This is a genomic window from Mycoplasma sp. 4423 (assembly GCF_054353855.1).
Map to the genome: position 1 here is coordinate 115344 of NZ_JBTHHJ010000001.1, position 57671 is coordinate 173014.

The window sequence follows — 57671 nt, forward strand, 5'->3', positions numbered from 1 at the left end:
ATTCAACTCTATATCTTTTAGTCATTTTACTATATTTTCAGAAGCTAAATTTGAAAGTTTTTCAAACATTGTTTGTGATGTATCTCTTGGTAAGATAGCAATTTTTGATGTAAACAGAATGTCTCCTGCATCAAATTCTTTGGTCATATATATTAGTGAAATTCCTGTTTCTGAATCGTTATTTAACAAACTATATTGAATCGGTGCTGCTCCACGATATTTAGGAAGTAAAGAACCATGAATATTTATAGATGCTATTTTTGGTAAATCAAGAATTTTTGTTGGGATATATTGACCGAAAGCACAAGTTAAAAATATATCAACTTGATATGATGCTAACTGCTCATAGATTTGCGATATTTTCTGGGGTTGATATAAAGGAATATTATATTTTTTTGCAAGTAATTTCACTGGTGTAGGATTTACTTTATATCCACGTGATGCTGGACGATCTGGCTGACTGACAATGGCAACTACATCAAAGTTATTTATCACTTGTTCAAAGGGTTTAACAGCAAATTCAGGTGTTCCTGCTAAGATAATTTTCATTATTTATCCTTTTTATTACCAATTCATAAGGAACGATAGTTTGATAGTTTATTTATAAGCATTAGTATTTTTTTAGCCATCGGTGTTAATCCGTTTCGATCATCTTTATACCCGTCTTTGAAAAACTGTTTATCCAGTAATTCAGGGGTATAATAAGAACCGAAAATAACTATTTTTTTATTCGCTACACATTCTGTTAATAAAGGTTCTAAAAAAGTTTCTAAAAATCAATTTGAAAACTTTTTTAGTCCAAGTTCGTCAAAAATAATTACATCTAAGTACAAAATACTGGTTAAAAAATCATTAATTTCACTTACTATATCTTCGCTATTACGTCTTATGAAAGTTTTTGAATATGAATCTAAATTATTAATATTTAAATAGGCAACTTTTTTATTCATTAAAGCAAATTCGTTAGTCAAAGCTGATAACATTAGATTTCGTGAACTTTCTGCATCACCGTATAAGAAAAACCCACGAAATTTATTTTCATTAATTAATCATGGTGAATTTATTTCCATCATATGTTTAAATCCACTTTCTGATTCTGAGGTAATTTGTAAATGTGACAAACTTTCAGATGTCATCGGTGAAGAAATGTATTTAAATTTTATGTTATTCAATAATTTATAGTCAGTTATATAAGGTGATTTGTGATTAAGTGTCTTGGTAAAATTTATTTGACCATTATACCCACGTTTAATATTTGTAATAAATAAACGATTCGGGTCATTTTGTTCTTGAACATAGTCAATTAAATTGGCATATGAATTAATAATATCATTCTCTGTAAATGCTAATGTTTTAAAAATAGGTGATAATATTGGATTTTGTTTAATTTCATTAATAACTTGTTGTTTTGATGGTAAATTTGTTAAAGAAAGATGTGGGTTTTGAAAATTAGATCTGGGTTTTGAAAAATCAAACATTAACTAGTCTTTCTAGTGAGAAAATCTTGTTTTAATACAGTTTTTTGCTCAAAAATATGGGTGTATCTCTTATCAATTTTTAATTTACCATCTAAATATTTTTCAATATCTTCAAATTTAAACAAGTTTTGTGAACTTATTTCTAAAATCATTGTTCAGATGTGTTTATGTCACTTATCGCTTTTATATTTTAAACGTGCTATATACATAATTAAGTTTAAACATTTGCTTTCTGGAATTCTATCTGTTCATGTTTTTAATGAAATTTCATCAGCTGATGAAATTTCTTCATTACTTAGTTGTTTAAAAAAAGCCTGTGGTGTAAGTTTTAAAATTGCTTCATATGCATTAGAATATTGTACATTTCCTATTTCTAATGGAATAGGAAGGTTATGTTTTTTAGTATAAACCTTAATTTCTTGATCACTTATTAAAGTAGCGCCTTGATTCATAATTAATTTTCTTTCAATTTGCTCTGATTCTGTTTGATTTACAGTTGAAAAAACACTAAAAAAATCTGATGTAATATCTTCATAATTAAATTCATATGAAGACACAATTTTTTGCCTTCTGGATTTTATGAACTTATCAAAATTTATCTTCCCTATTTTACTTACAATTAAATTAGTCAAAAAGGTATTTCGCTGGATATTTTCAGGTGTAAGTGGTTTTTGAATTTCAAAAATTGTTAAGGCTTTTTTATTATCTTTATATGTATTAATCAAACCAGCTCCTTCTAAACGGACACGAGCCGATTGAAGTTGTGATTCGTGTATATTTATAAAAATTGCTAATGTTGAAAAATCATATTCAACCACACTATAATCTTGCCCACCTGCTAAATCCAGTAAATACTCGTATAAACATACTCCTTCAGGGCCTAAAAAACTTCCATAAAATTGTCTTAGGTTATGTAAATCATCTGTAGAGATATTAAAATTTTTAGAAATAACAAAATTATTATATTCCAAATGTTGCATTAAACTCATCTGGTACTCCTTTTTAGATAATCAGGTAAGAATAATTTTAAATACTTATTTATATTTTTGCAGAATTTTCATAATTTTTTGCTTAGTATCACGACTTCTCATAGGGATATTCACAACCCTTTTGTTTCTAAAAAATTCGTTTTTAGTTCATTTATAGTTATTTTTTTTATCTAAATACTCAAAAAATGACTTTTCCACAAAGCGCTTATTAACAAATTCCTTGCGCTTTTTCGGACATATAGACATATTTCAAATTTCATCAAAAAGGTCACTAAAATCTGTTATTTGAGTAAATAAAATTGGTATTTCAACAAAATCAAATGTTTCTTGTAGTAATTTTGTTTTTAAATATGGATATAAAAGTCTTTCAAGAGTTTCAAAATTGTTATAATCAAGTGCTAATCAATCTTTTAAAACTTGTTTTGATATTCTACCATCCTTTATTAAAAACTCTCCGATGCTGCATTGTATCAGTTTGATAAAGGCTAAATCATTTTGATATATATTTAATACATATTCATCCATATTTATGGTTTTATAGCCCAAGGAAGCTAATGTGTTAAGAAAATAACTTTTTCCTGAGGCGATTCTACCTACAATTGCTATTTTTTTAGTTTTATTAGTCATGATTTTACCGTATTAAGTTGTAGTTGATCAAGAACATCATTTGCAGCTTCTAAATCGATGTTGAGCAGATATTTTTGGATATTCAGATCAAAATCACTTACATCTGTGTTTAATTTTGCCAGTTCATAGCACATTTTTCCATCACTATAGCCTGCTAAAAGTTTTTCTTTAATTGATTTGGTAAAGAGATTGCTGTTTTCGATATTTTTATAGATATTATCAAAGTCATTGAAAGCCTTAATTAACTTAATTGCTGTTATATCACCAATCCCACATACTCCAGGTAGATTATCCGATGGATCACCTTTTAAACCTTTATATGTAGCTATTTGATTAGGTTTTATATGATAAAATTCAACAAAATTTTGCTCATTAATATGAAGATATTCATTTTTTTTATTCAATATAACTTCAACATCTGAACTAACTAATTGTAATAAATCTTTATCGGCTGAAAAAATAAACTTTTTACCTGGTATTTTTGTGACATAAGTTGCAACAAGGTCGTCTGCTTCATCACCAAATTGCTGAAATCATGGTAATTTTAACACACTTAAAATCTCTTTGATTTTATCAATTTGCAAATATAGCTCATTCGGAGATGAAGCACGACCTGATTTATACTTACTATATTGCAAGTGTCTTTTCGTTTTTCCTGGTGCATCAAAAGCGATGAAAAGGTATTTTGGTTTTATGTGTTTAATTAACTTAATCATTTGCATCAAAAATAGTTGTAATGCATTAGTTGGAAAACCTTCATCGTTTCTTAAAATATTAGTTAAATCGCCTCGATATGATGCATAAAAAGATTGAAAAATTAAATAATTTCCATCTATTACTAATGAAATTTCTTGCTTAGTCATTGATTAGTTCCTTGTATTCGATAAGATTATAAAATCCGTTGCGCTTTTTTACAAATGCTCGAATTCGTGTTTTTGGTTTTCGATTTAATAAATTTTTTATATTTTGACTTCAACCTTGCAGTTCTACAACAGCTGAAATATCTTTAACTTTTACCTTTGTGTGTCTAAGATTGTTTCCGTTTTTAACTGATAAAATCTCAACATCGATTCATAAACCTTCTTCATTAACATTAATCAGACACGGAATATGATCATCTTTTAATTTTTTTAAATATTCTTTATTATCCGTTGTATATTTGGCCCCTAAATATTTAATTTCATATGCTTCTTGCTCGGTTAAATCTTCGGTAACTGATGGAAATATCATTTGTGAGACCTGTGCATTTGATATATATGTTAATAAAAAATCAAAATCATCTAAATTTTCCGAACTTCTTTTTACTTGCATCTGATAGGCGGCAAAAAGTTCATTAATAGTTGGAATCATAGTAAGTAAATATTTAACTCCACCAAAGCTTCTGAAAACTCCTGCTTTAATTAAAATATCTATAACTGCTTCACCAATACCTACCCTTTTTAATCTTAAAATAGCAGTTATAAAATCAGGATAATATCCGTAATTACTGCGTTCACTGATAATCTTAGTTACAGCAACCGAACCAATACCTTTGATAATCTGCAAGGAAAGATAAATACGATCCTTTCAAAACACTGCTGAGGCACTAGAGATATTAATATCAGGAGCTACAACTAAAATACCTTGCATATAAGCCTCTTCTGAATATCTTTTGATATTTGATGAATCCATCCCTGCATCTGATAATAATGCTTGATAAAAAATTTGTGGATAGCGTGTTTTATAATAGGCTAATTTATATGCTATCAATGCATATGCGACAGCATGAGCTTTGTTAAATCCGTAATTTGCAAAACTTTCTATTTTACTATAAATTTCTTCAAGCTTTTCTTCTGGAATATTATTTTTTAGTCCACCTTCAAAGAATAAACCTTTTAATTTATGTAACTCTTGCTCATCTTTTTTAGAAATTGCACGACGTAAAAGGTCTGCTTGTGAAAAAGTCATCCCTGTCAATTTTTGAGCTATTTGCATAATTTGTTCTTGATATACTATAATCCCATATGTTTGCTTCACAATAGCATCATAAATCGGATGTACTTTTTCGATTAAGTGAATATTCTGTTTATTTTTAGCGTATATCGGTATATATTTTGCAGGTCCTGGTCTAAATAGTGAAATAATTGCATAAATATCATCAAAACTATCAACATGCACTTGTTTTATAGTTTGTCTCATTTTAGGAGATTCAAGTTGAAAAATTCCATCAGTATATTGTTTGTTTAATAAATCAAATGTTATTTTATCATTAAAAAGTGAATAAGATTGATTCATTATATTATCAAAATGGTTTTCTTCAGGTAGTTGGTTTTCAATTTCTTGTATAAAAGTAAGGTTTTTTAGTCCTAAAAAGTCTATCTTAATTAAACCGAAACGTTCTAAATAATTCATTGTCATTTCTATTTGTTGAAAACTATTATCATTATAATGAGTTGCTACTAATTGATTAATTGGTTGATTTGCAACCACTACACCAGCAGCATGTAAACCAACCTGTCGTGGTAGTCCTTCAATTTTTGATGCTAGTTGATGTAATAAAGGAAATTTAGAAATATGTAATCTATATTTTGAATTATTTTCGTAAGCATCTAAAAGGTTTTTATCATTTAAACTTAGTGTTGATGCAATGTTATCTATTTCAGTTTTGCTGATATTGATTAAATTTTTTGAAATTAAATAACGAGCAACATCGCGAATTGAATTTTTACTAGCCAATGTCTGAAAAGTCGATATTAATGCAAAATTTTCGCTTCCATATTTTTGTTTTAAATAACTTAATACTTCATCGCGACGGTTATCTTGAATATCAATATCAATATCAGGTAATGACACACGATCGACATTCAAAAATCTTTCAAAAAGTAAGTCAAATTCAAGTGGATTAATCGATGTAATTTCTAATAAATATGCTACCAAGGAACCTGATGAACTACCTCGACCTGGTCCGATATTTATCTTATGCTCGCGGGCATAAGAGAGTGCATCATGAATAATTAAAAAATAATCAATAAATCCAAGCGAATCAATCACTTTTACTTCATGTTTAATTCTTTGAATAACTTGTTCTTTGTCATAATGTTTAATTAGTTGCTGGTAGCGTTTACCTAATACCTTTGACTGAAATATTTCTTTGGAATTTTCGGAAAACTTTGCTAATTTGATTTTTGAATCAGGTTTACTAATTGATATTGATTCAACTATTTTTAGCATATTTAGATAAACTATCTCATCAATATCTTCAAATTCATTATCATCAAAATAATCATTATATACTCTTATTGTTTTGTTTTTGCCTGCTATAAAAGTTAAGATAGGTAATAGTTCATTGTCATCAAAATGTAGAATCCTTTTGGTTGGAGCATAAACACTTTGATGATGTAATACTTTTTTTGAATTAAGATAGAAATTATCTAAATAATAATCTAAATTAATTTCTTTTGCTATATGTCCATATTCATCATGATCAATTAAGTAAATATCATTATTATCAAGGTAATAATAATCAGGGATTTGACTTTGTGAAATATTTGTAACGATTTTATATAAGTAATTTAATCCATTATTATTTTTTGCTATAGCAATAACTCTAAAACCTTGGATAAGTTCTAATTCAACTCCTATGATAGGTTTAAAATCATATTCATCCATAAATTCTCAATAATACTGCAAAGCATAAAAATTTTGAAAGTCAGTTAAGGTGATATATTCTTGATTCATTAGTTTGCTTAAATGCAGCAAATCAGCAACCCTAATTGTAGAATTTAAAAATGAATATTCAGTATTTGTATGTAGATAGATTTTTTTTTTCATATTTAAATTCTATTATATTTATTTTTTAAATAAATATAATAATATTATTAACATACTTATTCACAAGTTATATATATAAAAAATACCTTTTCCCACCTTTACAAAGGAGAAAAAGGTAGATTACAATTAGTTATTCAGATGTATAAAAATATTCTACTTCTGCTTTTTGCATTATATATGTATCAATATTTTTAATAATATCTTCATATATTATAAGAATGTTGCGATTCTTTGCTAATGTAACTAATGAAAACACTTCTAAGAAGATGTTATTGTTTAAATGAATTTTTTTTGATATATCCTTTCCTATTACAATAGCTTTTAATTTAACATCGTTTATTATATTAAATAAATTTTTGTCAATTGTATTAACATATAATGTTGTTGCAATACGCTTTTTTAAATTTTCCGATATTTTCTGTTTAAGTTTTGGAACATCAAATATATTTTTTTCGCTATATACTAGTGGGATTGGTGATTCTTGTGTTATAAAAAAATTATCTTGCAAAAAAACTTCCTGAGAAATTTTAAATAACTTATTTTTTGATTTTTTTGTCAATTTTTGCGATAAAAAATCATTTCATTTTGGTTGGAAAATAAAGTTTAAGTAAGGGTTATTTTTAAATAATATAAAATTTTTATTGTTTTCAAAATTATTTTTGCATTTTAATTCTGCTACTGATAATCTTGTGACATCATTGGAATTATATTTTAATATTTTGTGTTTGCTAATATTAAAATTTTCATCTAAATTATTATTAATAAATAAATATTGCGATAAATCTGTTTTAAATTTCAAAAACTCTTTATCTTTTTCAATTAGTTTTTTATTAAGAAATTCATTGTATGAATCTGGTTTTGCAATAATGTTATATAATGAAAATTTTAAAATTTCTTCTACTGCTGATATTTGATTTAGCGAATCAATTTTACGTTCAAATACCGTTGCTGCAAGTAATATTTGTGTATATAATGATAATTCATTGATGTTTTTTACTTTATTAATATAATGCTCTATTTTAGTTAAAAAATTCTTTTTTATAAGAAAATAAATCATTCCATCTTTATTAAAAAAGTATGATTTCTTTATATTAAAATTAAATAAATAACCAATATTACTTAAATCTGTATCATTTATATGATTTGAAATTAAGGTATGTGGTTTTAAAGCAAAACCCAAAACTATATATGAACCGAGTCTTATATTTGTTTTTTCTTCATATGAATTATTTATTATATTTAATGGTTTGTTTTCTCTAAAATTTGTTCATTTAATCTGACAAAAAAATTCACCTTTTTGGTTGTTTGTAACTTGCATATGATAAGGTTTTTTGTGAGTAAAATTTCTATCAAATCTAAAAATAAGTTTGTCAATAAAACTAAAGTCATTACGAATTTTATTATTTATAAAAACCTGTAAATCTTGCAACGAAAAATTATTATTTTGATTTTCTAAGATAACTTCTATCTCGCTTACACTCTCTGAATCAAAATATTCTAAAAATTTTTTTAATGGTATATACTTATACATTTTAAAATCACTTTTTTTAGAATCAAAAATTGTTGATAGAAAATAAAACCTTGGATTTAATCGTATTACTCGCTTATTGTTATAATCAATTTTAAACAAAATAACACCAGATGCACTTCGGCGATATAGATAAAAAATAGCCAAAGCAAAAACAACTATGATAATTAAAATTAAAATTGCACAAATAATAGCTAAAATAATTCAAAGCAGCATCTTATCTCTCTTTTAAAATCCGAATAGAATGATGGGTTTTATTTAACGTTCGCGTTTCTCCATCTTTAAATTTTATCACAGCGTCATTGTTATCACCTAAATCAACTACTTCACCTTCACCGAACATTGTATGCGAAATTTTATCCCCTATAATCATTTTTGAATTAATTGATTTGATTTCATCTTCGTTTGTAATGCTTAAATCTAATCCGTAGTTTGAGCCGGCAATCAACGAATCTTGCACATTAATTCCTATTTCATTTACAAACTGAGATGGTTCCTTATCTAAATTTGTTCCGATTATTTTGCCTCGTGATGAACTTATAAATAATTTCTTTTTTGCCCTTGTTACAGCAACATATGCTAATCTGCGTTCTTCTTCAAGCATCTCTTCATCAAGGATTTTGTTATCTTTATCATACAATCTTTGAGTCGGAAAAACTCCTTTAGTAAGCCCGACTAAAAAGATGTTATCATATTCTAATCCTTTAGCTGAATGGATAGTCATCAAAGTAACAAAATTTGTATTACCATCTGAATCATCATTTACAGATAAGAAATTAATATAATTTAAATAATCTTCAATTGTTTTATCTGGATTTTTCTTTTCCCAAATCGCAATTGAGTTAATTAATTCATTAACATTTTCTTCGGCAGTTCCGCGTAGATTTTTGTTTTTTTCAATAAATTTAAAATATTGTATTTCTTTTAAGAAAAACTCAATGACTTGTGCAATTTTTGCTTTTGGTTTAATCAAGGCTTTATGATATCTGGCAATTAAACCGATAAAACCTTTAATTTTTTCCGAAACATAACGATGTTCCTTAATAAATCTACTTCAGTTTTTCATCAATGCTGTTAAGGTACTGTTTTCATTAGTTGAATCAACAAAATGTTTAATGATTTGAAGATTTTTTTCACCTAAACCACGATTTGGAACATTAATAATCCGCTGCATTGATAACTCATGACCGTTAAAGATTACTCTTAAAAATGCAACTGTGTCTTTGACCTCACTACGTTGATAAAACTTAGTCCCATTCATAATCCGATGTGGAATTCCTTCTTCAATAAGGATTTGTTCAAAAGCACGTGAATAAAAGTTAGAACGATACAAAATAGCAATCGATTTAAGTTGATTTTTCTCTTTTTTAAGTAAGTTTATCTCATTTACAACTCATCGAGCTTCTGCTTCTTCGTTGAAACTATGCATATATTTAATATTTACTCCCGATTCATTATCAGTAACTAAATCTTTATTAAAACGAATTTTATTATGCTTAATTAACTTATTAGCAGCATCTAAAATCTTCTTTGTAGAACGATAATTAACATCCAAAACAACTGTTTTAGCATTTGGAAAATCTTTGTTAAAATTTAAAATTAAATTAACATCTGCTCCTCGTCAATTATATATAGTTTGATCTGGATCACCTACAATTGTTATATGTGTATGTGGTGTAATAATACTCTTAATAATTTGATATTGCAGCACCGATGTATCCTGAAACTCATCAATTAAAATATAATCATATTTATTCTTATATTTTATTAAAACATCGGGACGTAATGTAAATAAATTATTAGTTTGTAAAATTAAATCATCAAAATCTAATGCTCCATTTTGCGCTAAATAATTAGTATATTGTACATAAATTTTGTTTAAAATACTTTTTTCACCTTCTTCTTTATATAAATCAGAAATGTTTTTATTAAAGTTTTTTATGTGAGAAATATGTTGCAATGCACTTTTATAACTTACTTCATTTGTTGTAATATCAAATTCTTTGTATATTTTTGCTAGAACTTGTTCTTTATCAGCTTCATCGATAATAATAAAATTATTTTTGTATCCTAATAAATGAATTTCTTTTTTCAAAATACCAGCACAAAAGGAGTGAAATGTCATAATGTTAAGCTTATCTTTGCTTTCATTACAGTATTTTTGAATTCTACCCGACATCTCTTGTGCAGCCTTGTTAGTAAAGGTTACAGCTAGGATTTTACTTGGAGAAATTCCATATGCATTGATTAAATAGGATACCTTTCGAGTAAGTACCTTAGTTTTCCCTGTTCCGGCTCCTGCTATAATACGTAAAGGGGTATCGAAATATTTAACTGCCTGTGCTTGATGTTCATTAAGATCAGCAAGCAAATTAATCTTCTTATTTATATTCATATGCTTCCTTTATGGTAAGTTAAATTGATCACTACGATATATTTGTCTTCATTGATAGCGAAATGGTTCTAATATATATTGATTGTTTGAAGTTGCTTCAATTTGTTTATTAAAAACCACTCTTGAGTTAGTTAAAAAATCAGTTAATGAAAGTCTTTTTTTTCAAAAAACTAATAAAAAATAATTAGCAAATTTAGTAAAACCAAGTATAGAAAATAAGGTAGTGCTAACTTTAATAGCAATATCATTCTTGATACTTTCATTGAGTTGTAGGATTTTTTTATCTGTAACTTTTATATCAGATGGATAAATAGTCGCAAGAAAAAATAAAAAAATAAATGATATAAAAAATGCAGCAATAATATTTCTCTTTAAGAGCATTTTTATCTTAAATACTTTACTGTCGGTGTCAATTACTTTACATTTAAAAATATATTCACCGAACATTTTTCCTTTTGTTAGTCAAGGGAAAAAGAAATAATATAAATTTGATCAAAATATTGCGATAACAAATGCTAAATAGTAATTTAAAGCATTTATTTTTTCTTTTATAACTGAATTATGTGAAAATCCTCAAAAGATTAAATAAATAACTATTGCATAAATAATAAAATTTATTAAATCGATTGTAAATCTTCTTAAAAAATTAACATTTTGATACATTATTCTAATGCTGACAAAATAGGTATTTTGCGAAGTTTCTTGCTATCAGATAAAATCAGTGAAGCTTCAGTTGATGTTTTTCTTATATATGGATTTGATGAATCGTAATTATTTGCACAAAATTGGTTTTCTAACTTCGTTAATAACTCAAAATGTTTATCAAGTAAAAATTTACTTCTTTTTTCTTTAATTATACTTCTTTCATTAAAGAAAATTGTACGATACATTAAAGAAGTACCAGTTAAAAATCCAGTTAAAAGCAACTTAATAAAATAGGATTTAGCATATATAAATTCTTCAGCACATCTATCTTCAATTGGTTTATTTAGCATTCATTTTTCTATTCCATTAAAACTACCAAGGAAATATTTGGTATTAAATCAAATATCAGAATCAAAATATTCACGATATATTCTGTAATCTAAATACATATAAGTTTTTGCTTCTAATAATAAAATATAATTTATTTCAATACACATTTTAGTATCATAATTGTTTGCAGGAATATAATTTATTACCTTTTTTACTAGTTGTTTTTTGAAAATTTTATTAAAAATAAAAGGGAAAGCATATGCAATTACTGATTTATTTTTGCTAATTAAAACAGACTTATCAATTTGTTGTCGAAGTTTTGGTTTTCAACTAATAGAACCAATTATTCTTGGTTTAAGTTCTAATATATCAACATCATAAAATTTTGCTTGATTGACTATTTCAGAAACATAATTTTTCTTTAAATGACTTTTGCTATTTATTACAGCGATAAAATCGCCATTAGCGAGTTTAAAAGCACTAAGTAAGTTATACTGATATGAATTAATTTTACTGTTATATATAACAATTAAGCGTTCTTTAAAGAAGTCGTAATATTCACTAATTACCTTCATAACTTGTGCTTCTTCATTGCTATGATTAAGGCATAAAATAACCTCAAAATCCTGGTTATCTTGTTCAACTAAATCTTTTAAATATTTTTTAACATCTTTTTTATATTTATTATCAAGCGAAATCAATGAAAGTTTCATTTGAACTCCTTATTTACTATAACATTAATTTTATCATATTTATGCATAAATTCATTAAAAATGACCTTTCAAACTGTGAAAAGTCATTTTTATTTATAATCGTTAATCCCGTTGAAGACTTGCTCTTCTGTTTTATTAACTTCTCAATAACCACTTGCATCACGATTGATTTTAATTCTTTGATGTATTTGTTCAAAGAATACAAAAAATCTTGTTGTAACAAATAAACTTGATATAAGTAATATTAATAATCCAAGCAACATAAAGACACCAAATCATAGGTTTGTTGTTTTATTAAGAGCTATTAAAATGATTAAAGTGATCATTATTATTATGAGCAGATAAATAAACTTAGTAATCGATTTGCTAATTACATCGTTTATAACTAATTTAACATCCGTTTTTGACAAACTGTGTTGATGGTATCTATGTCGTATTACTTCTTTGATGTTGGCAAATAAAGTAGTTGTAATATAAATATATATTGATTCCAAGATTAAGAATGCTACTAGAACATAATTATTTAATGGTACTCTAGTAATGAATAAAATTGCATATAGACTTAAAAACAATAAGATAAATCCTAATAAACCTGCTACAGCATATGTAATACCTATTCGGATAATATAGTAAATTACAATTAATGCAGAGAAAATAGCAAATAAAATAATTGAAATAACTAATGATTTGCTGAGTTCTTTGTTAGAAAGTTTGATAAAATCAATTTTTAAACTTACATCGGTTGCACCTTTTATTATTTTTTGAATCTGGATAATTTCTTGACCCGATAAATTTTGCTTAGATGTTGCAATGATGCTATAGTAATCATAATTTGAATTTCTTGCTATGTTATATACTATGTTATAAGATTTCAGTTCTGAATTTTCATTTAGTTTATTTACTAATTCTTTTGCAATTGAGTTGGATAAACCTAAATGCGAATTATTATAATTATCAGTAATAAAAAACATTGTTCCACGACCTGCATTTGTATCAATGCTAAATGATGCTAATGTATTTTTATAAACTGTAGATAAAGCAATAAAAACAATTAATCCAACTACTATTATAATGAAAATAAAAATAATTAAGTAATTAGATGTTTTTATTCAATTAACTTTTGAAAAGTTTGATTTAGGTAATGTGTCTGTTTTTCGATAAATTCCATAAATTCAATTCTTTTTTTCAAAACCATTATTTATTATAAATTCAAGAGTATATTTATTAAATATTAAAACAACAAAAACTAAAAAGACTGAAGCGATTACATATATTACCGAAGCAATATTAAATGTGTTTTGTCCAAGGAAATAGGTAAATATACCAAGTATTAGGATTAAAATATTCGTATCAACAATCGACCTAACTGAATCGCGATATGAATTTTTGATTGCTTTTTTCTGAGTATCTCCTTTTTTTATCCGATGCTTCATTCGATCAAAAAGTAAAATACTAGTATCCAAAAAGAATCAATAACTAGAAATAACAAAAATAAAGGTGTATGGTGAATATTCCCCTCGTAATGCTGTAAGGATTAATAATGTTAGGAAAATATATAACGCTGCAGAAATAGTGTTTAATGCTCCTAAAATACCATAATTAACTATCATAAAGATAGAAAGAACTACAAAAATAGTAATTGCAGCAATCATTGTATAAAACATTGTAGAATTATCAATTTCTTGATGAGCATATACACTTGAAACAAGATCTAATTTATAATCATCAAGTGCAAAATTAATCTCATTTGCCAAATCTGTAGCTTGATTATTTGTATAATTATTTGATAGACGAATTGGTTGTCCGTTTTGATTAATCAATAAACTACCGATAAAATATTTTTTAAGGTTTTCTTTAATCAAGTTATCTTTTTGTGCATTTGGTTCCCTAACACGTTCATTAACATGTACATAATTTCAAAGATTTTTGTTTGCTTTTTGTCAACCTGATGCATCATTTTTTGCAATTAATTCTAAATCCTTATAATTAAGTCAAAAAAGCATATGTTTATCTTTCGATCTTAATACACCCTCAGTTGCTTGTGCCCATTCTGAATTTTCTGAAACAGCAATAGATATAAAGTTTGAATTATCAAAATTTGAAGGTGTATAACTAGCACCATCTTTTTTAAATGGTGGGAATAATTTATCATAATCAGCAGTATCTAAACTAAGATTAGAATTATATTTACCTTCTAAGAATAATGGTCTTAAATCAGAATCCGTAATTAATAAACTTGGTTTATCTACCAATTGATGTTCAAATTTTGATTTTTCATCATCGTTAAAATTTCCGCTTTTATTTACCAACAAATAACCATCGGATAATGTTGTAACATTGCTACCACTAATTCTCTTTGCAATATCTAGATTAACTTTCTCTGTTTCAGAAGCATTTGCTAAATTACCATTATATTTCACCGATATAACAGTTTTAATCCCATTAGTGTAATCTATGGATGTGTTCGATGATTTACCAATATAAAAAATGCTACCAAACACAATCGTAATAATTGCAGAAATGAGCATAAAAATACTTATTATGGATCTAAAAAATTTGTTTGAAAATAATAATTTTTTCATATTATTCATAAATATAATATACCACAATTTATGGTTTTTTTTAGTAAGATTTAGTATTTGTTATAATATTTTTTGTGAAATTAAGTAATCAATCCCTTTAGATGTAATTCTCCTTCCTCGTGAACTTTTTTCAATTAAATTAAGATAAAGCAAAATCGGTTCAATTTCAGTTAGGATATCGCCTTTTTCTCGAATAGTTAGACCTGAAATAGTGTTTAATGACACACTATTTTGATCAAAACCATCCTTTAGAATTTCTAAATACTGAATATGTTCGTTTGTTAATCCGTATTTATAAATTTCCAAACTTCTTAAAGTTTTCTTAGTAATCTTTTTATCAATAATACCATTATTATGAGAGATAGCAAAATCGTGAACACGTTGAATGATGTGATTTGCAATTCTAGGTGTTAACCTTGAATATTCACATAAAATTTCTAAAATTTCAGTTGCAACTTTTATATTCAATTTGGTACATGTATTCTCAAGAATTCGTATAATATCATCTTTTGTGTAATTAATAATTCTACCAATATAGCCAAAACGATCCTTAAGTGGTTGGATTATTTCATTAATTTTAGTAGTTGCTCCAATCAAAGTGAATGGTTTTATCTTCATACGCATCGATCGAGAATTACCATCTACACCTATGATTAAGTCAAAAACAAAATCTTCCATTGCATTATATAAAAATTCAATCACTGCTTTATTAATACTATGGATTTCATCAATAAATAATATATCTCCTTCGTTAATTACAGAAAGCATACTGATTAAATCAGATTTCTTCTCAATATTTGCTCCCTGAACATAATGAATGCTTTTGCCATATTCATTTGCTATAATTGTAGCTAATGTTGTTTTACCCATACCGGGTGAACCATAAAAAAGTATATGTGGAAGTACTTTGTCTTGGAGTTTTGAACTTTCTATAATTGTTTTTAGTGTATTTTTTAAATGATTTTGTCCTATAAAATCATCAAAATTTTGAGGTCTAAGCTCTAATTTCTCCATCTTTATTTCCAGTAATTAAACCAATGCTTTCTTCAAGCATCTTATCAAAGTCTTTTTTCTCAGTAATATTTAAAAGCGCATAATCAATTTGTTTTTTCTTGAATCCTAATGTTGATAATGTGTTTGATAATTCATTAATCATTGCAGTTGATTCAGAATTAGTTTGAATGCTTTTATCAACCATTTTTCTTCATTTATCACCTAATTCTAAGCATATAAGTCGTGCTGTTTTTTCACTTACAAATTGACATTTTGCAATTTCTTCTCAATTATTTTGTGCAATTGCATTTGCTATTAATTCTCAACCTTTATCTAAGATGATAATCGCTACTTTTGGTCCTACTTTATCTACATTTAGTAAATCCATAAATAGGATTCTTTCTTTAAATTCCTTAAACCCATAGAAATTATGTAGATAATCTGTTGAATGTTCATAAATGTATATTTTCAATTTTTGTCCTAATTCAAAGCGATTTATACTTGGAACAGTTACAATGTAGCCATCTCCTTTGTTTTCAAATATCAAGTTATTTTTATTTTTGTGAACTATTTCACCAATTTTATAAAGTATCATTTTTTCCTCCACAATATATATAAAAAAAGAACTAATTACAAACTAAAAAAGGCGAAAAAAAATAGCAAATGCTACTATTTCTGAATTCTGTCACTTTGTGCAACATAGTGTTTAACTTTTACACCTTTGTAAAAACCACAATTTCAGCATACAACATGTTGTTCAATTGCTTCTGAACAGTTACTGCATTTTACTAAATTAGGTAATGTTAAAGCACTGTGTGTTTGTCTTTTGTGTTTACGTTGTTTAGATGTTTTACGTTTTGGTACAATAGCCATGGTTTTCCTCCTTTGTGGTTTTTTTTAATAAAAATTATCTTAATAATTGAAAGCTTTTTAATTATATTAAAAAAGATTATAAATAGAAATAAAAAATTATGTTTTTTATCTAATGAAATTTATACTTAATAGATTCTTTCAAAAACATTAACTTTTACTTTTTTAACTATATTACAGTTGTAAAAATACAACTGGAAGATAATTATAGTTAGTATTTTAATGTATCTTGATATAAATCGTAAAACATCCCTGAGACAACGGGTTGGTTTTTATAAAATAAAGTTTTATAATCTTGTGAAATAAACACATAATTTCGGGTTTGAATATCTTTGATTTTTGTTAATATTTTGGCTGGATAATGAAAATGCCTAGATAATGGTATCTTGTAAAAATAATCTGACTTTTTCTGCTGCATATCATAATCTTTTGCATAAACAAATATTCCGTTGCTTCGGAAATTAAGTTGTGTGTTCTCTCTTTTATCTAGTATTTTATGATATAAAAGATTGCTCTTTCCTAATTTATTATTATAATCACGATATTTTTTTAAGTCTTTTTGCATTCTTTTAAAGGTAAAAAATGAATTCGTGTATAAAAACAAATCAATTCCAAAAAGCACCAATAAAGTTATCATAACTGCATTAAAAGTATCGTATGAATTTGTGTTAATCTTTTGTTTTAACAGTATAAATAAGAGCAAAATAGAAATAAACGAAATTACACTGATTATTGTTATAAAAATTAGAATTTTAATATATAATTTAATTCTTTGATACAAGAAATCAAAAACTTTGTTATCAATCTTTGCTTTAGCATTCTTAAGTCGATATAAACTAAAACTAATATAATCTGATACAAATTTGTTATAAGGTATCAGAAATCAAATCATCGAATAAATTATACCTATCATATTCTTCCTTAATCTTTTTGTTTTTATAATTATATCATTTGATATAAATTCACTAAATTTTTGATATTTTTAGTCTAATTACTTTTATTTTATAAATCTTATGATATAAATATTAATAATTATTATTCTTATTTACAAAATTATAATATTTCCTTAAAAATAACTTATCAAATTAATGCAGGAGCATAAATGAACAATACTATTCCTACTAAAATTTTAGGTTTAGGTGGTTTACTTGAAATAGGTAAATCTACCCTTATAATAGAACATTTAAATCATATTTTTATCATTGATTCAGGAATTAAATTCGCTGATACTTATAATACTGGTATCAAAGGGATTGTACCTAGATATGAATATTTAAAGCAATCTAATAAAATAATTGAAGGTGTTTTTATCACTCATGGGCATGAAGATCATATTGGTGGAGTTGTATATTTAGCAAAACAAGTTAATATTAAAAAAATCTTTGCCCCAAGAATTGCAATTCAATATTTAAAATTAAAATTTGATGAACATAAAATTAATAAAAATATCGAATTTATCGAGATAAATAAATCAGATGTACATTACTTTGATAATAATTGTAAAGTTGATTTTTGAACTGCACAACACTCAATTCCAGATGCTTTTGGTATCAGAATTACAACTCCAAATGGTTCAATAATGTGTACTGGAGATTTTCGTTTTGATTATACTCCAATTGGTAATTACACAGATTTTGCCCGCCTCGATGAAATCGGAAAACAAGGACTTACAGCACTTTTATCCGATTCTACTAATGCAATGCGTCCTAATCACTCACCAAGTGAAAGTGATATTTTGACTGACATTGAACGTATTATTACTGATGCAAAACACAAAATTGTTGTTACAACTTTTGCATCAAACCTTACAAGAGTTAAAGTTATTATCGAACTAGCTCAAAAGTTAGGTAGAAAGGTCATTACATTTGGAAGATCAATGATACAAGGAGTGAAAATTGGCCGCAAGTTAGGTTATATAAATGTTAGCGATGATGTTTTAATCGATAAAAAACAACTTGCAAGCACACCTAATAAGGATTTACTAATTTTAACCACCGGATCACAAGGAGAACAATTAGCAGCTTTATCAAGGATGAGTTATGGTAAACATGCTACTATAAAAATAACCAAAGGTGATGTAATTATATTTTCCTCAAGTCCAATTCCTGGAAATCGTATGGTTGTAGAATTACTTATTAACCGACTTTATAAACTAGGAGCAATAATCAAAGAAAATGGTATTGATGGTTATTTACATACGTCTGGTCATGCATATCAATGAGAGCATGACAAAATTTTTAGACTAACTAAACCCAAATACTTTCTTCCTTATCATGGTGAATACCGAATGTGTGTTGCACATGGAAAAACAGCCATATCAAATGGTATAAATCCAAAGAATGTTTTGATTTTAGAAAAAGGTGATGTATATCATATGTTGAATCAAAATATCTATAAAACCAATGAGAAAGTTGATTTTGGACCAGTTTATATTGATGGTAATAAAGTATTAACAATTAATGCAAATATTATTAAACAAAGGGAGATGCTGAAAGAATCTGGTTTTGTAAATATAGTATTTTTAATAGATAAAGAAAAAAATATGATTATTGGTAGACCTAATATTATCACTCGTGGAAGTTTCTTTGTTAAAACATCCAAAGAATTAGTAGATGAAGCTCGACGTATTAGTCACGGAGCAATCTTACATCAAATCAAAAACTCGAATAATTGAACCACCAAGGATTTAGAAAAAGTTATTATCGATAGATTATCTAATTTGTTTTATAAAGAAAAACGTCGTAAACCAATTATTATTCCTACAATTATATTTACCGAAGAAACAGCTGATGAAAGGATAAAAGAATGTAAAATTAATTTTACTAATTCTAAATCAGATACACAACTTTGCCATATCGAAAACAAAACACAGATAATAAAAAACAACAAAAAACAAAAACAAATGCTTGATGATTTAAAGCAAGAAATTTTTGGTGATGTTTGTGCAGATGATGATCATGACGAAGATGATGAAATTTAAAATAACAAGGTTTTCTTGTTATTTTATCTTGGAGTTGGACTAAAAGATTAATAACCAATTATATTAATCTTTTTCGCAATTCTTTATGTTTATCAATATTTATTTTTATATTTTTTAGAATTTTTAAATCAAATATTTGATTAATTTATTCTAACATTAATATTTTTTTTGTAAAACTAGGAAATCATTTGCTTGTTTATAATTCATTTCTCCATCAAATAGCACTTCATTATCTTTTGGAACAAAAAATACTTCATAAACTAGACTTACCTTTTGTTCAGAAGCATTTGGTATACTAAAAAAATCATATTTTGAAAAATTGAAATTAAAGGTTCGTTGACTTACATATGAAATATGGACTTTATTATTCTTCTCCTTATTTATCACTAGATGATTAGGAAAATTTCAGTTTAATATTTGACCAAGTGATTTACTTATATGAACTATGAGTTTATTTTTTCTCAAAACATTCTCTATTTTCTTCCCAGATAAAAATAATTCTTCAAAATTATTTTTTATATTTAATGGAGTTAAATTAGATGACTGTTCTTTTGCTGTATTTAATAGTGGTAGAAGAATTTTTTGATTAAATTCTTCTGTTGTGTTAATTATCAATGGCTGCTTTGTTTGCTCGATATTAGATAATGATCGATTTGTTAAATCTCCTAAAAATAATATTTTTTTAGAATTTATACTTTGTTTTATCTGAATATTATTTATCAGATTTGTTAAACTTTCAAACGATTCACGAACTATAAAATCTGTAAATTTATAATTAAGTTCATAATACAATCTTTTTTTTAACACTTTTTGTTGTGTTTTATCAAGTTCAGTTATTGTGTAATCTTTGTTTTTTGGTATTTTTAACACAGTAAATATAGGTAAGTAAGGTGAAAGAGCAGTTCAAACAGGTAAATCCATACCTGTAGTTGTTTTTAGTATACTTACTTTGTTGCTGCTGATATGATCAAAAATTAGATATTCTAAATATTCAGTGCCAAATAAATCACCATCTTGATATATAAGGATATTATTATCATTTAATACATTTTCTAAGCTTTGGTTATTTAAAAAATCTTTTTCAAAAATTTGCAAAATATCATTGTCCGACAATAATTTTTGCATATGAAATTTTTGGTATGTTTGATTGATAACATTTATAACAGTATCATTAAATTCGGATTTAGATTTAATTAATGTAGGCTTGCTAAAATAAATCGGAGTAGTTGAAATCTTATTTTTATCTATAAATTGATCAAAAAGCTCAGAATTATTCATAACAATTCCTTGTTGAACTTGCTTAAGTCGTAGCAAATCCATTAAATATGGTGTATCAGTAGAAACAGTTTCTGAATAATCTTTTTTATTTGAACATGAAACTGCAATAGCAGTGAATATTGGTGTAGAGATAAGTAGTGATTTTAATAATTTACTCTTGAATGACATATGTAAACGCTAAAACATCATCAACAGAATTTTCAAACAAAGCTGATTTTCATTTCTTCACTACTAATCTATATTCACCATCTTCTGTTGTATGATATTCTATTAATTCATCATTTGATGAAATAGACTTAGAAGATGCTACTGTTATTCAACCTTGAATTTTATCATATTTTTCTAAATACAAATCATAATCAGAAAACTTTTCTGATTGTCTATTCAATACCACTTTATGTTTTAATCAATCATTAGAACGATGCTCAATGCTTCATTTTTCACTTTCCTTATTTAATCTGTCAACTTCAATAGAATTAGCAACTATTCCACCAATAGGTCCTAAAAATCATCATCAATTAACATTAGGATTATATGCTGGTTGATTTTCTTTGTTTTTTAATAAACCTGCATTAAACATCCATGATAAAGATGCTTTTATTGTTTTTCCTTTTGAAGTAAAAAAAGAATTAGTAGATTTTATTACACCAGCTGAATTATTATATTTAACTGTTGCATAATTAATATGATTTGATGCTTTTATCATATTTTCATAATCAGGAATTCCGGCTCCATATTTATTTGAAAAACCGCTAGTCTTTATTTTTTGATCACTATCATTTGTTGAAACAGCAGATGCACTAAGGATGCTTTTTAATGCTGGTATTCTATATAAATCATTGTCTAATAAAGGTTTTTCTCGTAATAATGTTGATAGCATACCCGCAACAACAGGAGATGAATGAAAAACTTGTTCCTTGTCAGGTTTGTCCGTTAGCTAATGTATATGAGCCTGGTGCAGCTATAAAAGGCTTAGCTATATCACCGTGACTCGAATCAATTAAAACATTAGAATATGATGCTATTTTATTATCTTTTATGTTATCGTTTAAATTTTTATCTAGTGCACCAACAACTATTGAATTATATGATAAACCAAATTGATTTATTCACTTCATCATTTTCTGATTATCATTTCCATTTCCAGCTGAAATTACATTCAATACACCATATTTTCTTGATAAATAATCAAGAATATAACTTTCTTCATCATAATACTTATATTTTTCTTCATTAAAACTTCCGTAACTGTGATTTATGATTTTTATTTTTTTGTCAATTACCATTTCTTCTAATCTTGTTTGTCAATCAGAATTTGTATTATAAAATGATGAAAAATATATGCTAGCTTTTTTGTCAAAACCTTCTTTTCCTGCTGCTATTATTGTCGAAATTAAACCATGATCATTGTTCACATTATATTCGTTAAGTATTTCAACTTTGTTTTTGTCGAAATTATTAGTTTTTCATTTTTGTAGTGCTCTATTTGCTTCCAAAATACCTATTTTATTTAAATTATATCCACCATGACTATTAAGATCTTTTTCGTTTTGTTTTAGAAAATTAACGGTTTTATAAACATCATTTATATTCTTAATATCATAATTATGGTGATTATAATAAGATCCACCACCTAATATTCTAGTATCAATTTCACTAAATTTTGTCATCAGCATCATATTTGATTCTGGATTATTTTTATACAATATAAATCTATTTACTTGTTTGTTATCCTTTATTTTTGAAATAAATTCTTTGCGATCTGTTTCGCTTTTGAAATAAAATCATACAATAGGTGATATTCTGCTAATAACAGAATTTAAAAAATCTATTTTCAACATTTTCATATGCTCAAGAAATTTTTGATTTTCTGTTTTTATAAAATCTTCATCATTGATTTGATTTTGATTTTTGTAATTATGATTTAATAGAACCTTTAATTCAAAATGATTATCAGGTTGTGGTGTTGAAGAATTAATACTATAATTTCTAGCAAAAGATTCTCTTATTTGTAGTTTTGGATTTGTTGAATTTTCATATCATTGAACATTAGTTACATTCCTTGGTGTTGATACAATGGTTATAGGAAAAACAACAGTAGATGCTATACCTAGTACACATAAGAACTTTCTTTTATGTTTCATTATGCTCCTTTTTTAATTTTAAATTGATAAGGCATTTTTTCTTATAACAAAACAATTAAATACCATATAAGATTTTCATCCTTTTTTAACCTTATCTATAATTATATTAGCATAAAAAGTAAAATTACAAAATTTTTTATATTCGTTAAAAAAACCAAGAAAATTTCGCTTCCTGTTTTTATTCTTTTTAACTATAAATTATCAGATGTTAATTCATCATACCTAGATCATTTGCTGACAAAAAATGTTTTGTTTTAGAAAATCAGGATTAGTTTCACAAACACTAAAAATGAAAATAGACAATGCAAAGGAGATAATAAAGCAGGAATCATTAAAAATAACAAAAAAACACAAAAAATGCTTAATTATTTGAGATAAGAAATTTTTGTTGATGTTTGCTCCGCTGATGACTATGGCGAAGATGATGAAATTTAAAATAACAAGGTTTTCTTGTTATTTTATCTTTGCTTTACCAAAAAGTCATTAGTTTCTTTAAAATTTAACACACCTTTAAATTTAATACTATAATCATTTGGTGCTTGAAAAACTTCTAAAATGAGATTTACTTTAACATCACTTGCTTCCTTATTTTGATCATCACTTCTTCTTGAATTAAATTCAAACACTCTTTCTGATATTTTAGCTAATGTCATTTCCTTATTTCTGCTATTAATATCATATTTAATTGTTTGATACGGATAAGTAAAATGATATATATTACCTTTTTCTTTTATAATACGAATATATAAATTATTATTAGTAAGTATATCTGAAAGGTCTTTTGCTTTTAAATATTGAGATTGAAAAATATTTTTAATTTCTTGTTTAGACAGATTAAGATGTAAGTTTTGTGAAATATTATATATATTGTCTAAAAACTGATTGTTAAATTCTGATTCATTAGTTATTTTCAGATACTCAGTAGTTGATGGTATTAGAGCAAGTATATCATTTGTTAACTCACCTAAAAATTCTACAGGTTTATATATTATATCTTGCCTAATTTGCGCTTTATTTATAAGTAACTTTATGTCAATTTGTTTGTCCCCTAGAATAAAATCGTCTTTTTTGTAATGCAATTCATTAGATAAATTGTTAATATACTGATCTATTTGGTCATTAGGAAATTCTTTAATTTCATAATCCTTGTTTTTAGGTAACTTAAAGATTGTAAATATCTTTCTTGTATAATAAATATAAAGGTGTTTAACATCTAAATAATAACCAGGTAGAATTTTAAAAATTTTGATTTTCCCCATATCATTTTCCGCATCATAAACAAGATAATCTAGATAAGATGGGATTTGATACGGGGTTTGCTCATAAATTAAAATATTTTGTGTTTTTAATATATCATCTATGTTTTTAGCATCTAAAAAATCATCTTCAAATGTTTTTGTTATTTCTTCATCACTCATAGATTTATTTAAGTTATATTTTTGGTAAAGTTCATTAACCTTACCTACAACATTCTTAATAAACTCATCTTTTGTTTTAATTAAAAGTGGTTGATTAAAATAATTAACAGCACTTCATTGATCTTTTTTGTAAGGAATAAATTGGTCAAAAATTTGTGAATTATTTAGTTTAATATCTTGTGATTGTTGTTTTAATCTTAGTAAATTTATTGAATATCCAAGGTTACGTTCGGTTTGTTGAGTTTCTGAATTTTTATTATCGTGTTTTGAAGTTGAACATGCAGATGCAATAATAGTAATAATAGGTGTAGTACCGAAAATAAATTTAAATAGTTTATTTTTGAACAACATATGTATATGCTAAAATATCATCCACTGAGTTATCAAATAAAGCTGATTTATATTTCCTTACTACTAATCTATATTCTCCTGAACCATCTGATTTATATTCAATTAATTCATCATTAGATGTTGAAGATTCAGATCTTGCAACTTCAACTCAACCTTTATTATACTCATACTTTTCTAAGATAAAATCATAATCTGAAAATTTCATTTTTTGTTTTTTTAATACTTCATCTGTTTTTAATCAATCTGATTTGTGGTGGGTTTTTTCTCATTCTGATGTCTCTCTTTTTACACGATCTGACTCTACTTTGTTAGCTATTAAACCACCGATTGGACCTAAAAATCACCATCAATTTACATTTGAATTGTATTTTGGTTTATTTTCAAGATTCTTTAATAAACCTGCATTAAACATTCATGATAACGATGCTTTTAATATTTGGCCTGAATTTAAATAAATCGAATTTGATCTTTTAAGAATATCATTAGTATCGGATGAATTGATCTTTAATATACTTAAATTATCTGCGGCTATTTTCATATTTTCAAAGTCAGGTATACCTGATCCATATAAATTGCTAAAACCATTAGATTTATTGAGTTGTTTCGGATCGTTTGTTGATATAGCAGAAGCACTAAGGATACTTTTTAAAGCAGGTATTCTAGTTTCATCTTTATCTAATATTAATTTTTTCTCTCTTAATAATGTAGATAATAATCCAGTTATAACTGGTGCAGAAAAACTTGTTCCATTTTTTTCTTCATATAATTCAAACGTTCCAGGTGCAGTTATAAATGGTTTTGCAACATCACCATTACTTGGGTCAATTAATATATTCGAGTATGATGCAATTCGGTTGTCTTTTATATTTGCTTCTAAATTCTTATTTAATGCACCTACAACAATTGAATTGTAAGATAATGAATATTTATTTATTCAATTCATTCCTCTGCCATCATTACCATTTCCAGCAGAAAATACATTTACAACACCATATTTTCGAGAAAGATAATCAACTATATAACTTTCTTCACCGTAAAGTTTTTCTCTTAAATTAAGACCACTTCCGTAACTATGGTTAATAATTCTAATACCTTTATCTATAATTAAATCCTCAAGTCTTTTTTGTCAGTCGCTATTTTTGCCATCAAAAGATGTAAAATAAATACTTGCTTTCTTATCAAAACCTTCCTTGCCACCTACAATAGATGAAACAATAATACCGTGATCATCTACATCTTCTTTTGTCTCTGTATATTGATTCAAAACATACATATTATTTTTGAAAAAATTATATGTAGTCGAATAATTAAGTTGTCCTCTATATTCCATAACACCTACATTATTTTCATTGTAACTGGTATGACTATTTAGATCTTTTTGATTTTGTTTTTCAAAATTTACTGTTTTATAAATTTGATATTTATTTTTGATTTCATATCTGAAAAGATCATCTCTGTATGAATAATAATTATCAGGAGATTCATAAATTTCTTTTACAGGTATTTTGATATTTGTTATATCATTTTTATAAAGAATAAATCGATTAACCTGATTATCTTTATTTAATTTATGTATAAATTTTTTACGATTATCTTCATTTTGAAAATAAAATCATACTATCGGTGAGATTCTGCTTGAAGTAGAACTCAGAAATTTTAATCCTATTTTTTTAACATAATTAATAAAATTTTGGTTTTGTTCTTTTATATATTTTTCATCATTAATTTGTAAGTTGGTTAAATATTTATGATTTAATAAAACTTTTAACTCATAATCATTATTTATTTGTCCAACACTTGAATTAAGATTATAATTTTTACCAAACGAATCTCTAACTTCTAACTTTAGATCATTTGCTTTTTCATATCATTGGATGTTTTTATTTGTATTTGGTGTTGATACGATTGCAATAGGTAAGACAACAGTCGATGTTATACCTAATGCTCATAAAAATTTTCTTCTATTTTTCATTTTACTCCTTTTATTTTGATTGATAACATTATTTAACTATTTTATTTAATATATTTTTTATAAAGGCAAGATTCCACTCCACCAATATATTATTTTCTTTTAATATTATTTTTGTTTTACTAAAAAATCATTGGTTTCTTTAAAGTTTAATATACCTTCAAATTCCACACTATAATCCTTTGGTATTTGAATAACTTCATAAATTAAATTTGATTTAATATCATCAAGTCAAAGTAGATTATATAGATATAACCTGCTTGAATTAAAACTAAATATTCTATCTGAAATTTCTGCTAATACAACTTCTTTGTTATTAGTTTGATATTTAATGGTTTGATACGGATAGGTTCAATGATATATATCGCTTTTTTTCATTTATAATACATATTTTAATACTAAAACATCAACTAAATTTTTAAATTGAGTTGATTTGTTTATATCTATTAAGTCTTTTTTTAATCTTATTTACTATATCATTGATTAATTTATTAAATATTGATAAATATAATTTATTATTAACATCATATAAATTTAGATACTTTAATATCCTCGGTTTATAATCTCAATTGTTTATAAATTTTGATATCAGTTTATTTTCAATAACCATTTTACTCCATTTTTTAATTTTAAATTGATAAGGTAGGTTTTATTATATTTAATTATTTACCTTAATAAGATTTCATCCTTTTTTAACCTTATCTATAATTATAATAACATAAAAAAGTGAAATTACAAAATTTTTTATATTTGTTATTAAAAAAAACCAAGAAATTTTACTTCTCGGTTTTTTTGCTAATGAACTATAAATTATCAGATGTTAATTCATCATACCTTGATCAGTTGGTAACAAAAAATGTTTTATTTCTAACCATTTCATTATCTTTATCAAACAATTGATAATTTTCGCTTTTAGGAACACTGATAAACAAAGCAATTGGACGATGTGAATTACGAACATTTTCGCTGTTAGGCATAAATCAATTAATAAGATATACTTTCTTTAAAATACTATCTAAATTAAAACTATAAGCATCGATATTCCTTGCATAATTATCTGTAAAATAATAATATACATTGTTATTATGCAGTAAATTTTCTAAGCTTGTATTTGCTACTAATTGAGCATATTCTTTAATTCGACCTACTTGATAAGAATTTAAATTATTAAAAACTATATCATCAATATTTGAAAGAGTACCAATTTTTTGAAAATTTTCTTTTATAGCTTCATATTTTTTGTATTCATTAACACTTGCTTCATCTTTTGATGTAGATAAACGATAAAAATCGTGTTTTTTATTAAGTTCATTTTTGTTTAAAAGTGATATATATTCATTTTCCTTTTGAAAATAAATTGCAGGATGATATTCATTAAAGAATGATAAATTATCAAAATTCTTTTTGCTTTGTGATCTAACTGCTTGCGAAAAATTACGAACTAAACTTTCGAATCTTTTCACTTCAGATGCAGAAAGAATTTTATCTAAATCAGACTGATCTCTTCCTTCGTTTTTTGCTTTATCATATGCTTTATATTTTGTAAGATTATTATTAAAGAATTCGTTATTTTCAGTTCTGATTTTCTTTTGTAAATCTAATACAGATTGAACAGGTGAAATTTTATCATTTTTACTTGGGGTTTGTTTATCAGTTCCACCAACCTTAATTTTTTCATCGTTAATTTTCCGATAACTACATGAAATAGCAGCCGATGTTGTTATTAAAGGCAATAAAGAACCACCTGAAACCAAAATTTTTCTAACACTTTTTTTCATAATTATTTAATGTTTTTTAAACATTGCTCCATAATTGATATATATCTATATTATAGTCTTTTTTAGCAATTCAAACATTCTTATAATTTTTCTGGTATATAAATATTTCTAGATAAAAAATAAATATGTTAATTTTTCACATATTTATACTTTAAATCAATTTTTATTTAATTCTTACTTCTTCATAGAATTCTAAAACATCATCTTCTTGGATATCATTAAAATCTTTTATATGTGTACCAAAGTCTTTACCTTTTACAACTTCTTTTGCATCATTTAATTCACGACGTAAAGTTTCTAGTTGTCCTTCGTGAATTATTTTTCCTTTACGATATACTTTTACCTTACATTTTTCGCGAACCACACCAGCATCCATCATACATCCTGCAATCTTTCCTACTTTTGAATAAAAGAAAACCTTGATAATATGTGCTTCACCGATCTTGCAATCTTCATAAATTGGTGCTTTTAATTCATCTAAAATACTTTGACAATCTTGAATTATCTTATAAATTACATTATGCTCAATAATACTAATATTTTGTGCCTGAGCATTTTGTTTCATATTTGATGGTGTTTTTAGGTTAAACACGAAGATTATAGCATTTGATGCTTGTGCTAGTAATAAATCATTTCCGCTTACAAACCCTGCAGATGCAGCAATAACCTTTATAATTGCTTCATCATTTTCAAGCCCATTTATTTGTCCTTTGATAGCTTCAGAAGTCCCGTGAACATCTGATTTAATTATAATATTTATTATTTTTTTACCATCTGAATTTGCATTTACTAATGATTTATCATGCAATAAATTCATTTTATCAGAAAAAGCCTTTTCGTTAGCTAATTTCTTTGCAAATTTTTCATCACTAAATCCAATAAATTTATCACCAGCATCAGGGGCATAATTTAATCCTGTTATAATTGCCGGCATACCTGGATAAACTTTTTTAATAGGGTGTCCGTTTGTATCAGTTAAAGAACGAATCCTTCCATATTTAGAGCCAGCAACAATAAAGTCACCTTTATATAATGTTCCATTTTCAATTACTATTGTAGAAACTGCACCAGCACCTTTATCAACACGTGATTCGATAACTGTTCCAATTGGATATCGTTTTGGATTAGCTTTTAAATCTAAAAGTTCAGCAAGTAAGGTTATTTCATCAAATAATTGAGTTAAACCATCACCGTTTATCGCTGATCCATAAACTATTTGAGTGTCTCCACCGTATTCATTGATTACAACTTCATTATCTGCTAACTCTCCCTTCAAACGATCTAAATCCTTGTTAGGCTTATCCATTTTATTGACAAAAACAATAATAGGAACATTAGCTGCCTTTGCATGTTGAATCGCTTCTTTGGTTTGAGGCATTACACCATCGTCTGCTGCAACAACTAAAATAATAATATCAGTAATTTTCGCTCCACGAGCACGCATTTTAGTAAATGCTTCATGCCCTGGAGTATCTAAGAAAGTTATTTTTGCATTCTTATGTTCAATTTGATATGCTCCGGTATGTTGGGTAATCCCACTTGATTCGGTTGCGACAATATTCGATCGTCTTATTTTATCTATTAGGGTGGTTTTTCCATGATCAACATGACCCATCACTGTAATAATTGGACTACGATGAATTAAATCTTCTGGTTTATCTTCAAAATTTACTTCATCTAAAAAGTTTGATCCATCAACATTTGTTTCTTTTTGAAAGTCTAAATTATTTTCTAAACAAATTTCACCAATTTCTTCTTCGGATAAAATGTGATTAAGATTATACATTTTACCTTGTAAAAAGAATTTTTTGATTATGTCGTTTGCATTAATACGAGTAATTTTAGCAAAATCTCCGATAGTCATTTTACCTGTAAAAATAAACACTCCATCTTTTACTTCAGTTTTTGCTGTTTGTAGTTGTTGCTTTATTTCAGCAACATTACTAATCCGATGTGTTTTCTTTGACATTGATCACCTCCTGAATTTGTGATTCCAAGTCATCGTAAGTTTCATTAGTGACATTGGTACGAAAGGTACGATTTAATGCTTTAGTTCTTCTTATTTTATTCCAATTTTCAAAAGATGGAATAAAATAAGCACCTCTTCCTTTCATATTTTGATTTTTATCTAAAATAACTGTATTTGCTTTGCGATTAAAATCAAAACGCAACATTTCCTTAACATTTACTATTTGGTTAGTCGCGATACATTTACGATTAAAGTTTTTAAGATTCTCATTCATCATCTAAATCATCAAAATTAATATCTGTATCTAAACCATAGTTCATTAAATCATTATCAACTTTAAAGTCTTTAATCTTCTTGTATTCAGTAATAACTTTTTTCTCTTTTTTAATTTGGTTTTTATTATTAAATTCTTTTGGTTTATCACTACTTTGCATACTATTTTGAAATTCTTCTATTTCTTCTTCTGCTGCAAAGTTAATATCAAATGATGAATTAATATCATCTACAAAATCATAATTATTTAACTCGCTATCAGATTGAATTTGGTTATCAACTTTTTCAAATAAATCATCAAACATACTTTCACTAGATTGTTTAATTTTATCATTTGTTTTTTGTAATTTATTTTTTTGTTGTGAATCAATAGTTTCCGATGTATTTTGTTTAGCAATTAATGAATCGCTAGTCTGCATACGCATTGAACTATAAAAGTCTGCTACATCTTTATCAAAATCATCCATTGAAATATTGATATCTTTAAGATATTGATTTGGTTTTGATTTTCTTGGTTTTTTATTTGTGTTAAATAACGATTTTTCTCTTAGAACAAATGTCTTTTTAACTTCTTTTAATTTAAATGGTATTTTTAGTTGCATCGCTTTTTCAACATCAATAACTTCTATTTTGGTTTCAGTTAATTTTGATGCTAAGTCAATATTTAATGCACTGCGACCAATTGCTGATTTAAATTCTTCTTTTTCAACTACAGCATAGGCTTTTTGAGTTTTCTTGTGCAAAACAACATCAATTACTTTAGCAGGCGATAATGCATTTTTAACATATTCTAATTTATTTGCAGATCACCTTATAATATCTATTTTTTCTTTAATAATATCAGATACAGCAATGATGCGTTTGGCTCCCTCACCAAAAATTGAACCAACAATATCGTAGTTAAAGTTACGATTTGGATTAACTCTTACAGCAACCTTAGAACGAATTCCTGGTATTCTTTGCACCTTAACAATTTCGATATCTCCGCTACCTATTTCAGATATCTGAGTTTTTAAAGTTTCTTGGACTTGGTTTGGATCAATCATCGAAACTTCTAAAACATTGAGATTATTTTCTAAATTAATACCTTCTAATGTAACCTGTATATCTGAACCAGGATGTATCGGTTCAGAACGATTTAATTTATGTTTCGATAAGTAAGCTTTATATAAGCGATTATCTTCTAAGATTTCCACTAAAAATCCACCACGAACCATAGTTGATAAAACCTTAGCATGAAATTTTTGACCAATTTTATTAGCAAAAATATTGCTTATACGTTCTTTATCAACAAATTTTAACTCACTGCGAAACCCGTTTTCTATAGCAGCACGATGTTTTTTACTGATTCAACCAAAATCTCAAATTATATCAACTGTATCACCTGAATGAATATTCGGATTTAAAATTTTCGCTTCTTTAATATGAATAAATAATAATCTCTGTAAATCTGGTTCACTATTTTTCTCATTTATTTCTTCAAAAACAATTTCATCTGAATCATCTACTACTATAATATTATGCTTGATTAATGTGATAGTCTTATCTTCGTGATTAACTATAAAATCAATTTCTGCATCAGGATCTATATCTTTTGTTATAACTTTTAATGTTTCTTCTTTAAAGATATTTAAAATGGTATCAAAGTCAAAATTTTTAGATTCTGCATATGAGTTAATCATTTGATATAACTGATTTTTTTCATTTATTCTTTTGTCAATAACAATATTTTTATTTTCTGCCATATGTTCCTTAAAATTTAATATATAACTCTACTGAAGAAATATTATTTTTTTCAAATGATACTTTTCGCATCTGCCCTTTTTTATTTCATCTAACAAGTATTTTATCATCAAAAACTTCCAATAATGTGACTACAAAGATATTATGTGATTCATAACTTTTAATTGTTTTTATTTTTATTTCTTTATTTATATAACTTGTTAAATCATTGATATCTAAATCCGTTTTTAAACCCTTTGATAAAACTTCTAAATTATATTCATCTTTAAACCAATTTTGAGTGTTTAAAAACATTGAAACTTGTTTGGATAATTCTTCAACTTGCTTTAAGTCAGTAAACTTACTTGTAATTTCTAAAGTTTGTCCAAAATCATTTGAAACCATTTTTGCATCCAAAATATTATCACCAAATTGTTCAATTAAAATTTGTTTATAGTTCATTTGACTCCTTAAAATAAGAAAAGTTGCACTGACGTACAACTCCTTATAATTCATAAAAAAGAGAAGTTGTTATATTATAGCAGTTTATGATAAAAATTTATTATTAATTTAGATTTTTTATTTTATATTAATAAGATTAAAAAATTATTTATGATAAGTTATATTATTTTTAATTGTAAAACTTCGATATATTTGTTCAATAAGCATTATGCGAAATAATTCGTGTGGAAAAGTCATTTTGGAAAAATTTATCTTATTTTCAAAATATGATTCATCAACTCCGTTTGAACCTCCAATTACAAAAGTAACATTATCAATATCTAAAAACAAATTACCGAATTCTATTGAATCATATTGTTTTGCATTGGTAGATAAATAAAATACTTTTGAGTTTTTAGGTATCTTATCAAGGATTAATTGGGTTTCTTTTTTTATTTTCAAGTCAATATTATCATTTTTTTGTTCTTTGATTTCTATTAAATTAATTTTTGCAAAAAAAATAATTTTCTTGATATATTGTTTATAGATATCTTGGTATTCTTTTGATAAACTTCCAACAGCGATAATATTCAATTTCATTACTTTTTGCTACCTAAATAAAACATCAACATTTGTATATCAGTAGGATTTATCCCGGAAATCCGAGATGCCTGACCTATGGTTTGTGGTCGAATTGCTTCAAGTTTTTGTCGAGCTTCTGTTGCTAAATTCATCACTTTCTGATAATCTATATCTTTTGGTATTTTTAGTGAATCTAAGCGCGACATTTTTTGTGCTTGGATTTGTTGTTTTTTAATATAACCATCTAAACGGATAATGGTAGTAAGTTCATTTTTGAATTCGAAATCACCTAGTACTTCTTCTGCTTTAACATCTGGACGGGCTAAAACTTTTAACATTGAAACTCCATTTTCTATTCCATATTTTTGTGCTAATTGTGACTTTGAAGATAAAAATTCTTCACTCAGTTGCTTTATTTTTGCATCTATGGTTTGATATTTTTTTAGTACATAATCATATGTTTGTTTAGAAACCAATCCGATTTGATAACCATATTTAGATAAACGTAAGTCAGGGTTATCATTACGCAATAACAATCGATATTCAGCTCTAGATGTTAACATTCGATATGGTTCTTTTGTTCCTTTTGTTACCAAATCATCTATTAATACTCCGATATATGCATCATCACGCTTTAAAATTAATGGCTCTTTATTTTCTAGATTTAATGCAGCATTTATTCCTGCAATTAATCCTTGTGCGGCTGCCTCTTCATATCCACTTGTTCCATTGATTTGTCCTGCTGTATAGAGATTTTTAATCACTTTTGATTCTAAGGATGGTTGGATTTGTAAGGGATTTAAAGCATCATATTCAATTGCATACCCTCATTTTTGGATGCGACAATTTTGTAATCCTGGTATAGTTCTTAACATCCTATCTTGCACATCTATTGGCATTGATGTTGACATCCCGTTTACATATATAATACTTCCATCAGCTGTTTCAGGTTCAAAAAAGATTTGATGACGATGTTTATCTCGAAAACGCATTACTTTATCTTCTATGCTAGGACAATATCTAGGTCCCACCCCTTCGATTAAACCTGAATACATTGCAGATTTACCAATATTTTCTTCAATTATTTTGTGTGTTGCATCATTTGTATAGGTAAGATAACATGAAATTTGTTTATCAAGTTTGATGTTAGAATGATTTGAAAAAGTCAATACAGTATCTTCTAAGTCTTCTTTTTCTACTTGTGAAAAATCTATTGAATCGGCATAAACTCGAGCAGGTGTACCAGTTTTAAGGCGTTGAAGTTGCAAACCTAATTTTTTTAGTGATAAACTAAGTTTTGGTGTAGTTTTTTGATTATCAGGTCCGGATATAGTAATTTCATCTCCACGTAAAATTCTTGAATTCATATATGTTCCAGTTGTGATCACTAACACAGTTGTTTTTATAACACTTCCATCTGATAAAACAACACCAACTACTTTTTTTTCTGAATCTGTTAAAACTTCTTCAACAACCGCTTCAATTAAATCAATATTTAGATGCTCATTTAGTGCTTTTGCAATAATATTAGAATATTTATCTTTGTCTATTTGAGCCCTTAATGCCCTAACAGCAGGACCCTTTGATTCATTTAACATCTTAATTTGAATCATCGCTAAATCTGAAAAATATCCCTGAACTCCACCTAATGCATCAATTTCACGAGTTATAATCCCTTTTGCAGGACCTCCGATCGACGGATTACAAGGCATCATCGCTAAACGCTTTAAATCAAATGAAATTAATGCAGTTTGATGACCTTTATTTCCGAGAGCAAAAGCAGCCTCCACACCTGCATGACCACCACCAATAACGATTGCTTGATAACTTTTTTTCATATTTACCTCTTTAATTTTTATTATATTAAAAATGTTATATTTTTTTAGCAAAATTTTTAATTTGTTTTGCTTGTGAATTAAATCTTAATATCTTTGTGTATAAACCCTTTATTTTCTTTTTTTACTATATATAACATAAAAAAGAAAATAAATTTCTTTTATATAGCTCCAAAACAAAAATCGTTAAATTATTTTAATATTTAAAAATTCTGCTATAATTGCATAACCCATATATTTTTATATGGTCAGCATAAAGAGTATGGTAGTTGACAACGAAAACCATTGCCAACCGGTTTAATACACGGTGGAGAGTCAGGGGATGTATCCCAACATGCAAATGACCATCTTTATGCTCCTATTTAACTAATAAGGAGTTTTTTTATATGAGAAAATTATTTACCAGCGAATCAGTTGGAAGAGGACATCCAGATAAAGTCTGTGATCAAATTTCAGATGCGATTTTGGATGCTTATTTAACCTTAGATCCATATGCTAAAGTTGCAGTCGAAACAATGGCGAGTGGACACAACATCTTTATAGCAGGGGAAGTTAAAGCAACTGCTGATATTGATGTTATTGAAATTGCTAAAAATATCTTAAAATCCTTAGGATATTACACTAACGAAACAAGTTTTATCACAGACATCCGACATCAAAGTCCCGACATCGCTCAAGGAGTTGAATTAGGTGATGAAATCGGAGCAGGCGATCAAGGGATAATGTTTGGTTATGCAACTAACGAAACCGATGTTTATATGCCACTTGCGATTACGGTTGCACATGAACTTGTCAGGGTGGCTGAAAAACTTAGAGTTAGTGGAGATTTTGTATGAGCAAAAGCTGATATGAAATCGCAAGTTACCTTAGATTACAGCGATCCTGAACATACAAGTGTTGATACAGTTTTATTAAGCATTCAACATTCAAGTAAGTATGTTGAATCCGAATTTAAAGATTATATAGTGCAAAAAATCATTTTGCCAACATTACAAAAATTTAATTTAGATGCTCCAAAACACATCCTAATTAACCCAACCGGACAATTTATTATCGGTGGACCTATTGGGGATACTGGCTTAACAGGACGTAAAATCATTGTTGATACCTACGGTGGAGCATCGCGACATGGTGGTGGAGCTTTTAGTGGTAAGGATGCTACCAAAGTTGACAGATCTGCTGCATATGCTGCTCGATGAGTGGCAAAAAATGTTGTTGCAGCCGGTTTAGCAGATAAAGTTGAAATTCAAATTGCTTATTCTATTGGAATAGCAAAACCTATTTCGGTTATGGTTGAGACATTCGGGAGCGAAAAAATCGCTAAAGAAAAAATTGAAAATGCAATTATTAATACCTTTAATCTCACACCAAAAGCAATTATCGAAGCACTTGGATTAAGAAAACCAATTTATGCAAAAACAGCATATTTTGGACACTTTGGTAGAAATGATATCGATCTACCATGAGAGCGACTTAATAAAGTTGAAGAATTAAAACAATATTTAAAATAATTACCTAAGTTGACACTTTAAAAGACTATAATATTAAGAAAGGATTTTATGGCAAAGTTTATCGATGAAGTTAGCATATTATTGCAAGCTGGTAAAGGTGGAGATGGGATGATCTCTTTTCGTCGCGAGGCGCATGTTGATAAAGGTGGCCCAGATGGAGGCGATGGAGGTCGTGGAGGAAACATCTATTTTGTTGGTGATTTAGGTAAAAACACTTTGCTTAGTTTTTACAAAAACAAGCATATTACAGCAGAAGATGGTGTCAAGGGTGGCCCAAAAAATCTTTACGGTGCTAATGCTAAAGATACTTATATCAAAGTTCCAATAGGAACCTTGGTATATAACGGGACGAAATTAATTGCTGATGTTATCAAAGCTGATCAAGCATATTTGGTAGCAAAAGGTGGAAAAGGTGGTCGCGGTAATAACAAGTTTAAAACCGCTAAAAACACAGCACCTAGAATTGCTGAAAACGGTATGCCTGGAGAAAAATACCAAGCACATATAGTCTTAAAAATTCTTTCTGATGTCGGTGTGGTAGGTAAGCCTTCAGCAGGAAAATCGACATTTTTAAATTCTATTTCAAATGCACATGCAAAAGTTGCAGAATATGAATTTACAACCTTAGTACCACAATTAGGAATGGTGCAATTTCATCAAAACTCTTTTACCGTTGCTGATTTACCTGGTTTAATTCAAGGTGCCGCATTAGGTAAAGGACTTGGAATTCAATTTTTAAAACACATCGAAAGATGTAAAGTCATCGCACATATTATTGATTTTGGTTCAGAAGATAAAAACCCGATTTTAGACTATGAAACTATTAATAATGAACTAAAATCATATAATTTAAAACTTGAATCAAAACCACAATTAGTTATAGCCAATAAATCTGATTTAGATGCTTTTAATTCACATTTAAAAGCATTTAAGAATAAATATCCTGATGTTAAAGTTATTTCGATATCTGCAATTTTTCATCATAACTTAGAAGCTGTTAAAGCTGCTTTATGAGAACTTATTTCAACTACTCAATTTCAAACAATTACTGAAGAAAATGATTCAGTAAAGGTTATAACTTATGAACCAGATTTTATTGTAAAAAATCCTTATAAAGGATACTTTGATGTTAATGGAAAGAAAGTTGAAGAACTTTATTATAAAATTCCTATTAACACTTATGATAACTTAGTTCGCTTTAATAACATCCTTAAAAAAATCGGTGTATGAGACGAACTAATTCGTCGCAACATCCAAAAAGGTGATATCGTTGCAATTTATGGTTTTGAGTTCGAATGAGATGACCAAGAATAGGGGGTAATATGATATCTATGTTTAAGATTCTCCCGAAAAATCTGAAGAATCGGATTTGATTTGGAGTATCTTTAATCTTATTAAATGTAATTATAACAATGTTTATTCCAATTTTTATTGCTCAATTTTTACCTCTGTTGATTAATAAAAGTGGAACATATCACATAGTACTTTTCAATCATATAATTTATCAATCTACAAATTTTTCTAATACATTAGGTCTACTTTTAGGTGTTACCTTAGGATTAATCGCTTTTTCTTCTTTTGTATCAATGATGGGTCTTTTAATCATTGTCTGATCAGGAGAAAGAGCATCAAATTTTTATCGCGATAAACTGTTTGCTAAATACCAAAAGTTATCATTAAAAGAAATTGCACAAATTACACCAGAAAGTCTTATCACTCGGATCAACGACGATGTTGCAGTCTTTTGAGAGTTTTTAGTTGGAGCAAGCACTACCTTAGTTAAAGCTCCTTTTTATATCATTGCTGGTTTAGTTTTTGCATTTTTAACTGATGTTCCTTTAACATGAGCGATTATTGCCGTAATTCCTTTGCTAGTTTTTGTAATGTATTTTATCTTTAAATTTGTTCGACCATTAATTGCGCAAAACCGTAAAAACTTGGATGCAATTACCAAAGAATCTGATGAAAACATCCTAGGAATCAGATTTATTAAAGCATATAACCTGCAAGAGCAACAATATAGCAAATATCAAAGCGCAACCAATAAATGAAAAGTTAATGAACGTGGAATTTTTTCACTCTTTTCATTAGCAATGCCTGCATTTTTCTTTATTACTAACTTAATAATTATTATTATTTATGCTGTCGCATTTGTGACAATTCAAAAAAATCCAAATACTAATATCCCACAATTAATTGCTAAGATTAATACATTTATTGAATATGAATTTATTATCGCACTTGGTATCAGTAGTTTTAGTCAATTTTTAGGAACTTTTTTCCGCGCTCGTGTTTCTGCTAAAAGAATTTCATATGTCTATAACTTCAAAAGTTCAGATAAATTATTTCCAACACATCTTAATACAAATAACGATAAAAACAGCTACAGCATTGAATTTAAAAACTTGAATTTTAAATATTTTCAAACATCTGAAGATTATGTATTAAAAGATATTAATTTTAAAATTGATGCAGGTCAAACCTTAGGAATCATCGGACCAACTGGTGCTGGAAAATCTACCTTAGCAAACTTATTGATTAAAAATATGCAATATACTGACGGAAATATTTTAATCGATAACCAAGAAGTTAATAACCTTGATACCAACCAAATCCGTAAAGATGTCGGGATTGTATACCAAGATGCTTTACTTTATTCAGGTAGCATTAAATCTAATCTACTTTTTGCTAAAGAAGATGCTACTGAACTACAAATTCAAAAAGCACTCGATTCTTCATGTGCAAACGAATTTGTTAATTCGTTTGCAGATAAACTTGATCATGTTGTAGGACAACGTGGCAAAAACTTATCAGGTGGACAAAAACAACGTCTTTCGATTGCTCGAACCTTATTAATTGAACCAAAAATATTAATTTTAGATGATTCTACCAGTGCTTTAGATAACATAACTACTAAAAACCTTATTCATAATTTGTCAACAAATTATCAAACCACCAATATTATCATTTCACAAAAAATTAATTCTATCAAGCATGCTGATAAAATTATCGTTTTAGACAAAGGTAGAATCATTGGACAAGGCAGTCACGATGAACTCCTACAAACATGCCAATGATATGCTGATGTTAACTTTAACCAATTACAACAATAAGGAGCATAATGACTAAACATTCAAATTGACGTGCTTTTAAGGTTTGAATTTCTTTTATTAAAGAAGATAGAACTATTATTTATTGAGCATTATTGTTTTCTGTTTTAAATGCATTGGCTTATATTGGTGGCAGTTTTTTAATAGGATTTGTTATTAACCACTTTTTTGAACCTCTAGCAAAAGGTAATATCGCTTTTGAAAATATTTCTATCACACAGTTTGCATTGACTCTTGCTGGATTAGGTGGATGTTATTTAATATATGCCATTTTTCGTTATTTAGAAAATAGCATTTATGCTAAAGTTGCCTTTTATGCAGCGGCAAGGGTGAGAAACAAATTAATGCATTCGCTGTTAGAAATGCCAATTAGTTATTATGATAATAATAAAACCGGGAACCTTATTTCAAGCTTAATTGTTGATTGCAATAACATCGCTTTATCGCTTTATCAAGGGCTAACCCAAGTTATTAATGCGATATTTAACATCTCGATTGCTATTATTGTTATGTCAATGGTATCTGTTTATTTAACATTAATTGTTGTTCCGTTTTCACTTTTGATGTTTGCATCAGTTGCAATTGTAATTAGACGTTCACAACCATACTTTATCAAAGTTCAAGAAGCATTTGGAGAACTTAACTCTTTTGTCGAAGAAATGTTAGCAAATACTAAGGTTACAAATGCATTTAACCGTCAAGAATTAATTAATAGTGAGTTAAAAAAGATAACCAAAAAAATTCGTCAAATTGCTTTTCGAGGTGATTTAATTACCAAGAGTCTTGAAACTATTTATTATGTGATTTCAAACTTAATTATCTTAATTATTACAGCCATTTCAGCAGTATTTTATTTATTTTCAGTCCCTGTTTTAGGTGTACCTGGGTTAGGTGCAGGGGTGGATGGAAAAGCAACTGCTGCATTAATTTTTACTTATACATCATTGAATTGAAACTTTATGGGACCTTTTCAAGCGGTATTAGGAACTGTATTTCAAGCACAAGTCGGAATTGCAGCAACTACCAGAGTTATTCGCATTTTAGATGCACCAATTGAATCGCATCAAAATGAAAAAATCCACATTGTTAAAATAAGATTTGATCAAAATGAGCAAAAATTCATTGAGACTAACACAAATGATCCATACGCGTTTGCAGCATATAAATATAATCAAAACAATACCGTTAGTTATGCATCAGTGAAAGGGGAAGTTGTTTTTGATAATGTTTTCTTTAAATATAATCCAAATTCTTCTAATTACCAACTTAAAGGAGCTTCCTTTAAGGCTGAGCAAGGAAAAGTGATTGCGATTGTAGGACCAACTGGTGCTGGTAAAACCACAATTATTAACTTAATTTCAAAATACTATGATTACCAACAAGGAAGCATTAAAATCGATGGAAATGAGCTAAAAGAAATCAATTCAAAAGACTTGAAAGACATCTTAACTATTGTGCTACAAGATTCATTTTTATTCAATGAAACTATTTTAGCAAATCTTAAAATGACCAATCCAAATGCAAGTATGGAACAAATTGAACAAGCAACCCAAATGACACAAGCACACCACTTTATCCAAAATATGGAAAAAGGATATCAAACACAAATTGAACATAATGGAATGAATATTTCACAAGGTCAAAGACAACTGCTTTCTTTGTCGCGAGCAATTTTATCAAATCGTAATATTTTAATTTTGGATGAAGCTACATCTAATATTGATTCAAGTACTGAGCAGATTGTTCAAAAAGCAATGCTGCATCTGATGCAATATAAAACTTCATTTATTATTGCTCATCGACTTAGCACCATTAAACATGCTGATTTGATATTAGTAGTAAATGACGGAGAGATTATTGAAAGTGGAACACATGAAGAACTTCTAAATGCAAAAGGCTTTTATAATAATCTATATCGGTCACAATTTAGTAACTAATACAACCTATGGTTGTGTTTTTAATAATGTTTGTTTATACTAAAATTTGATATCATTTATCTGAGTTAATTTATGTTTATTAACAACTTTATTAACAAGTAAAATCAATATCTTTGCTTGTTTTTAAAATACACAACATAAGCATTTTTGGATTTTAACATTCTTGAAAAATTAACTTTTTACTTGAATTTATAGCACTAAAAATTTTTTTACCATATATATATATATATATATATAAGAGAGTATAATTTTATTCTATGAATTTATTGTGTGTTTTTTTTGTTATACAATTTTTATACAGTCAATATATATAAAAATAACAAAAACTACAAAATTAAATAAGTAAAATATAAAGGAAGAAATTATGACTAACAAAAGAAAAGGAATAATTTTTGTTTCATCTGCTGCAGTTGCTGCTACAACTGTCACAGGACTAACAATAGGAATTTTATATGATCGCAAACAAGCAAGTGATCAATATAAAACCTTATATAATAAAACTTTAAATGATATAAAAAGGGTAAACATCTCTGATGAAACTAAGAGGCTGCTTTTTGCAGATTTATCTAAATTACCAACTACATATAAGACCCCAAGACAATTTGAATATCTTGCAGAAATAAATAAGAAAATCACCGATGCAGCAGTTAATTCAGTAAATAACAAGTTAAATGAACTTGTGAATTTTGATTCTAAGGTTACTACTTTTACCAATCTTGATGATTTGATTACATTCAACGATGCTCTTGATAAATTACTTGAATTCGATAAATTACTTCCAAAACTTAATGATTCTAAGGATAAGGATGAACTTATTGCTCAGGCTGCACAAGCAACCAAACCAGAGCAAGTAGAACCTTTAATTGATCGTCTTAAAGAATTAATTGATAAACAAGCAAAAGAGTTAGCAAAACTAAAAGAAAGTGTTGATGCTAAGATTGCTAAACTTCCAGCAGTAATACAAGATAACTTTTTAGATTTACGTGCTAGAGCAGGGGATGATAAAGAAAAATTACGTGAGTTATCTACTTTATTAGATAAAACTCAGTTAGTTGCTGATAAAGCAAAAGAAATTCAAAATATCTATCAAAGAGATGATGTATATCAAGATATGACTACATTAGCTCCAGGTGATGAACTACCTGGTGGACAACTTGATACCATTAACAAAAAAGTAGATGAAATCTTAAATTCAGAAGAAAATCGTGATTTAGAAGACTTAAGAAAGCAAGTACATGAGTTAAATAATGCTCTTGATGATGAAGCTGCTAAAAAAGATTTTTCAGATAAAATTGATAAAGCTGGAAACATCCCTGAACTTGTTGAGATTCAAAAACAAATTGAAGATAAACTTAGAGCAATTTCTGGGGTTGAAGGATTGTTAAATTCTAAAAAGAAAATTTTAAAAGACAGAGTTAACAAATCAAATTTACCTGAAATTATTAAACAAAGATATCTCGATGATATCGATAATGCTAACCTTTTATCAGATTTAGATAACATCGAAACTGAATTAAAAGGTGTTTTAGCAATTGAAGATGCTAGAAATGCTGCACGTGCTCAAATTGAAGCACTGAATAATCCACCTAGAAATGAACTTTTAAACGAACTTAATAATGCTAATACCTTAGAAGATATTAATAAGGTAGGACAAAAAGCACTTGATTTGTTAAATGTTGCTAAAAAAGAAGCCAGAACCAAAATTCGTTTACTAGATGGTGATTATGATAATAAAAACCGTTTAGATGTTGCACTTGTTGATGCTAAAACCCAAAAAGATGTAGTTGATTTAGAATTAGAAGCAGAACGTATTTTCCAAAAAATTAAAGATAATACCCAAGATGATATTAATAAAATCGATCCTAATGGTGAATTTAGTCAATTTAAAAAAGAACTACAAAGCAAACTTACTGATTTAAATAATAATCCTAATGCTATAGCAAAAGACTATTTAGACTTATCTAAAAAAGCAAACACCGTTGATAACTATGAAGAAGCTAAAAAGCGTGCTAATGAATACTACAATAAATTAGATGATGAAAACAAAGCCAAAATTACTAAAGAATATAACACTATAAATTCAGCACAATTCGATCCTGAAAAACTTTTTGATCCTAATGATAAAACCACTAATCAAGCCTTTAAAGCAGTTTTAGATGCTAAGGAAAAAATTGAAGATATTTATAACTTCCAAGAAAACAAAAAAATAGCACAAGCCGGAATCGATCAAATTGAAAATACTACTAAAAAAGCAGAATTTAAAGATCGTTTATTAAAAGTAACTAACAATGCTGAATTAGCAGGATTAATTTCAGATATTAAAAACTACCACAAACTTGAATCAGATAATAAACTTACCAACGGACAACTTGAATATATTATTAATAAATACATCAAAGATCCTAAGAAGAAAGCAGAATTATTAAATAACCTTAAAAATGCTACAAGTGATTCAAACGGAAAGACAATTGATAATCAAAATACCATTTTTGATAATCTTTCTAAAATCCGTAATGAAATTACTAATAGTATTGATGCACAAAACCAACTTGATTCACAAAAAGAACAAATTGGTGCTTTAATCGACCGAATTAGCGATCCTGCTAAAAAACTTGCTTTTCGTGATAAATTAGTTGATGTCAACGATCCAAATGCTGCAAACGATTTATTAGGTTCGATTGATAATCAAATTAAATTACAAAACGAACAATCACATTTAAGCAACCTAGCTGATAATATCATTGATCCAAAAACAAAACAAGAGTTTTTAAACAAAATAAATTCACTACCTGATGCTGCTGCTGGTGCTGCTTTAGCAGAGCAAATTAATAAATCCTTAGCAGACCAAGATGCAGCACTAGCGACTGCCAAAACTGCTGCTAAAGATAAATTAGGTTTATTATCGAATGCTAATCCAAAAAAACTAGATTTATATAACCAACTTTCTAATGCTAAAACACCACAAGAAATTAAAACTATTTCTGATCAAGTTGATTCATATATTAACGAACTTAAAGATCAAGCTAAAAAGGCTATTGCTCGCACCGAAGGTGGATTAACTGAATATAACGGAGATTTAAAGCAAAATTTAGAATCTTCTTTTGGTGCATCACAAGTTGAAGCCGCTATCCAAAATGTTATCGATCAAGCTAACAAAGCATTCTCAGATGTTCATGATAAAGTTATTGATACATTAGATGGAGATGGAAGCACAGCAAATCCTGGTCTTAAAGATACTGACAAAAAAGCTAAATATGCACAAGATATCATTAATTCAAATACCATTAAAGACTTAAATAATGTTTTAGATAAAATTAATAAATCTATTGCATATGAGCACGCTCATGATGCTGCTGATGCACAACTACAAAATGTACAAGATCCACAAAAAGCTGCTGAATTAGCTAAGGAACTAGAAGCAACTAAAGCAAATGAAGATACTCCAGGTGCAAATGCAATTTTAGATAAAATTAACCAACAAATAGAATCTGAACACAATGAAATTGCTAATTTAGTAGCACAAACTAAAGAACAAATCAAGAAATTATATAAACCAGAAAATATCGACTTATTCAATAAACGTGCAAATAAACCTGACTTAGGTTTATTAGATGCTCGTGATATGCTTAAAACCATCAAAAATACCATTGCTTTAGAACAAGATGAATTAGCTAACAAAAAAACACAAGCTCGTAAAGATACACAAGCTCGTTTATTAGCAGGCCCAAAACTTGATGAATTTAAAGAAAAAATCCAAGCTGCGCAATCTCAAGTAGCTGTTGATGGTGTTATCAAAGAAGTTGATGCATATTTACAATCTTTAAAAGATGATGCAAAATCACAAGCATTAAAACTTAACGACAACGAAGGTCTTATCCGTGATATTGATGCTGCAACAACACAAGCAGCTATTGCTGCAGCTAAACAAACCGCAATTACTCGTTTAAACGATGCTAAAGCACAAGTATCGAATCGAATCGATGATGTAATTAATGTTGTTGCTGCCGATAATAAAGCATTAAAAGACGCATTAGTTGCTGCTGATAATCAAACACAAATTAATCAAGTAAATAATGACATTGATGCTAAGTTAGCTGCTTATAATGCTGATACTAAAGCCGATGTAGCCCGTTTGAATAACCCTGATGCTGATCACATCATAACTTCCGAACACTGAACTACCCAATCCATTTCAAAACAACAACGTGATCGTGTTTCAGATAAAATAAATTCTAGACTTTCAGAATATGATGCTACCCTCGCTAAATTAGTCGGTGATAATACAATGCATAAAAAATATGCTGATATTAAAACTGCTATGGATACATCAAAAGTTAAAGAACAACAAATTCTTGACTATATTTCTGAAATGAATGCTGCTTTTGAAGGACAAAAACAAAATGATTTAGGATTACTTTCATCCGTTACAAACAACGAACAAAAAAGTGTCTTGAATCAAATGGTTAATACTGCAGCAACCATTCAAGATTTAAACGATGCTAAAACTGCAATCCAATTACAAATTCATAAAGAAGCAGTTTTAGCAACCTTAGATTCTAAAAAACTTTTCCCTGAACAAAAGACTTCATTTAATGTATCTATCAATGGAGCACAAAGCGAAGATGCATTGAATCAAGTAATCAAGGACTTGGAAGTCAAGGATGTATATAACCGTGCTTTACAACCACAAATTAATGCTGCAACTGCTGCTAATAAAAATATCGACTTGGATGAATCAAAAGCAACCAAAGATGAATATGCACAATTAATCAATGATGCTCGAAGCAACGAGGATGTTGCTGCTGTTATGGCTAAAATCAAAGCATTCCTAGATGCTAAAAAGGCTGAAGCAAAAACTCAAGTTGATAAACTTACTGGTAGACAATCTAGAGAAACCGAGCAAGGTAATCTTGATAGCACCCAAAGTGAAAGTGGATATAAACAAATTAAAGATGCAGCTGCTAAAATCTTCTCAGATGAACAAGCTGATTTAAAAAAACTATTAAATGGATATACATATACTGATAATAATCAAAAAGTTCAAAGTGTAACAGGGGTAAGTGATCAAAGTTTTAAAGATGCTGCATTAAAAGCAATTGATAATGCTGCTAATATGGGAGAGTTAGATGCAGAACGCATTAAAATCAATAATCAAAAGACTCGTGAAGGTATTCAAAAATTAATTGATACAATTCAAGAAAGTACTGATAAAGCAAAACTGCAAAATGATTTAAATCAAGCTCAAAATGCAGAAAGTTTACAAAATGTCGAAACTAATGTTAATAGTAAACTTACAGATCAAAGTAATCAAGTTACTGCTTTAAAAGCGCAAGTTAAAGAAAAATTAAATGTTTTAAATAGTTCTAATAGTGTAAGAACCGAAATTGAAAAAACTATTGATAACCAAACTCAAATCTCTAAACTAAAAGAGGATTCACAAAAAATTGATACTGAACTAAAACGCATTCGCGATGAAGTACAAAAAGAAATTACCCAAAAGATTCAACCTACTAATCGAAATAATGAAAACCCAGGTCATCTTAATAAGTATAACGAACTTCAAGAACAAGTTAAAAATGCTCGAACTGATGAAGATTTATTAAGAATTAAAAATACTATTATCCCAGATTACCTTAAATCAGTTGTTGCACAATATAAAAGTAAAATCGATAGCAGTTTAGATGCAACCGATGCAAAAGAATTTGATACAAAACTGCAAACAGCTGAAAAATTTGTTCCTACTGCAGCAACTCAAGGTTCTGGGGGTTCACAAAGTGGTTCAACAAAACCTGGAAGTGGGTCTACCAGTCCAACTACCCCTGCTAACAAAGATTTATCTACTGTCAACCAAATTGATGATGTTCTAAAACAAGCCCAAGATAAATTAAAACAAAATGCAGAAACCCTTAACAATAAAGTTGAAGATGCTAGCAAAAAAGCAGAATTTACCAAAGAATTAAATGATGCATATAATCAAACTAATACCGGTTCAGTATTTGTTAATAAACTTGAAAAGATTAAAGAAGTTTATGACAAGATTCAAACACAAAGACAACTTGAAGAAACTAACTTAAAAAATCTGAAAGCACAAATTACTAACCAAATTAATGCATCACTTAATGATTCTGCTAAATCTGCTAAAAAGACTGAATTAGAAAATGAATTAAAATCAGCAGATACATCTGCTAAAGCAAATGATGTTAAAACAAAAGTAGAAAAAGAAATTACCGATGCTAAAACTACAGCAACTGCTGTAATTGAAAAATTAAAAGGTAATAACAGATACGATAATTTAAAACAAAGACTTGACCAAAGTAATGATTTAAATAACATCAATACCATCCAAGCTGAAGCAAACAAAGTTTTAAATGACTATAAAAATGAAGTTACTGCTGCGATTAATCAAGTTGAAGATAATTCTACTAAAACCACATTAACAAGTGAAGTAAATGATACCAGCAAACAAACATATACTGAATTATCTAACATCAAAAACAAAGCACAAATCAAATACAAACAAGAACAAATTACTAAAGAAATTAATCAATTATGAAACAAAGATAATTACCAAAATCAAGTTAACGCCACCGATGTTACCTTAGATAAATTAAACAACATCGAATCGCAAGTTCAAGCCGCTAAACGCAATCAAGATACTCAATTAGCTCAAGCTAAAACCGAGGCTAAACAATATATTGATAAAGCAAGCAAAGCAAATCAATATAATAACGAGCTACAAAATGCTACTACCTTAGATGCTGTTAAAACTGTTAAAGATAAAGCGATTAAAGATGTTGAAACTGCTAAGAATGCTGCATTAGCTGAACTAAATAAACTACAAGGTTCTCCAGATTATAATACCTATAATCAACTTATCAACGATACATCTAAAACAGAAAGTGCTTTAAATCAACTTAAAACTAATGTTGAACAAAAAATATCACAAGCTCGCACTGATGCTGAAAATGCTATTAATGCTACATCTGCATCTAATAAAGCAGAATTAATTAAAGAATTAAAGGATGCATCTAAAACAGATACATATGCAAAAATTAAATCACTTGAATATGCTGCTAAGGTTCAAGAAAAAGCTGACCCAATTAAAACAAGTATTTCAAGCATTTTATCAAGAGACCAAAGTCCATATACTACTCGATTAACTAGCATCACTTCTACTCATCCGACATCTGAAGCAGATATGAATCAGAAACTTAATGAACTTAATCAATTATCTGCTGATGTAACTACAAAAAATCGCGAACAAACCGTTGCAATCCAGTCTGCTTTACAAGCATTTAACCAACAAGTAGAAAAAATCGATGTATCGACTGATAAAAAGAATGAATTTAAAAACCAAGCAGGAAGCAGTGATCCACAAACTATTAAAGATGCTGAAAATAAAGTTACTGAATATCTAAATTCTAAACAACAAGAAATTAATAATTTACTAAATAAATTTATTCCAGTGAATGAGAACGGAGCTAACCGTAAGCAATTTGAAAATGATTTAAAAGGTGCTCACAAAGAATCTGAATATAATGCTTTAAAAGCAAAAATTGAAGCTAAATTTAACGATATTAAAGCAAAAGCTGAAGTTGCAAACAAAATCTTTGGTAATGAAAAAGATTCAGAATTTAATACTGCTAAAACAACCGATACCGAAAAAGCATATACAGATTTTACTAACAAAATAAACCAAGAATTTAACAACCTTAAGAACCAAACCAAAGCTTCTTTGGATGGTATCACTAATACTTCTGAAAAAGCAAAATTACAACAACAAATTGATTCAGCACCTACTAAAGCAAAAATCGAAGAAATCAAAACTCAGATACAACTGCAAAAAGACAAAGAATCTGCACTAAACGAAGCAAATAAACTTTCAGATTCTAATGTTCAAAAACAAACTATTATTAATGCTATAAATAATGCTACTACATCTGCTGATGTAAATAATCAAAAAACTGCTGCAACAAATGCTTTAAAAACTATTAAAGATAAAGCAACTAATGATTTAAGTAAAATTACTGGTGACGTAGCACATGTGCAAGCGCAACAAAACTTACAAAATGCTACTACCGAAGATCAAATTAAAGCTGTTGAAAACACTATCGCAACAACAATTGCAAATAAGAAAAACGAAGTTCAAAACGAAATCAATCAACTTGCTTCAAATCCTTCAAGTCTTTCTACAACTGGTAAAGACACCATTAGTGATTTAAATAATTTAAAGAAACAAGTTATTGAAGAAGCAAAAAAACAAGCAAAAAATGAAGTAGATAAAATTGCTACAAATAATTCAGAAAAAACTAAGTTAGAATCACAACTTAATAATGTTGCATCAGTTGCACAAGCTAATGAAATCAAAAAGCAAGCTGTTGCTCAACAAAATCATGACCAAGCACTTGCTAGTGCTAAAAATAATGCTTTACAAATAGTTAATAAATTAGCAGATACAAATAACAAAAAGAATGAATTAAAAAATGCAATAAATGCAGCAACTGATCCTTCCGTCGCACAAGCAAAGGGTCAAGAAGCACAAACTATTTTAAATAATCTAAATAATGAATTCACCAAAACTAAAAACCGTTTTGATGCTAATTCAACAGATTCAGTGTTTGTAGCAAACCAACATCCTGCTGATAATGAAAAAGCAATTACTGATGCAACTACTGCTTTAAAAAACGAATTAGCAAAAATTAAGGATAACGCATCTGCTGCTGTTGAGAAGTTAAAAGTTAATACAAGCGCAACAAATGATTCTTCTGAAAATAACGATTATAATCAATTAAAAGAAGCACTTAATAAATATATTACCAATAATCAAATTAATGATCAAGCAACCGAAAGTGCTTTAAATAACATCATTAATCAAGTAAATCAAAAACTTAATAATAAAAAATCAGCTGTAAAAACCCAAGTTGATGCACTAACACAATCGCAAGAAAAAACCAATTTAGAAAATCAACTTAAACAAAGTGATTTAACTAAAGATACCTTAGTAGATATTGAAAATAAAGCCAAAAGACAAAAACAAGTTGATGATACTATTGCATATATTAATAATAAAAAATTAAATTCTGATGGGGTTAATAACCAAAGTATTATCCCTGATACTGATAAAAATAACTTTATTAATCGAGCAAAGCAACCAAACGCAAATCTTGAGCAAATAAAGCAAGAAGTTGATAATAAATTTAATGAAATTAAAAATTCTTTAAAAGCTGCTAAGGATGCTGCAAAAGTAGAAATAAATAAACTTCCTGTCTCACAAAGAACTAATTATCAAGTTGATTCGCTTACAAAAATAGATGATGTTAATGCTAAAAAAACACAAGCAGAGTCTGCTTTAAATACTATTCGTAATGATGTACAAACTGAAATTAATAAACTTGGTAGTTCACAAAAATCTTATTTAGAAAGCAAAAAGAATCAAGAAAAAAACGACGGACAAAAATTATTAGATCTTAAAGAAGAAGCAAAACGAATTAAAACCAAATCAGATGAAGTTGGCTCTTATATCGATTCACAATTTGCAAATAATAATGCTCAAAAAACTTACTTTAAAAATCAAGTAAATTCAACAAAAGGAGATAACGAAACAAAACTAGATTCATTAAAAGCAAAAATTACTAAGGTTGCTGCTAAGGTTACTGATGTACAAAATACATTAAATTCAGCTGGATTGCAACATAATGAAGTATCACAATTTACTACTGAACTAGGTAATGCACATGATGAAAGTACATTAGATACTTTAAAAAACAAAATCTTAGTTGCTAAGGCTAAAAATGATGCTTTAAATGAAATAAATAAATTAGATAATAATCAAAAATCAACCTTACAGAGTGAATTGACAAATAATAGTACCCAAAGCATTGATTCATATAATACAATCAAAAATAAAGCAGTACAACTTAAAAAAGATATCGATGCAGCTCAAAGTGAAATTAATAAATTACAATCTGGTAACCAAACTGATTTAAAAACTAAATTATCAAATGCCAAGGATTCATCAACTGCAACAAAAATTAAAAATGATGCAATTACTTTAAAACAACAAGTTGATGCTGCTAAATCACAAATTGATACTATTTTAAACGACAGCAAATATGCATCTAAGAAAAATGACTTAATTAACAATTCATTATATAATGCAACTGATAAAAATAGTATAGATTCTGCTGTTAATGAAGCTAAAAAGTATAAACGTGGTGAAGAAATAAAAGAACTTAAAAATCAAATATCTGGATTGATAAATCGCCTAAGTGATCAAAGTAAGAAAAATGATTTTACCAATAATAACAATGCAGTAAATAATCACGATTATACCAATGAATCAACTTATAATAGTGATACATCTACTTTAAATAATTTAAAAGCAGAAGTTTCAAATTATTTAAATCAAAAGAAAACTGAAGCACAAAATCAACTTAACCGTCTTAGTTCAACTGGTGCTACCAAAGTATCTAACTATGATTCGTTGAAGAATTTAGTTAATTCAAATAATACCACCGAAAGCCAATACCAAAAAGTAGTTACTGATGTAATTTCAGAAATTCAAAAACTTAAAGATGATGCTTTAAAAGAAATTAATAAACTACCAAAAGAAATTATTCAATCAAATAATTTAATGGATGGATTAGATGCTACTAATGTAACACAACAAACAATCGAAAATAAAAAGGCTTTAGCAATAGCTCAACAAAAAAATAAGGATAATATTGCAAATACCATCATCAAACGTCTCGATGGAATCGATGAACAAAGTAAAAGCAAATTAGCAGATGAATTATCAAAAGCTAAAACTGATATAGAAAAGCAAGATATCATTGATAAAGCACAAGCATCATATACTAATACCATTAATGATATTAAAGATGCTTTGGGAATATCTGAGATTAATCAACAAGGTAGTGGTGAAACTAAAGATCAAACATATAAAAATATCCTACAAATTGATGATGCTAAGAAAAAAGAAATTGAAAAAGCAATATCTGATGGAGATAGTGCTAAGTTAGCAGAGATAAAAAAAGAAATTGATGCTAAGAAAAAAGAAATCGCTGATAAAACCAAAGCAGAAGAACAAAAAAGATATAATGATGCTGTAAGCAAATCACAAAAAGCATTTAATGATCATGGATTATTAGGTTCTAATAGTGGATATTCTAATATTTATACAGATGAACTAAAAAATCTTGCTGAAAGTTTAAATAAAAAGCGAGAATCAATAATAAAAGATAATACTTTATCGCAAGATGAAAAAATCACTAAATTAACAGACATTGAAAAACAAGCTAATGCTATATTCATGGGTATAAAAGATCGTTTATCTCACGACTTAGAGGTAATTAAAACAAAAGATCCATCATTTTATAATAACAACAAAAAATATATCGATTCTTTTAATAGTATTAGAGATATCGATTATTCAACATTTAGATATCAAGCGATCATCCGTAAATACAATGAATCACAATTTAATGATCAAAAACAACAAATTCAAAATCTAAGAAATCAACTTAAAAACATCATCGCTCCTTTAGATGGTGATGCAATGTATTCACAACTACTTACACAAGCAGATTCTACCACAGATAACTCATTAGTCTCTAAATTCCAAAATATAGTTAAGGATAGACTTGAAAAATTAAAAAAAGAAGCACTTGAGGCAGTTACTGCAAAACTTGGTGATGCAACAGCAGCTAATAATAATAATAATAAGCGCTCTGATTGAAACAACCGTATCAATAACAGTTCTACTAATACTTATAAAGCATTTAAAGCAATTATGGATGAAATTGATAAATATTCACCAAATTCACAAACTGATGCATATGTTGGTGAACAAGGTGATCACGATGCTAATGTTGCTAACGGTAATTTCTTTGATACCAAATCAAATCCATTATTCGGATGACAACAATTTAGATTACCAGATAATGTACAAACACAACTTTCGAATGCAATTGCAAACTCAACTGGTGATGCAAAAATTGCTGCACAAAAGAAATTCTTAAATTCTTTATTTGACTACCGTTCATTCCAAGTCTTTAAGGAATATCTATTAAACAACTTCTTTAAAGTAAATCCACAACCACTTACTGCTGATATTACTTTTGATGTAAGTAAAAAAATCAAAGAGTGAGCACCTACCCAAATATCTGGTTTAGAAACAGGTGATTCACATATCGGAAGTTACTACAAAGAACTTGCTTTAAAATGATATCGCTATGTAACTAGCCCGCAACCTGGTAAGGAAACTACAAATCAACCACAAGTTACTTTATTTACCAAAGAACAAGCAAACTTCATGATTGGAGAAGTTATGAACCCACGTGCTAAGAAGTTTGCTCGTAATGTTATTGTAGAATCAAAACGACTTACCTTTAATCAAAAAGTTAAATATTTAGACTTATTGGCTAAATCCGTTTCTAGAAATGACATCTTAACAGTATTGAAAAAAGTAAATGCAGATGATCCAACCTTACCAACATCAATTTCACCAAACTACTCTGCTTCACATTATTGAAAATATGATGATACCGACTGAATTAGAAACAATATCCCTGGTTCAAAACTTGATCCAGCTTGACCACAACTTTATAGTATTGACACAAGTTATGGTGGAGTATATATGAACTTTGATAAAATTAAATAGGATTATAAAACTAATGCAATTTGCGTTAGTTTTATTTAAATCTGATTTAGAAAAATTTTTGTTTTGTTTGTTTTGGTATGATATAATAAAAATAATGGATAAAAAGCAAGAAATAAAATTTATTGATTTATTTGCTGGTATAGGTGGATTTCGACTTGGTTTAGAAAGTAATATAACCAAGTGTGTTTTTGCTTGCGAAATTGATGCACATGCAGCAACAATGTATCAAGCAAATTTTGGTGATGATCCTAGTTGCGATATTAGCAATCTGGATGCTAAGAATATTCCAGATTTTGATATCCTATGTGCTGGGTTTCCTTGTCAAGCATTTTCGATATCAGGAAAGCAAAAAGGATTCAACGATGCAATTCGTGGAACCTTATTTTTTGATATCATTAGAATCTTAAGGGAAAAGAAACCAAAAGCATTCATCTTAGAAAATGTTGCTAATTTATTAAAACACGATAAGGGAAATACCTTCTTTATTATGCAAAAAACATTAACTGAATTAGGATATACTGTTTCATACAAAGTTCTAAATGCAAAAGATTTTGGTGTCGCTCAAAATCGAGCAAGAATCGTAATTGTAGGAAACAACCAAGGGAAAGTGTTTGATTTTGATAAAATCAAAATCAATCCAGTTAGTTCAATGAAAGAATTTTTGGATAAAGATGCTAACGAATATCTAAATCAAAATGAATACACATTATTAGATCAATCACAAATAAAAATACAAAAATCTGGATTAATTTTTATCGGGTATCGAAATAAAAAGATTCGTAATAAAGGTATCGATAAAGAAACCTTGCATCTATCAAGAGTGCATAAACAAGTGAATCGGATTTATTCTTCAAGAGGACTAGTTCCAACAATCACATCGCAAGAAAAAAGTGGAAGATACTTTATTCATAATAACAATAAAGTCAGAAAATTAACATTAAATGAGTGTTATAAGCTGATGGGTTTTCCTGATTACTTTAAGAAAATCGGGTCAACTTCAAAATTATATGAAAGAATCGGCAATAGTGTTTGTGTACCGATGATAAGGCAAATTGCTAATGAAATGATACATCAGTTTTGAAATAATAGGGAGAATATGGATATAACAACATTTTTAGAAAATATTTATAAAGAGTCTTTGACTTTAACATCAGTTGACAAAACAAATTTAAATAATAAACAAAAACATAATATTCAAATAATTGTTGATCATGAAGAAGGTTATAAAGGGGTTTTTACAGTTTTAGTTACTTCCTTAGTCTATAAAATTCTACATCCACACCAAGACATTAGATTACATCAAGCAAATATGAAAAATGGATATAGTGGAAGAAGTTTTGATGCAAAATATATTACACCTTTTTTAAAACAAAAACAGTTTTTAGGTGCAATGAAGGAATCAGGATGAACAACTAGAACCTTAGAACAAAATTTCGCTTATAATTTAGATTATCCAGGTAAAATAAGTAACATAGATATCAAGAATGCATTTTTAAGTATTTTATATGATGTGCAAGAATTAAATATTGATCCCCGGTTATATTTAAAATCTCTGTTTGCATTAAGTATTAAACAAAAAGAGATAAAATCTGTGAATATTTTAAATCCCTTTGCTAATAAGACACAAATAACAATTGATGATATTATTAATCTTTTAAATCGACATTTTTATTACAATTATAAATCACGCGGTGCATCAATTCTACCTGTTATTGCTTTATATAGCATCTATCAATGTATCCTAAAAGAAAATCATAGATATAAAGACAAAATTTTAAATCCACTTAGTTCGCACTACAGTAGTGATAAAAGTTCCAAGAATGTTGCTGATATAATCATCAAAAATAAGGATGGTTCACTATTTGAAGCAATTGAAGTTAAATTTAATATAAAAGCTAATGATATATTACTTGCCGATTCATACATAAAGTTTAAAAACACTAGTATCCAAAGATTTTATTTGCTTTCTACGGTAAAGCAAGATGAAACAGAAAGAATTAATCAACTTATCAATAAAATCAAACTTGAACACGGTTGTCAAGTAGTTGTAAATGGTGTATTAGAATCGATAAAGTATTATCTAAGACTTTTGCATAATACTGAAAATTTCATCGAAAATTATATTAACAATATGAAAGAAAACAACGAGATAAATTCTGAGCATAAAATTGCTTGAAATCATATAATTAATGATTTTAAAAATACATAAATATGTTTAACAACAAAAGGAGTATAATATTATAATACTTCGAGAAAGGATGATATGAAATATTTTAAGTCAAACTTATTAAAATATATATTAGCTATCTCTCTTTCTTCTATCGGTTCTGAAGCATTTAAACTTAGTAGTTCATTATATATCTTTAAATTTACTGGTGATTTTTGAATCGTGTCTCTACTTTATATTCTAATGCAACTTCCTGCCTTAATTATTTATTTATTTGCTAATAAAATTATAAAATTTTTAAAAGATAAAAATGCTTTATTTTTGGTAGATATTTTAAGTGCTATAACACTTATCATTCCCTTTGTTGCTTTCTTTTTTATATTCAAAAATGCACATACACCTTGATTTTCTTACTTATTACTTTCTATTAATATATTAATTTCCTTAATTCACTCATATCGATTTATTCATCTAAAAAATATTGTATATCATTATGCGAGTTCACAAAAAGAGTTAAGAAACATTAATACTGGATTTTCGATAGCTATTTCACTTGGAATATTCATATCACCAATACTTTCTTTA

Annotated in this window: 36 protein-coding genes (2 of these 36 cut by a window edge); 8 read left to right on the top strand and 28 right to left on the bottom strand. The window is 27.5% G+C overall.

The features are described from left to right. The 15 genes from fmt to ACXYRN_RS00420 all read right to left on the bottom strand — a co-directional run. Window positions 1-549, bottom strand: partial view of a methionyl-tRNA formyltransferase gene (gene fmt / locus ACXYRN_RS00350; protein ID WP_435128455.1) — the 5' portion only. 288 nt of this gene lie to the left of the window's left edge; the window shows 549 of its 837 coding nt (coding positions 1-549); it begins with the start codon at window positions 547-549; its stop codon lies off the left edge, out of view. After that, window positions 549-1478, bottom strand: a complete 930-nt coding sequence (locus tag ACXYRN_RS00355; RefSeq protein ID WP_435128458.1) for a hypothetical protein — start codon at window positions 1476-1478, stop codon at window positions 549-551. Before ACXYRN_RS00355 ends, fmt begins: the two co-directional genes overlap by 1 nt. Further along, window positions 1478-2467 carry a replication initiation and membrane attachment family protein gene (locus ACXYRN_RS00360; RefSeq protein ID WP_458597464.1) on the bottom strand — a complete coding sequence of 330 codons (990 nt, stop codon included), beginning with the start codon at window positions 2465-2467 and terminating at the stop codon, window positions 1478-1480. The genes ACXYRN_RS00355 and ACXYRN_RS00360 overlap by 1 nt, the downstream gene beginning before the upstream one ends. Window positions 2468-2512: 45 nt before the next feature. After that, the gene (locus ACXYRN_RS00365; RefSeq protein ID WP_458597466.1) at window positions 2513-3094 is read right to left on the bottom strand and encodes a dephospho-CoA kinase; all 582 of its coding nucleotides are present in this window, start codon (window positions 3092-3094) and stop codon (window positions 2513-2515) included. Beyond that, on the bottom strand, window positions 3070-3957 hold the full coding sequence (locus ACXYRN_RS00370) for a 5'-3' exonuclease (RefSeq protein WP_458607247.1): 888 nt from the start codon (window positions 3955-3957) through the stop codon (window positions 3070-3072). Before ACXYRN_RS00370 ends, ACXYRN_RS00365 begins: the two co-directional genes overlap by 25 nt. Further along, window positions 3950-6904 carry a DNA polymerase III subunit alpha gene (gene dnaE / locus ACXYRN_RS00375; RefSeq protein ID WP_458607248.1) on the bottom strand — a complete coding sequence of 985 codons (2955 nt, stop codon included), beginning with the start codon at window positions 6902-6904 and terminating at the stop codon, window positions 3950-3952. The genes ACXYRN_RS00370 and dnaE overlap by 8 nt, the downstream gene beginning before the upstream one ends. A 130-nt stretch (window positions 6905-7034) precedes the next feature. Beyond that, window positions 7035-8648: an MHO_4530 family protein gene (locus ACXYRN_RS00380; RefSeq protein ID WP_458607249.1), complete on the bottom strand. Its 1614-nt coding sequence runs from the start codon at window positions 8646-8648 to the stop codon at window positions 7035-7037. Window position 8649: 1 nt separating this feature from the next. Beyond that, window positions 8650-10827, bottom strand: coding sequence for an ATP-dependent helicase (locus tag ACXYRN_RS00385; protein WP_458607250.1), 2178 nt, complete (start codon window positions 10825-10827; stop codon window positions 8650-8652). 9 nt (window positions 10828-10836) lie between these two features. Beyond that, window positions 10837-11208, bottom strand: a complete 372-nt coding sequence (locus ACXYRN_RS00390; protein WP_458607251.1) for a hypothetical protein — start codon at window positions 11206-11208, stop codon at window positions 10837-10839. 281 nt (window positions 11209-11489) lie between these two features. Next, window positions 11490-12515 (bottom strand): glycosyltransferase, encoded by a 1026-nt coding sequence (locus tag ACXYRN_RS00395; RefSeq protein WP_458607252.1) that lies wholly within the window; start codon window positions 12513-12515, stop codon window positions 11490-11492. Window positions 12516-12604: 89 nt separating this feature from the next. After that, a complete protein-coding gene (gene secDF, locus ACXYRN_RS00400) occupies window positions 12605-15043 on the bottom strand; it encodes a protein translocase subunit SecDF (protein WP_458607253.1) in 2439 nt (812 codons plus the stop codon). 114 nt (window positions 15044-15157) lie between these two features. Then, a complete protein-coding gene (gene ruvB / locus ACXYRN_RS00405; RefSeq protein WP_458607254.1) occupies window positions 15158-16111 on the bottom strand; it encodes a Holliday junction branch migration DNA helicase RuvB in 954 nt (317 codons plus the stop codon). Next, window positions 16092-16685: a Holliday junction branch migration protein RuvA gene (gene ruvA, locus ACXYRN_RS00410; RefSeq protein ID WP_435128490.1), complete on the bottom strand. Its 594-nt coding sequence runs from the start codon at window positions 16683-16685 to the stop codon at window positions 16092-16094. Before ruvA ends, ruvB begins: the two co-directional genes overlap by 20 nt. A gap of 74 nt (window positions 16686-16759) precedes the next feature. After that, window positions 16760-16963: a 50S ribosomal protein L32 gene (rpmF, locus tag ACXYRN_RS00415; RefSeq protein WP_435128492.1), complete on the bottom strand. Its 204-nt coding sequence runs from the start codon at window positions 16961-16963 to the stop codon at window positions 16760-16762. A gap of 208 nt (window positions 16964-17171) precedes the next feature. Continuing rightward, entirely contained in the window at window positions 17172-17873 is a 702-nt protein-coding gene (locus ACXYRN_RS00420; RefSeq protein WP_458607255.1) for a hypothetical protein, read from the bottom strand. Window positions 17874-18062: 189 nt separating this feature from the next. On the opposite strand from ACXYRN_RS00420, the gene ACXYRN_RS00425 reads away from it, so the two are divergent. Beyond that, window positions 18063-19940: a ribonuclease J gene (locus ACXYRN_RS00425; protein WP_458597487.1), complete on the top strand. Its 1878-nt coding sequence runs from the start codon at window positions 18063-18065 to the stop codon at window positions 19938-19940. Between the two features lie 156 nt (window positions 19941-20096). On the opposite strand, the gene ACXYRN_RS00430 is transcribed toward ACXYRN_RS00425, so the two are convergent. The 13 genes from ACXYRN_RS00430 to mnmG form a co-directional block, all read right to left on the bottom strand. Next, window positions 20097-21386, bottom strand: coding sequence for a hypothetical protein (locus tag ACXYRN_RS00430; protein WP_458607256.1), 1290 nt, complete (start codon window positions 21384-21386; stop codon window positions 20097-20099). Beyond that, window positions 21370-22098 carry a hypothetical protein gene (locus tag ACXYRN_RS00435; protein ID WP_458607257.1) on the bottom strand — a complete coding sequence of 243 codons (729 nt, stop codon included), beginning with the start codon at window positions 22096-22098 and terminating at the stop codon, window positions 21370-21372. Before ACXYRN_RS00435 ends, ACXYRN_RS00430 begins: the two co-directional genes overlap by 17 nt. Beyond that, complete coding sequence (locus ACXYRN_RS00440; RefSeq protein WP_458607258.1) at window positions 22046-23362, bottom strand: S8 family serine peptidase; 1317 nt, start codon at window positions 23360-23362, stop codon at window positions 22046-22048. Before ACXYRN_RS00440 ends, ACXYRN_RS00435 begins: the two co-directional genes overlap by 53 nt. A 458-nt stretch (window positions 23363-23820) precedes the next feature. Further along, entirely contained in the window at window positions 23821-25131 is a 1311-nt protein-coding gene (locus tag ACXYRN_RS00445; protein ID WP_458607259.1) for a hypothetical protein, read from the bottom strand. After that, complete coding sequence (locus ACXYRN_RS00450; RefSeq protein WP_458607260.1) at window positions 25115-27103, bottom strand: S8 family serine peptidase; 1989 nt, start codon at window positions 27101-27103, stop codon at window positions 25115-25117. Before ACXYRN_RS00450 ends, ACXYRN_RS00445 begins: the two co-directional genes overlap by 17 nt. Before the next feature lie 105 nt (window positions 27104-27208). After that, entirely contained in the window at window positions 27209-27478 is a 270-nt protein-coding gene (locus tag ACXYRN_RS00455) for a hypothetical protein (RefSeq protein ID WP_458607261.1), read from the bottom strand. Between the two features lie 425 nt (window positions 27479-27903). Then, the gene (locus ACXYRN_RS00460; RefSeq protein WP_458607262.1) at window positions 27904-28878 is read right to left on the bottom strand and encodes a hypothetical protein; all 975 of its coding nucleotides are present in this window, start codon (window positions 28876-28878) and stop codon (window positions 27904-27906) included. A 163-nt stretch (window positions 28879-29041) separates the two neighbouring features. Further along, window positions 29042-30847, bottom strand: a complete 1806-nt coding sequence (gene infB, locus ACXYRN_RS00465) for a translation initiation factor IF-2 (RefSeq protein ID WP_458607263.1) — start codon at window positions 30845-30847, stop codon at window positions 29042-29044. Next, on the bottom strand, window positions 30822-31124 hold the full coding sequence (locus ACXYRN_RS00470; RefSeq protein ID WP_458597499.1) for a YlxR family protein: 303 nt from the start codon (window positions 31122-31124) through the stop codon (window positions 30822-30824). The genes infB and ACXYRN_RS00470 overlap by 26 nt, the downstream gene beginning before the upstream one ends. Continuing rightward, window positions 31105-32865, bottom strand: a complete 1761-nt coding sequence (locus ACXYRN_RS00475) for a NusA N-terminal domain-containing protein (protein WP_458607264.1) — start codon at window positions 32863-32865, stop codon at window positions 31105-31107. The genes ACXYRN_RS00470 and ACXYRN_RS00475 overlap by 20 nt, the downstream gene beginning before the upstream one ends. 7 nt (window positions 32866-32872) lie before the next feature. Continuing rightward, the gene (locus tag ACXYRN_RS00480; RefSeq protein WP_435128526.1) at window positions 32873-33304 is read right to left on the bottom strand and encodes an LSm family protein; all 432 of its coding nucleotides are present in this window, start codon (window positions 33302-33304) and stop codon (window positions 32873-32875) included. Window positions 33305-33448: 144 nt separating this feature from the next. Then, window positions 33449-33883, bottom strand: coding sequence for a 23S rRNA (pseudouridine(1915)-N(3))-methyltransferase RlmH (locus tag ACXYRN_RS00485; protein ID WP_458607265.1), 435 nt, complete (start codon window positions 33881-33883; stop codon window positions 33449-33451). Further along, window positions 33883-35703 carry a tRNA uridine-5-carboxymethylaminomethyl(34) synthesis enzyme MnmG gene (gene mnmG / locus ACXYRN_RS00490; RefSeq protein WP_458607266.1) on the bottom strand — a complete coding sequence of 607 codons (1821 nt, stop codon included), beginning with the start codon at window positions 35701-35703 and terminating at the stop codon, window positions 33883-33885. Before mnmG ends, ACXYRN_RS00485 begins: the two co-directional genes overlap by 1 nt. A gap of 383 nt (window positions 35704-36086) precedes the next feature. On the opposite strand from mnmG, the gene metK reads away from it, so the two are divergent. The 7 genes from metK to ACXYRN_RS00525 form a co-directional block, all read left to right on the top strand. Then, entirely contained in the window at window positions 36087-37211 is a 1125-nt protein-coding gene (gene metK / locus ACXYRN_RS00495; protein WP_458597503.1) for a methionine adenosyltransferase, read from the top strand. A gap of 48 nt (window positions 37212-37259) precedes the next feature. Then, the gene (gene obgE, locus ACXYRN_RS00500) at window positions 37260-38525 is read left to right on the top strand and encodes a GTPase ObgE (protein ID WP_458607267.1); all 1266 of its coding nucleotides are present in this window, start codon (window positions 37260-37262) and stop codon (window positions 38523-38525) included. 17 nt (window positions 38526-38542) lie between these two features. Next, window positions 38543-40324, top strand: a complete 1782-nt coding sequence (locus ACXYRN_RS00505) for an ABC transporter ATP-binding protein (protein ID WP_458607268.1) — start codon at window positions 38543-38545, stop codon at window positions 40322-40324. Between the two features lie 8 nt (window positions 40325-40332). After that, window positions 40333-42258 carry an ABC transporter ATP-binding protein gene (locus tag ACXYRN_RS00510; RefSeq protein WP_458607269.1) on the top strand — a complete coding sequence of 642 codons (1926 nt, stop codon included), beginning with the start codon at window positions 40333-40335 and terminating at the stop codon, window positions 42256-42258. A gap of 364 nt (window positions 42259-42622) precedes the next feature. Then, window positions 42623-54919, top strand: a complete 12297-nt coding sequence (locus ACXYRN_RS00515; RefSeq protein ID WP_458607270.1) for a hypothetical protein — start codon at window positions 42623-42625, stop codon at window positions 54917-54919. A gap of 94 nt (window positions 54920-55013) precedes the next feature. Continuing rightward, complete coding sequence (locus ACXYRN_RS00520) at window positions 55014-57128, top strand: DNA cytosine methyltransferase (RefSeq protein ID WP_458607271.1); 2115 nt, start codon at window positions 55014-55016, stop codon at window positions 57126-57128. A 54-nt stretch (window positions 57129-57182) separates the two neighbouring features. Then, on the top strand, window positions 57183-57671 hold the beginning of the coding sequence (locus ACXYRN_RS00525) for a methyltransferase domain-containing protein (protein ID WP_458607272.1). 999 nt of this gene lie beyond the right edge of the window; only the first 489 of its 1488 coding nucleotides appear in the window; the start codon lies at window positions 57183-57185; the stop codon falls past the right edge of the window.